We start from the raw sequence: 53,757 nt of genomic DNA, 5'->3' as shown, positions 1-53,757 counted from the left end.
TGTGTCGTTGCACCAGCACCTCGCCTTTGAAGGTGGTGTCGTCCTTCACCACGTAGCTGCCGGTGTAATAGAGGTAGGCGTCGCCGCCAAGGATCTTGCCGTCGCGAAAAAGGATCACGCCGCTGCCCTTGCCGGCTCGACCATCGAGCAGGGTCACGTGAATCGAGTAGAGACCGTTTTTCATAACGTCCCGCAGGCCGGCCGCCATCGCCCAATGGCGTAACCGGTCCCGCTTTTATGCCAAAGCGCATCCTCTCGCGCAACGCGGCAGTTTGCCTGCCGACCACGGGAAGTTGCCGCCGCGAGCCGTAGTTGTCCCGGCTTGTGCGTGACGCCGTCATGACGGTCTGATGATGAGGCGAGGCCGGCCGCCTGCGAATCAGGGTTGGCCCGCGAAATGCATAACCATTGTTGCACTGGCCGCGGGGTGCTGGAGCAAGACGATGAGCAACTGGATCGATTCCGGCGGCGATGAGCCGCGTCTGTACAGTGCGCGTCCCACCAATTGCAAAAGCGAACGACGGCGTTCCAGCAGCGCAACACGCTGGCGAAGCGTGACGCGGCTGGCAGGCGCCCTGGTCCTGGTTGCACTCGCAGCCCCCTTCGGGCACGCGCGCGACCGCGGCCAGTTCGTCAACACCAATGCCGATCTGAAGGCCTGGTTCGATGGCCTGCGCAGCGGCAAGGGGCCATGCTGCTCCGATGCCGACGGTTCGGCGCTCGCGGACACCGACTGGGACAGCAAGGACGGGCACTATCGTGTCCGCCTCCCGCGCTATGGCTCCAGGCTCGAAGGGCAGCCGCAGGAACTCGTCTGGGTCGACGTTCCCGAGGAAGCCCTGATATCCGAGCCCAACCGGGTGGGGCGCACCATGGTATGGCCGATCTACGGCTATATGGGCGTCAGCATTCGCTGCTTCATGCCCGGCAGCATGACGTAGCCGCGCCGGCTGCGTGTCGCCTCTGGTGAGGCGCTCGCCGGATCAGGTGTATTTCTTGTCGCGCTCGAGCAGCTCGATGGAGATGCCTTCGGGGCCGCGGATGAAGCAGATGCGCACGCCGGGCCGGATCGTGGTCGGCTCGCGCGTGAACGTGACGCCCTTGGCCTTGATCTCGGCCGCAACGGCGTCGATGTCCTTCACCGTCAGGCCAAAATGGTCGAGACCCTGATGCGGGTGCGGAGGCGGCGGGTTGACGGCGTTGTCGCCCTCGAGCGGCGCGATGAAGATCCTGGCTCCGCCCAGATTCACGTCGATCCGTCCCGGCGCATGCACGATCTCGCCACCGAGGATGTCCCGCAGCCAGGCCGCCGTGGCCTCCGGATCGGGGCTGCGCAGATGGACGTGATCCCAAGTGACGACTGGCATTTCAATTCTCCCAACGGGCCTTCGGCGATGTTGCAGCGCATGTTAGCGGCGGCGGGCGGTGATCGCCACCGTCCTTGCCGATTCGCAACTGCGCGGGAACCTTAGTTCCTGTTCCGGATTAAGGTAAGCAGTGGCGGGGTCCGTCGTTGAATGGGCTTTGGCCGCGATCGGTGATGCAACCATGAACGCCAGGCTCGACCGGATCGGATTGAGGCGCTTCGCCGGGACCGGCGAACGAGTGGCGCGGGCCGTGACAATTGCGAGCGTCTCATTTGGCCGCAGCCTTCTGTGGCTGATCGCGGCCATCATTGTCGGCTGCGGCGTCTGGATGCTGCTGCCTCTGTCCAAGGGAAACAGTGCTGAGCCGGTGAAGGCGGAGCTGGCGGCCGTCGAGGCGGCTCCTTCGGCCGATGCGGCCGCAGCGTTGTCGCCGGTCTCGGAAGCCCAGGCACCGGCGATGGCAGACCTCGGTCGTCTCAGGATTTCATCGCAGACCTGGCGCCGCGGCGGCCTTGGCTCGAGAGCCCTGGTGACGTTCACGCTGCGAAACGACAATGACTATGCCGTAAAGGATGTCGAGATCATCTGCGCGTTTGCGCGGCTCGACGGCAGTCATCTCACCAACCGCAGCCGCGTGCTGGCGGATCCGGTCAGCATGAAGAGCCGCAAGACCTTTGCGCATATCCCGGTGGGCTTCATCAACGTGAATGCCGATCAGGCGAAATGCTCGCTGGTTGCAGCACGCCGTGCTTAACGGCGGAATGTTCCGGTAGCGGAAAAGTTACCCTCATTGGTCCTTGGCGAAAAAACCTCGCATCGCCATTTGAACCGAAGGGCCGGGCCAGGAACCAAATAAGAGATCGCCTGTTGAGGCGGAGAGCCCACGCGGGGATGCGGGGGGCGGAGCGCGGCCAATGCCCATCTTTCGATATTTCACCTTTGTCGGTGGAGCTTTGCTTGCACTGTTGTTCGCGGTGAATTTCGCTTTCCCGGCGGCGCCCGTGGCGCAAGCCGTTGCGACCGTAAGCAACGATCAGCCCCTGATTCGAATCCGGTCCGATCGGCACCTGCCTGAGCGCGTCGTGCTCGACACCAGCCAGCCGACGATTGCCGCGCCGGCTGTGAAGACCGCCGCGGTTGTGGCTCCCCAGCCGCCCGTGCAGGAGGCCCAGTCGGCGGCCTTGGCCGAGCAGTCAGCCAAGGCGCGGGTGCGCGAGACCTTCGCCCAGTTCACGCCGCCGCTGAAGACTGATACCGCCGCCAAGGCTCCGGTTCAGCCCAAGCGCAAGGTCGCCAGGACGCATCCGGCGCCGCAGCAGGGACGGCCGATGATGCTGGTCGCTCAGCAGCCGCATTTCGGGCTCTTCAACACCACTTGGTGAGAGCGCCTTCGATCCGTCTCGAAACGAGGCGGGGAGGGCTTTTTATTGGTCGGCCTCTCTGCTAATTCGAACCCATCCGAACCGCCGTCCAGTGTGCTGGTCTGCCAGCACTGGTGCGGCGCATCGGTTTGTGGCCCGGTGTCCGGGCCAGGGCGCTCGTAGCTCAGCTGGATAGAGCATCGGATTTCGATTCCGAGGGTCGGGAGTTCGAATCTCTCCGAGCGCGCCACTTCGGTACAAAACTGGGCACTCCAAAACCTGCCGATTTTACGCCGGACGCGGCGGCGAGCGTGCGCAAGAGCACGCTTTTCGATCCCATGATGCGAACCTCTTTCGCGTCCACTTCGACCCGCTGGGCCAGGGCGCGCAGATGGTCGCGGCGGTAACCGCCCGCCTCAGTTCGCATCCGCCTGCGGGCCTGGCTGGCGAAGGTCTTGAGTGCTTGGGGTGTGATGCTTGGCCCAGCCCGATCAAGCGCGCCCTCGGCCCGCTCTGCGTCAGCACGGGCCTGATCCCGGATGCCCTTCAGCTCGGTCACGCGCTCCTTGAGCAGCGGATCGGAGACGTCAGCGATCCCGTTTTCGATCGCGTCGTACAGCCGCTTGAGCTTGGCTTCCGCCTCGGCCGCACGCTTTCGCAATTCGGCAATATGCGTCGTTCGGCGCTCGGCGCGAGCTTTCCGGCGATTAAGGATAGCCGATAGAACTTCCTCGAGACGTTTGGGCTGCAAAAGGCGCTGCTCGATGTGCTCGGCCACCACGCTGTCGAGCTTTTCCATCGGGATGGTGCGACCTTTGCAGCCCGTCTCACCCTGCCGGGCCTTGGTGCAGCAAGTGTAGTACCTGTACCTTCCACTCTTCCCGGTCCTCAGTGTCATTGCCCCACCGCAGGCGGCGCAAAAGCAGATGCCGGTAAGGAGGGTCGGGCCGCTGACGACGCGCGGCGCGGTCAGTGCGGGGCTGCGCGTTTTGAGCAACGCCTGGACGGCCTCGAACTCGGCAGCGTCGATGATCGGCGGTACAGCCATCTCGACCACCTCGGCCTCTGGCTTTCGCTCGCGCGTTTTCCAATATTTGGTGTTGAAGCGATGGCGGCCGATGAATGTCGTTCGCGTCAGTACCTTGTGCACGGCATCAACGCCCCAGCGTCCGCCGTCGCGGGTTCGGATGCCGGATTCGTTCAGGTGTTTAGCAATCGATTTGACGCCCATTGACCCCGAAGAGCCGTTTCCCTCGCGCGCCAGGCGATAGATCAGCCGCACGGTCTCGGCCTGGATGGGATCGATCTCCAGCGTCTTTTTGGTGCGGTGGCCGCGCTGCTCGGCGGCTTCCACAACGCGGTATCCGATCGGCGGCAGCGCGCCATTCCAGAAGCCTTGCCGTGCGTTCTCCTTCATGGCTCGCAACGTGTGCTTGGCGTTCTCCTTCGACTGATATTCGTCGAACAGCGCCATGATCTGGCGGATCATGTGCTCATCGGATCGTCGCCGAGCTCCTGCGTGATCGACACCAGCCGCACGCCGTTCTTGGCAAGCCGACGGACATAAAACTCAAGCTGGAACTGATCGCGGAAGAAGCGGCTGAAGCTGTGCACCAGGATCACGTCGAACGCCGGCGGCTTGACCGTCGCGGCGTCGATCATGCGCTGGAACTCCGGCCGCCGATCGTCGGTCGCGGACGCACCTGGCTCGACATAGTCGGCGACGATCTCCCAGCCGCGCGACGCGCAATAACCCTTCGCCTGACGACGCTGGTCCGGAATGGAGAGATCGCTGTCGGCCTGCCGTCCCGTTGAGACCCGCAAGTAGAGCGCCGCCCGAACTGTTACAGCCATGGTGATGTCCCCTTCAGCAGTCTCCAAGTAGCTCGTCGAACAGTTCGCCGAACCAAGCCTCGAAGACGGCGATCTCGGCTTCAGTAACCGGCACGTCTTCCGGCCAGTCATCCGTCACCGTCCATGTCACAGAAGTGCGCTTCGCTCGTCGCGGGCTAGGACGAGCGGGCGCCACTGCATAGTCGTAGAGATCGTCGCATTGCGCGTTGGTCGACACGCGCCGCTGCGATTCTTGAGAGCGAGCCATGGCGCGATTGTGGCAAGCCTGGTCGATCCACTGAACAACCGAAGTGCGCGCCACATCACGCTGTGGTGCTCCGACCTTGCGCTCCGTCTGCCGCGTGAGCGTAATCGCACACAGCAAGCCTTGATCGGATGGCAGCAAAGAGCCGGGCCAGCGGGGCGCAGTCAAGGCCGCAAGCCGGCGGAGCCGGTCGCGCGAGGCGCGGGCCTTGACGGCGTTCCGTTGGTCCGGCAGCAGTCTCCCATGCGATCATGGCGGACATCCATGCCGAGCATGCGCGACTAGACGCTATGCTGCGAACGATGGCGCTCGGAATGTTGATTTTGATTGCTTTCTCGGGTCGAGCGGCACCAGGCCGTCTCATATGGTGCCGCTGCAGTGCCATCCAAAACAATGTGCAGACAAACACTTACGACCCCCCACGGCCCGGAGCGACACCGTCGCTTTTATCTAGCCGTCCTAATCGGTCGCGCTCTGCGTCCCGTCAAGACAGGCGCGCGGCACCCGGTTGGTAATGTCGGGCATCGTCGACGGCGGACGAGAAGGCGGACGTGGAAATGTCACGCGAATGCCCTTGAGCGGGCCAACGGAGTTTCATCTTTTGTCTCCGCAACGCGGTGAACGTAGTCATTGCCCAGCAGTGCCATTACGGATAGGGCAATTGTGTTCTGGAGGCGTAGGAGGCGGCTCATGTCGCGTGATAAGAAGGCCCTTCAAATACTTCTTGACACCCATTGGTCGCCAAAGGGTTGGAAGCGAGACAAAGCGATCGAACCCGCCGATTTCGAGTGCGCTCGGCAGGCTGGTTACATGTTCGATCCCGTTGCGGTAACCCACGACGACATCGTCGCACGGCTGCTCACTATTCGTAACCGCGTAAGCCTAGAACAGGTAACAGACGCCTTTCTGGCCAGCCTCAGCACACGTCGGCTTGAGTTGCGCTCAGCGCTCGGCAGCTACTCCTTCGCCGCACACTTCCCGGATCATCGACTTGTCGAACAGGCCCGCGGTCAAATGCCGAGCGGCCGGCTGCATTGTCGCCTCTGTGGCCGTTACGGCCATTCCGCCGCAGAGCAGGAAGACCTCAACGTCCTGAGTTTCGAGAGATGGAAATGGGGCGGCGTTCGTCATCTAGATCCACTGTATTGCTGGTTCGACCTAACGCAATTCGAGAAAGCCAGTTTGGCTGCGCCGACACAGGAGGACTATTCGATCCTCGCCCGAATCGTCGAAATAGTGTCTGGCCTGCCTCCGAAGGCGAAGCCGAATGAGCTAGAGAAGCGCATCAGCAAGGTGATCAAGTCTAATGGCTCGGAGCGGCGCGTGCTCATCGAAATTCTTGGGTATTGCGGTGTTCTCAAACCGGCAGGCCGCTGCGGTTTTTTGCAAGCATTTACGTCAAATGAGCTTAGAGACCGGCCTCCCGATCACACCAATGACTGGAACTATCCAGTCATCTGGTGGCAAGGCGCAGATGGCGTTGACAAAGATGCGCTCAATCGCCTTTTCCCGAAAATTGCAACCGTGGTCTAAAGCCAAATCCTCGATATCTGCTTCTCGCATATCACGTCGATCGGGGCATTGATCGAAACGGCCGCTGTCAAGGGATGACCGGGCACCCGGCGAAATCGGGGAATAGCGCCCGCGAGGCGTAGCGCAGGATCGCAGGCCGTCGCTGTTTTGCCGATTGGAGCGCGTGGCGGATTGCGGCATCATAGGGGAATAGCGAAGCAATAGTGCCCATCTTCATCGGCCGTGGCGCGCCAATCTACCTTTTGGCGTTCCAGATATGTTCCAGAACGCCGCGCAGCCCCGGGAGGGCTTGCTGCGTCGGTCAGACTGACGGGATACGGCTGTGCCGGCCGCGCGCCAGCGTGTCAGACGGGGCCTCGTGGAACGTCGCGCGGTAGGCTGCGGCAAATTCACCGAGATGATGGAAGCCCTGCGCGCGCGCACATATGGCGACGGTGGCGCCGCCGCCCTTGAGCAGGCGGGCGCGGGTCGCCCACAGCCGCTTGAGGCGAATGTACTGGTGCAGGCTCATGCCACGCACCTTGCTGACCGCGCCGCCGAGGGTGCGGATCGAGACGCCGAACTCACCGGCGAGATCGGCGGTATAGATCGGCACGGTCGGATGGGCTGCGAGGTAATCGTCGATCCGCTCCACGAGCTTGATCGAACGCTCGCCCTGGATCGAGGCGCTCCGATCCGACATCGAATCGATCCGAAACAGATCGTCGAGCGCGAGCAGCAGGCCTTCCTGCAGATGGGCCGCCGCCTCGGTGGTCTCGAACAGGAGCGGCTGCATTGAGGCGGTTCGCAGGATGTCGAGCAGGAGCTGCCTCGTGTGGAGCAGGGCAGGCCGGTTCGCGACATGAGCCCGCAAATCGTCGGCCTGATCGAACCAGCCCCGGTCTCTGAGCTCGGGGGAGAAGATGATCATTGCATGATGATTGGTCTGAGGCTCGACGAAGTGGCATTCATCGTTGCCGCGGAGCGTCACGAAGAAGCGCGCGTCGAGATCCAAGCCCTTGAAGTTGACCTGGAGGTCGTCGGTCATGGACAGGATCACCATTCCGCCCGGCATCCGATAGGCGGTGTCGAGGATGCGCGCGAACGATCTCATCATGATGATGCGGCACGCCGGCAGGGAGACGACGGCGCGGGCCGCGGCGAAGTTCGGAATGTCGAGCGGAATGCTTCTGGCGTCCTCCATCGTCTCGATCGGCCGAAACGCATCGACGTCGGCAAAGCCGATCAGTTGAAGGGCGGAGGACGGAGCGAGGGCGTCGAACAACATGGGTCTGGCCGGCTGCTGAAATGTGACAATCAAATGAACGTCGATACACCGCCATCAATGGCGAAACATCGCGTTTCAGTAAACCGAATTCCAGGCCGTAGTATTGCGGACGTCATGCCATGACGTCCGTCAGATCAATGCCACCGTCAACGTTCCCGGCTCATCGGCTGGCCGGAGGCGAGGTCGATGAAATGCAGCCGTGTGCAGGCGGGACAGGCGAAAGATGCAAAGCTCCGTCTCTCCTGCCTCAGCTGCTTCTCGAGATCCGTCTGTACGTTCATGCCCGTCTGGGGGCATCGAAAAACGATCAAGTCCACCATCATCGTAGAATGACGGTGCGGGTCGACTTCATCTTTGATCTGGATCAGTTTTGGAATCGCTCCAGGCCGGCGATGACGGCGCAAGGAATGATCTCGCAAAAGCGAAGGGGCCCCGAGGGCCCCTTCAGATGTCACCAGCGGCGATAGCGTGGGCCATAATAGCGTGGACCGTAACCGTAATAGCGCGGCCCATAATACCGGGGGCCGTAATACGGCCGTGGCCCGTAATACCCATAGTAGTTCGGACGCCAAAAGCAGCGCCCCCAGGCGTCGCAGACCATGCGGACCTGCTCGATGCCGGAGGCCTGCGGCGTTGCAGGCGCGGGTGCGATGGGCATGGCAGACGCCGCCGGCGCTGTCGCCAAAGCACCGAACATGGCGCCGAACAGGGCTGCGGCGACGAGGCCGATCTTGAGATTCATGATGTCTTCCTCCGCTGACGCGATCCAGGATATCGAAGTTGTTCTGATCAAATTGTGGCGGAACCGAAATGTAATGCTGATGAACAAATCTTCAGCCGGTCCGCCGCAGGCCTGACCTCGACCCCGCCAGACTATCCCAGGTTCGCGCGAGTGACCAATGGTGCGGCCCGCGCTGCGATGGCCCCGCAGGACATCGATGCCGTTCTTGATCCTGCGCAATTCGCCGTCGGGGCTTCGTTCGTAGTCTTGTCGCGTGGCCAGCCTTCGACGAATTCGAAGGGCGGGCTCACAGGTTGCTTGGAGCTGTGCAATGGACAAGATGAGATTAGACAAGGGCGGCTGGCTGGTCGTGTGCGATGGGCGCAAGGCGCTCATTCTGGAAAACCTCGGCGACGAGATGTTTCCGAACCTTCACACCAGGGAGGTGCACGAGCAGCCCAATCCCCTGACCAGCGCGCAAGGGAGCGACGCGCCGGGCCGCCTGCATGCCGCTGCCGGCGGCGTGCGCAGCTCGGCCGGGCAGACCGATTGGCACGATGAGGCCGAGCGCGCCTTCCTGCGCAGCCTTGCCGGCCGGCTCGATGCGGCTGTCAGCTCTGGCGAGACCACGGCCCTGACCATGGTAGCCTCACCGCGCGCGCTCGGGATGATCCGCGCCGATTATTCGGACGTCATGCGCAAGGCGCTGCGGGCCGAGGTCGGCAAGGACCTCGTCAAGCTGCCGGTCTACGAGATCGAGAAGCAATTGCTGCTGTCGGGCGCCGCCAAATAGAGGCGCCCGCAGAGGCCGAGCCAGCGCCCCTCAGTAGCAGGGGTGCCGGCGGCGGTCCTGGCCGACATAGGCGGCCGCGCTCTGGTAGCAATGGTTGGTCGACGGGCCGTCGTAAAAGGCGAAAGTGCCGGGGGTGATGCCGGGGCCGTAATTGTGCAGATAGCTGATCGGGTAGGGCAGCGGATTGGCGTAATGGCGGTAGTGCCGGTGATGACCCCGCGCCTCCGCGGGGCCAGGGGCTAGGATTGCGGCCGACAGGGCAGCAACCGCGGCTACAAGCGTCAACTTGCTCATCTCGATTCTCCGGAACCCGCGCGAAGTGGTCAGCCATCTATAGCCACTTCGCACCTCCAGGGCACCCGTCCGGCGCCCGGAAATCGGGGCTCATCCCGCAGATTCCCGGGTGGGTGTGACAGAATTGCCCGACATGCGGCCGAAGGCTGCCCATTTTTGGCCTTTTCGGGATGCTTAACGAATTCCCCACACAAGTATGACCAAAGACTATTCGGTTAAGAATCCTGTTGCCGGCCCAGGGGCTCATTTCGCGGGCCCTGCGAGGCCGGTCCATTCCTGAAGGCTTTCGCCGTCACGCCGCCATGCGCATCACGCTTCTGAGCCTGCTGTTGCTCTCCATCGCCGCCGCCACGCCGGCGCGGGCAGAGCTGCATATCACCCGCGACCACGGCGGCTATGTCGAGGAATACAAGACCAAGTACAAGCGCGTCCGCGAGAAGGGCGAGCGCGTCATCATCGACGGCATCTGCAACTCGGCCTGCACGCTGGTGCTCGGCATAGTGCCGATGAACAAGATCTGCGTGACGCCGCGGGCCAGCCTCGGCTTCCACCAGGCCTATTACGACAAGGCCTTCACCTTCGGCATCAAGGTCACCAGCTCCGAGGGCACGTCCGACCTGATGTCCTACTATCCCGACAAGGTGAAGGACTGGATCCGCCGCAACGGCGGGCTCACCACCGACATGAAGAAGATCAAGAACGGCGTCGAGCTCTGGAAGATCATCGACCCCTGTCCGGAAGAATGGTGAGCGGCTGAGCTGAGCCGAAAACGTCCGTCGCAGCGCAGCATCGTCAGCACGAAATTCGCATTGCCGCATAGCCGCCGGTGGGGCAATGAGGGCGGCAATGAATCATAATCAAGAAGCCCTGACCGCCCGCGCCGCGCCGATCCTGTTCGTCCTGCTCTGGAGCACCGGATTCATCGGCACCAAATACGTCGTCAACAATGCCGATCCCTTGACCTATCTCGCCATCCGCATGGCGATCGTGGTCGGCCTGATGGCGATGATCGTGGCGATCGCGCGGCCGAAATGGCCTGATCGCACCGGCATCGCGCATAGCGCAGTCGCCGGCTTTCTTGTCCACGGTTTCTACCTCGGCGGCACCGCGATCGCGATCGCGCATTCGATCCCGGCCGGGCTCTCCGCGCTGATTCCGGGCCTGCAGCCGATCCTGACCTCGACCATCGCCAACCGCTGGCTCGGCGAGAAGGTGACGCCGGTGCAGTGGACCGGGCTCGTGCTCGGGCTCGGCGGTGTGGTGCTGATCCTGCACAACCGTCCCATGACCGGTGAAGCCGGGCTCGGCTGGCTTGCCTCGGTCGTCTCCCTGATCAGCATCACCCTCGGCACGCTCTACCAGCGCCGCTACTGCAACCAGATCGACTGGCGCGCCGGCAATCTCGTGCAATATGTGTCCGTCACCATCTTCTTCGCGATCGGGGCCTTTCTGTTCGAAGACCGCGTGGTGCACTGGACGCGGGAGTTCGTGCTCGCGCTCGGCTGGCTCGCGGTGGCGCTCTCGATCGGATCGATCGGGCTGTTGTACTGGCTGATCCGCCACGCCGCGGCGACGTCGGTCGCGAGCCTGTTCTATCTGGTGCCCGCCGTGACCGCGCTGATGGCTTATCTGCTGTTCGGCGAGAAGCTCGACGCGCTGGCGATTGCCGGCATGGGGATGTGCGCGGCCGCGGTGTTCGTGGTCAACCGGCGCTTCTAGGCGGATGGAGCGGGCGTTGGAATACATCCCTGACGTGCGCGGCAGGTTCATGTTAGGCTGAACGCATTTCAGCTTCACATTCACACGGTGATTTTCATGAAGAAGGCGAGGCGCGCGCTGCTCGGCAGATCGTTGAAGCCGGTCCGGATTGCCTGCATCAACTACGCGGAGGAGATGATGAGCGACCGGATGATGGCCAAGCTCACAGCCGCGCTCCAGAAATGCTACGACGAGCATTTCCTCCCCGTCTGGGGCTACCCCGTCGATCTCGACGTCACCCACAAGCCGAAGCCGACGGACTGGCAGCTCGTCTATTTTGACGACGCCACCCACAAGAACTTCCTCGGACGGCACGAGCTAACGCATCGCGGGCAGCCGATCTCGAAGATCTTCGTCAAGGCGCTGGGCGACGAGCCCGTCAGCCTGGCGGCATCGCACGAGGTGTTCGAGATGGTGCTGGATCCCATGGCCAATCTGTGGGCCGACAAGACCCGCCACACCCAATATGCCTATGAGGTCTGCGACGCCGTGGAGGAGGACTCTTTTCTCGTCAACGGCTTCCCGATGTCGAACTTCGTCTATCCGTCCTGGTTCGAGCTCTTCGAGCATCCCCGCGGCACAAAATTCGACCATATGGGATCGCTCAAGGCGCCATTCTCGATGACAGAGGGTGGCTACGTCATCAAGAAGGTCAATGGCAGGCGGCTGATCAAGCAGTTCGGCTCACCGGAAAAGCGGCGGCGCTTCAAGGCCGAGGACCGCCGCGGTCATCGCAGCGAATTCCGTGATCCGAAGGGAGAGCATCACCCGGGCCGGCGCGCATCCAGGCCGCGGGGGTAGTGTATCCCGGGCTTGTCTCCGGGCGCGCACGCACCCGGAGACCTGCTCGAGCGTCCCGATCAGCGCTTGGCCTTCCGAGCCTTCTTTTTCGACTTGGTGGCTTTCTTGGCCGTTGTCTTGGCGGCCTTCTTCGCGGACTTCTTTGCAGTTTTCTTGGTCGCCTTCTTCGACGACTTCTTTGCAGCCTTCTTCGAACTCTTCTTCGAGGCTTTCTTGGCCTTCTTCTTGGAGGCCTTCTTCGGCGCTACTTTCTTCGCGACCTTCTTGGCGGCTTTCCTGACCTTCTTGACGGCGGTGACTGCCGCGTCCTTGGTCGCTTCCACGGCTGTGGTGATCGTCTCCATCGCCTGTTCGGTGATCGGCTTGTCGTCGTCCATTGCGTCCCCCGCGGTTTGATTGGAGCGATGACGATAGCGGGTTTCGAAATTGTGTCAAAGCAGCGCTCAACCTTTGCGGATCTTTGCGTAGGCGGCGAGCGCACGCTCGCGTCCCTTGGCATGATCGACGAGCGGCTGCGGATAGGTCTTGCCGAGCGTGATGCCCGCGCTCGCGAGCTCGATTGGCGCCGCCTGCCAGGGCCGGTGGATCAGCTTGGTCGGCATGTCCTTCAACTCCGGCACCCAGCGCCGAACGTAGGTTCCATCCGGATCGAACTTCTCGCCCTGGAGCTGCGGATTGAACACGCGGAAATAGGGCGCCGCGTCGGCGCCGCAGCCGGCGACCCATTGCCAGTTGGCGGGATTGCTGCCGGCATCCGTGTCGACCAGCGTGTCCCAGAACCAGGCTTCGCCCTCGCGCCAGTCGATCAAGAGGTGCTTGACCAGGAAGGACGCGACCACCATCCGGACCCGGTTGTGCATCACCCCGGTGTGCCAGAGCTCGCGCAGACCGGCATCGACGATCGGATAGCCGGTGCGGCCGCGCCGCCAGGCGGCGAGCGCCTTGGGATCGCGTTTCCAGGGGAAGCCGTCGAAGTTCGTCTGCAGGTTTTCGCTCGCGAGGTCCGGATGATCGTGGAGCAGGTGACGGCAGAATTCGCGCCAGCCGAGCTCGCTCAGGAATTTGTCGATGCCCGGCCCGAGCGCCGGATCTTCATCCGCGGCGAAGCGCGCCGCGTGCCAGACCTGGCGCGGGCTGAGTTCGCCGAAGCGCAGATGCGGTGACAGGCTTGAGGTGCCGTCCCGATCCGGCCGGTCGCGATCGCCGACATAGCGGCGCGCGGTGTGCTTGAGGAAGTCGCGCAGGCGTGCCCGCGCGGAGGCTTCGCCCGGGGTCCATGTCTCGCGCAGGCCGCCTGCCCAATCCGGGCTGGTCGGCTCGAGCTGCCAGCTTTCAAGCCGATCGCTGGCGATCTTTGGACCAGGGCGCAGCTGCTTCGGCGCAGGCAAGGGCTTGGGTGGATCGCCGAGCGACAGCACGCGCCGCCAGAACGGCGTGAATACGCGCAAGCCCCGGCCCTCCTTGTTGCGGATCGCCGAGGGTGGGACGAGGAGATCGCCGGGGAAGCTTTGCGAGTCGATGCCAAGCTTTGCCAGTGCGGCTTCGAGCTGCCGCTCAACCGCCTGATGCGGCGCCTGCGCAATTCCATTCCAGTAGACGGCGCGGGCACCGCTTTCGCGGGCCAATTCTGCGACGACCTTGGCCGCCGGTCCCCTGCGCAGGATCAGCGATCCGCCGCGCGTGGCAATCTCGGCGCCAAGCGCCCGCAACGACTGCGCCAGCCACCAGCGTGCTGCGCTGCCCGGCGGGCGCCCGACAACGTCGTCGAGCACATAGAGGCAGACCACCGGCGCACCGGTTTTCACGGCAGCATGGAGGGCGGGATGGTCGGACAGGCGAAGGTCATCGCGAAACCAGACGATGACAGGCGCGCTCGGCGTGGTCAGGGGCGTCCTCGTTTACGATTTGGAAACCATGCCGCGCGCGGCGGTGTGAACTGTCGTTAATGCGGCCGTAAGCCGACTGCACCATTATGCAGGAATTACGGGGGTTGTTCCATTCATGTCCAAGATTCTGAAGTTCTTGCCGCAGTTCAAGCTCGGCACGAAGGCCGTTCTATGTGCCGTGCTGCTGATCGGCGTGAACACCGCGCTCGTGGTCGGCGTCGGCTATTGGTCGCTGACATCCGCCTTCAACGATCGCGCCTTGCGCGACATCGAGGTCAACCTGCGCACGCTGGCACTGGCCTTCACGGAGACCGTTCCGGCCGCCAAGATCACGATGAAGGATGGCACGGTGGCGCGCGCCGAGATCCCCAAGATGCCCGAGTTCAAGGACCACGCCATCGTCGATCGCGCGGTGTCCTATGTCGGCGGCAATGCGACCCTGTTCGTGTTCGACGATGCGAGCGGGCAGTTCGTGCGACGTTCCACCAACGTGAAAAAGGAAAACGGCGACCGGGCCGTCGGCACCCAGCTTACCGCCGATCATCCGGGGCAGGCGCCGCTGCGCCGTGGCGAGGCCTATAGGGGCCCGGCCACGCTGTTCGGCAAATCGTTCATGACTGCCTATTTCCCGATCGCGGACGCGGCCGGCAAGGTCGTCGGCATTCTCTATGTCGGCATCCCCATGATCCAGTACGAGAGCATGCTGGCCCAGGCGATCGAGAGCATGGCAGCGGCCGCGGGCCTCGCCGCGCTTCTGGTGCTGGTCCTGACCCTGCTGGTCGTCCGCCGCATCACCCGGCCGCTCACCTCGGTCACGCACTCGCTCACCGCGCTTGCCAACGGCCAGAGCGACGTTGCGATCGAATGCGAGGATCGCGCCGACGAGATCGGCGAGATCGCCCGCACCGTCGCGGTGTTCAAGAGCAATTCGCTGGAGCGGGCGCGCATGCGCAGCGAGCAGGCGGCCGCCACGGCTGCGGCGGCCGAGCAGCGCAAATCAGACCTGCGCAGCTTCGTCGAGGAGTTCCGCGGCAGCGTCGGCGGCATCCTCGACAAGGTGCTGGCCTCGTCAGGCGAGTTCGAGCGCGCCGCGCGGCAGCTGACCGACGTCGCGCGCTCCACGGCCGACCTGTCCGCGCAGTCGGCAGGCGCGTCCGAAAACGCCTCCGAGCACGTGCGTTCGGCGGCGTCGGCCTCGGACGAGCTGTCTCAATCGATCTCCGAGATCACCCGCCGCGTGCAGGAATCCAACCAGATTTCCGCCGAAGCGGTGCAGCAGGCCGAGGCGACCGATCAGCGCATCGCGCAGCTCTCCGAGGCGGGCGCGCGCATCGGCGACGTCGTCAAGCTGATCACCTCGATCGCCGAACAGACCAATTTGTTGGCGCTGAACGCCACCATCGAGGCCGCGCGCGCGGGCGATGCCGGTCGCGGCTTCGCGGTGGTGGCCCAGGAGGTCAAGACGCTGGCCGGCCAGACCGCCAAGGCGACCGACGAAATCTCGAACCAGATCGCCAGCATGCAGCTTGCGACCGAGGAATCGGTCGCCGCCATCAAGGCGATCGGCCAGACCATCGAGCGCATCAGCGGCATTGCCGGCTCGATCTCGGCGGCGGTCGAGCAGCAGAAAAGCGCGACCCACAACATCGTGGCAAGCGTTCGCGCCGCGGTCTCGGGCACGGCCGATGTCGCCGTCAATGTCCGCCACGCCGCCAAGGGCGCCAGCGAGACCGGCGAGACCTCGAGCCGGATGTTCGCCTCGGCCCAGGCGCTGTCCGGCGAGAGCCTGCATCTGAAGGCCGAGGTCGACGGTTTTCTGGACCGCGTGCGGGCGGCCTGACGCTGGCTGACACCGTCATCCCGGGATGGTCCGAAGGACCAGACCCGGGATATCGAGATTCTCAGGTGCGCAAGTGCGCACCATAGTTCGGTCCTTCGGACCGCCCCGGAATGACAGTTCGTTGTTACTTCGGCTGCGGCACGATGCGGATGTAGGGCTTCGGCTCTTTCCAGCCCTGCGGGTAGATCGTCTTGGCCTCGTCGTTGGAGACTGAGCCTGCGATGATCACGTCCTCGCCCTGGTTCCAGTCGGCCGGCGTCGCGACGCGATGCTTGGCAGTGAGCTGCAGCGAGTCGATCACGCGCAGGATCTCCTGGAAGTTCCGGCCCGTCGTCATCGGATAGACCAGCACCAGCTTGATCTTCTTGTCCGGCCCGATGATGAAGACGTTGCGGACGGTCTGGTTGTCGGCGGCGGTGCGGGTGAGGGGATCGCCTGAGATCGCGGCCGGCAGCATGCCGTAGAGCTTCGAGACGTTGTAATCGGTGTCGCCGATCATCGGATAGTTCGGGGCCGCGCCTTGCGTCTCCTTGATGTCTTCCGACCATTTGGCATGGCGGTCGACCGGATCGACCGAGAGGCCCATCAGCTTGACGCCGCGCTTGTCGAATTCCGGCTTCAGCTTGGCGAGCGCGCCGAGCTCGGTCGTGCAAACCGGCGTGAAGTCCTTGGGGTGCGAGAACAAGAGCGCCCAGTTGTTGCCGATCCAGTCGTGGAACTTGATCTTCCCTTCGGTGGTCTCGGCTTCGAAGTCGGGTGCGGTGGTGCCGATCGGGAGTGTCATGGTTCTACCTCATCACATTGAATATACTGGAGAATTTGTCTGTGGCCGTTCCCCTCATTATAGGGGTCTTGCAACGCCAAGTGAACGCCAACTGAACCGGTTAAAGTAAAATGTGAATTCCTTCCTTGAAGGGCCGATTTTCTAGCAACTTATTGTTACACCCGCACCTGCGGCGAAACAGCTCCACCCGGGGTCACACGGTCTCGCTCGCCCCGATAATGCCTTTTATGACTTCCATCACGCCCGCCCGGCGCGTCTAGAACCAAAACGGTCCTGACAGCGACCAATTGGCAACCATCTAGAAAAGTCGCGATCCCCGTATCGAATCGTTAACCACCCCTTTACGCCGGCATGAAAATGCTGGCCGATCAGAAGAAATCTGGAAGTGAACTATGTCTGCCGCTGCGCCTAACTCTGCTGAGTCGCCGTCCCTTGAACCGTCCTGCCGCGATACCGCGGCCCATGCACTCTCCATCGTGCGCGACGGCGTGATCACGGGCGAAGGCCCGACCACCAAGGGCCGGGTCCATTTCTCCCGCTCGCTCGATGCCGATGACACCGCCTGGTGCACGCGCATCCTCACCGCCACCGCCGTCAACGACCAGCCGGTCAGCCGCGCTGAGGCCGAGGTCCTGTTCGAGATCAACGAGGCCGCGACTGAACGCACCGATGGCGGCCGCTTCGATGATCTGCTCGCCAAGGCGGTTGCCCACTATGCTGCAAGCGCCTCGGGCCTGAAAGTGCCGCCGCGCAGCGTCGCGCTGTCGGCCGATGCCGAGATCGAGAGCTGGGCCCCGTCCTATGCCTCCAAGGTCAACAGCGAGATGCTGGAGTGGATCGCCGGCCAGATGCGCGGCAAGCGCCACAACAACCGCCGCCTGATGGCGTTGGTGGCGACCTTCCTCGGCGCCACCGCGCTGCCCCTGGCGGGCCAATTGCCGAACGTTTTCGACATCGGCATGTAAGATTTCGCGCCTCTGACGAGGAGCATTTGAACGGCGGGATTATTTCCCCGCCGTTTTTTGTTTGCCGGTCCCCATCCCGAGATGGTCCACCTCGAGCCCCAGCGTGCGGCCCGGGAAGCCGGCGGCGTCGAAATAGCGCTGGCTGCCGACGCGCTGGAAGTTCAGCACGGTCATCAGGCCGCCCTCCGCGGGCTTGGACTTCATCGTGCCGGCATAAGCCTTCGGTACGGTGCCGTTGGGCATGGCTTCCGACATCACGCGGCCGGCCAGCTCTCCTTTCTGTGTCGCGCTTAGGCCCATCAGCCGGGCGGCCGTCATGCCGACGTCGGCATTGCTGACCGGAAGCTCGTCGACGAAGCCGGCTTTGAAGTCCGGGCCGATCGCCGCCATGAAGTTCATGGTGTCGCCGCGGCTGAAGCTGCCATGCATGCCCTGGCCCTGGCGCAGCACGGTGTCGGCGACCTGCACCGAGCAGTTGGTCGGCGCCTCGCCGCATTCGCTGGCATAGGAGCGGAAGTTGACGACGATCGACGGCGTCGGCGTCGCTGCCTTGCCGCGCAGATTGATGCTCGACAGCGGCAGGGTGCCGGGGAAGCGGCCGAGCGAGTCCTCGACGAACAGGCCGGACACGTAGTCCTGCGCGAGCAGCGCCTTGATGGTTTTGGCCGCCAGCTTCTTGTCCTTGTTCGGGAGATAGACGAGGTCCGAGCCGCCATTGGTGGCGACGACGAGGTCGGGCTTTTCCGGATCCTTGCCGAGCACGCCGTTGCCGGCCTTGGGATGCTTGTTGCCCTCGATCTTCGCGTTCTTGTCGTTGGGATCGAACAGCGGCAGGTCGAGCGCCTTGGCGAGGTCGAGCGCCAGGAAGCCCATCGGCAGGAAATCCTTCGGCGTGTCGTCATAGCTGACCTTGGCCGAGGGGCTGGTCTTGCTTTCCTTGGAGATGGTCGAGAAGCCGTGGTCGGCGGAGACGATGATGTTGGTCGAGGCCGCAAGTCCGAGCTCGTCCAGCGCCTTGCGGAGCTGGGCGAGGTTGGTGTCGGCGTTCTTGATGCCGGCCATCGAGGTCGGACCGTTGATGCCGGGCATGATCTGGTTGAGGCTGTCACCGGTATTGTGCTGGCTGCCATCGGGGTCGCGCGACCAGAACACCAGCACGAACGGCTTGTTGCGCGCCTTGAACATCGGCAGCACCACCTTGGTGGCGACGTCGGCGAAATAGGCCTGCTGCGCGACGTTGGCGACGGTCGTGCCGGGCGTCTTGGCATCGCCCGCCTTGGAATTGTCACCGCGCGGCGGCGTGGTGGTGGGCAGGCCGGCCTTGGTCAGGGCGTCCTTCACCTCGTCCGACAGCGCGACCCCGTTCTTGCCGCCGGTGGCGTCGTCGAACACGACCGAATGCAGGCCGGCCTTCTCGGGCTTGTCGGTGTGGTCGAACTGATAGGTCGGGCCGACCTTGCCGATCGCGGCGGTGCTGAGGCCCTTGTCGCGGGCGAGCTTCAGGATGGTCTCCTCGTTGAGGTAGTCGCCCTTAAAATGCTCGTCGATGTCACCGAGCACGGCGTCGTTCTCGATGAAGGGGACCACGGTGTCGCCGGCCGGGACGGACGTGTAGTTGGTCCAGATCGTATTGGAAAACACCCCGGTATCGCCGAGATAGTGACCGGTCGACATCGCCGAGCCGTTGGCCATGGTGAAGGTCGGGAATAGCGAGTGCGGATTCTTGAAGTTGACGCCCTTGTCGCGGATTTCGGCCATGGCGGGCGCCGTGTCGGGATTGACCTTCAGCGCGCGCAGACCGTCCGGAATGAACAGGATCAGATTGCGGGGCGTGTTGTTCTGGGCAGACGCAAATCCGGTGGATAGCACTGTCAGTCCGGCGGACAGCAACACCAGTGAACGGCGCATCGAAATCTCCCTGCGAGGCGGCTCGGCCGCAACCCGCGGCCCCCGGTTCGTTTAGTTTCGCTGCGTGACGGTTTTGTTACAAGGCCCGTCGCCGATGCAAGAGGGGTTGGGGGAGGGACTTGTCAGTCTCGTGTCCCGGACGCGCTGCAGCGTTCTTACGCTGCTGCGCAGAGCCGGGACCCAGAGGGCCGCGCGGTTCGCAGCCACATGGGCCCCGGCTCTGCAGCGCACCGCCGAAGTGGCGCTGCGCAGCGTCCGGGGCACGAGAGCGGAGTTTGGCGCAGAGCTGCATCAACATCGTCATTGCGAGCGGCTTGTCCGCCGGAGCGCGAAGTCAAGCCATCCACAATCTCTCCCCACTGACAGTATCCATCCCGTCATCCTGAGGTGCGAGGCGTGCGATGCGAGCGCATCGCATGCGGAGCCTCGAAGGATAAACGGCCGAGCTGGTGCAGCCGGGCCGTCGCCCTTCGAGGCTTGCACTGCACCTCAGGGTGACGGTGATGGATAGAGCTTGTGGCAGCATTCCTTATTCGCTTTCGACATGCAGACAGCGCGGCGCAGCTTCGCATCCTCGCGGCGCATCTCGCCCGAGCTTTGCTCGTCGCCTTACCCTCTCATGAAAGAGGGCGCAGGGAAGGCCGGGAGCCGGTTGGCTCCCATCGACCGCCATGCGAAGAGCAGATTGCGTGTGCTTCATGCATAGCGGATAACAGGGCAACCGGAGCATCCCGGCCTTCCCTGCGCAGTGGCTTTACGGCTTATGTCGTGCTTTCCCCGGGGAGCGTTGCACTATTGCCCCCGTCGCCTTGTGGATGACTGATGCGCGTGCCCGGTTGGACCGCCACATCACCGCAAGACTTGACGCACAGACCCCGGGCGTCAGGACCACACGATTTTGCCGTACGCGGATCCCACCGGTCGTGTGCGCGACGGTCTTGGTCACGGTTGCCCGCCCTGCAAAACCCTCAGCGCCGATGTGACCCACGTCCACCGCAACCCGGCCCGCGCTCGTGACGATCGCGATACGCCCCTCTTCGTTGGGCCGGGATGCAGCGACACATACGCGATTTCCGAATTTCGGTAAAGTGGAATATTTTTGGCAGTGCGCGTTGACCCAGGGCTCGCGTGTTTTGCCGTCGGGCAACGCAAGGGATTGTGGCCGGGACATTCAATCCGTCGCGGTCTGCACCCGTGGTGCAGGGGCTTGCGCGGGCTTTGTCGCCGTCGGAGGGCGGTCGACCCTGGCGAGATCGCGGCGTAGCGAGGATGGCGCTGCGTGCAGGGTAAACACGATCGCGATCTGCGTTCGGTTCGAAAGCCGGTATTTGCGCATGATGTTACCGATATGCGCCCGCACCGTATTCTCTGAGATCTTGAGCTCGTAGGCGATATTCTTGTTCTGCATCCCCCGTGCGATCAACATCATCAGCTCGCGCTCGCGCGGCGTCGGTGTAATCGAGTCCTGCGGATCTCGGCTCATGGCTGGTTGCTCCCTGGACTGCGGGTTGATGTGGCCACTCCCAGCATGTTGTCACTCCGTCTTGAGCGCCTCGATCGGGCTGAGCTTGGACGCCTTGTGCGCGGGATAAAAACCGAAGATGAGGCCGGTCGCGATCGAGAAGGCGAGGGCAAGGCCGATCGCCTGCCCGTCGATCGAGGTGACCCATCCTGCCATACGGGCGACCGTCATCGAGAGCGTGACGCCGCCGGCGACGCCGATGGCTCCGCCGAGCAGGCAGAGCACGAGCGCCTCGCAGAGGAACTGCAGACGGATGTCGCGCATCCGCCCGCCCAGCGCGCGGCGGATGCCGATCTCCCGCGTGCGCTCGGTGACGGACACGATCATGACATTCATGATGCTGATACCGCCGACGAGCAGCGAGACCGAGGCGATGGCGACGAGCAGGAGCGCGACGGTGCGGATCGCACCCTGCTGCGCTTCCATGGCGGCGGCCGGATCCTGGACCTTGAAATCGTCTTCCTGGCCGGCGGGGACACGGTGACGCTGCCGCAGCAGGTTCTCGATCTCCGATCGCGCCCCCGCCATCTGTCCGTCACCGGCCACCTTGGCGATGATGTAGGCGACCGAATCCCGGTTGATGTTGCTGGCACTGCCGAGAAAGCGCAGCTTGGCGGTGGCGAGCGGCACGAAGGCGACGTCGTCCTGTGCGGGTCCCTTGCGATCGAGAACGCCGACCACCTCTAACGGAACCTTCATGATCCGGATCTGTGCGCCGATGGGATCATCGCCCGGCGCGAACAGCTCGCGCGCGACCGTGCTGCCGAGGATCACGACTTTGCCTGCTCCGGCCTCCTCGGTGCCGGAAAAATAGCGGCCGGTCGCGAGTTGCCAGTCGCGCACCATGAAGTGCCCCGTCGTCGTGCCGTTGATCGTCGTATTCCAGTTCTTGCCCTCGTGGATGACTTGCGCCGTTCCGGCAATCGAGCCGGCCGCGGCCTGGACTTCCGGAATCTGCTCGAGGATGGCCTGCACGTCACTCTCCGTCATCGTCAGCTTGCTGCCGTCCTTGAGGCGCACGCCGCCCTGGTAGACCGCGCCGGGGGTGATCATCAGCACGTTGGCGCCGATCGAGCGGATCTGTTCCTGCAGGCGCAGCTGCGCGCCGGAACCGATCGCAAACACCGTCACGATGGAGGCGACGCCGATCACGATGCCGAGCATGGTCAGGAAGCTGCGCAGCGGATTGAGCCTGAGGGCGTGCAGGGCGATCTGGAATCCCTGGAGCATCGTCATGGCGCAGCGCTCCGTTTCGGCAGGGCCGGCGCCGGCGTCTCGTCAGCGACGAGCTCGCCGTCATGCAAGTGGATCGTGCGGCGGCACTGCGCCGCGATGCCGGGATCGTGCGTGATCATCACGATGGTCTGGCCGGTCCGGTTGAGCGCGGCGAACAGCGCCAGGATCTCGGCGCCGGTGCGGCTGTCGAGCGCGCCGGTCGGCTCGTCCGCAAGCACGATCAGCGGGGAGGCGATCAGGGCGCGCGCGATCGCGACGCGCTGCTGCTCGCCGCCGGAGAGCTGCCGCGGAAAATGATGGGCCCGGTGCAGCATGCCGACGGCCTGAAGGCTCGCTTCCGCGCGCGCCAGGCGTTCCCAGCGGCCGACGCCGCAATAGACCAGCGGCAGCGCGACGTTCTCGATCGCATCGTGACGCGCGAGCAGATTGTAGGACTGGAACACGAAGCCGATGCTGCGGGCGCGCAAGGACGACCGGCGATCTTCCGAGAGATCGGCGACATCGGCCCCTTCGAGATAGACCGCGCCCTCGCTCGGCAGGTCGAGCAGCCCGATCATGTTCATCAGCGTCGACTTGCCGGAGCCGGACGGACCCATCACGGCGACGATCTCGCCTTGCGCGATGTCGAAGCTGACATTGCGGACGGCTGTGACCGCCACGCCGTCGGTGCGATAGGTCCTGCCGACCGACTGGAGGCTGATGAGCGGCGGGGAGGCGGTCATGATCCGAACCTGATTCCGAGAAATTCCATGCCCGCGGGACGGATGGCCTGGCCGACGGCAACCTGGCTGCCCTCGTCGAGATCTCCGCTCTTGAGGGCGACTTGCTCGGTGCCGGCCGCGCCGACCGTCACCGCGATGCGCTGGAGCGAGCCGCTCGCGGTGCGCACCCACACCCCGCTGCGTGCAGCAGGATCCTGCCGCGTGCCGGAGGGCTGGAAGCGCAGTGCGGCGAGCGGCACTTTCAGAACGTCGTCCTGCCGCTCGATCACGATCTTCACCAGGGCCGTCATTCCCGGGAGCAGCGCGCCGTCGAGATTGGAGGTTGCCAGGACCACGGTGTAGGTGACGACGTGCTGCTGGGTCTGCGGCGCCTTGCGCACCTGCCGCACCACCGCCTCGAAGCGGCGGTCGGGGTAGGCATCCACGGTGAAATGCGCGCGCTGGCCGGGCGCAATGCGGCCGATATCGGCTTCGTCGACCTGCGCGTGAATCTCCATGTCCTCGAGGCGGTGGGCGACCACGAAGGTGGTGCGCGATTCCAGTCCGACCGCGAGCGTCTGGCCCTCGTTGACGAACCTGCCGACGACGACGCCGTCGATCGGGGAGCGGATCACAGTGCGGTCGAGATCGGCCTGCGCCGCGGCGAGAACGGCCGCCTTCTCCGGCACGGCCATGCGCGCCTGTTGCAACTCCGCCTCGATCCGGCGGACGTCGGCCTGTGCCCCCTCAACCGAATAGGAGTTGAGGGACATCAGGACCTCGGCCTCGCGCTCCTGGGCGAGGCGTGCGGTGAACTCGGTCTGCGCATCGTCGACCGCCGTCGTCGCCACCACGTTTTGCGATTGCAGCGCCAGTTTCCGTTGCAAGGTCTTCTGCGCCGAGGACTTCACCGCCTGCGCGCTTTCGAGCTTGGCGACGAGCACATCCCGGCTGCCCCTCGCGTTTTGCAGATCGATCCGGGCGCGATCGAGCTTGGCTCGGGCGATGTCGACCAGCGAATTGGAGACGGCAAGGGCGGCCTTGGCTTCGTCGACCTTGGCCGCAAAGCTGCGCGGATCGATCAAGGCGAGCGGCTGATCCTTGCTGACGGTGTCGTTGAAATCGACATAGACCCGGGCGAGCTGCCCGGACAGCTGGGAACCGACCTCAATCGTCTTCACCGGCTGCAGGGCACCAGTGACCGTGACGGTCTGCTCGATGCTGCCGCGCTGAATCGAGGCGTAGCGGAACACGGGCGACTCGGACCCGAATGTCGGAGCTTCGCGTCCGGCGGGCACGAGCAGGCGCCTGGTGGATTCCAAGGCGTGCGCCGCCGTGTCTGCCGCGCTCCCGGCGCCGGCGATGGCGGCTGGCCCTGCGGCGTAGATCGCAGCGAGGCCGCATGCAGTTCCGAGCAAGGCAATTGCTGGCACAAATCGCATATCAAAACCCGCCTGGTTGAAATGGCTTCGTTGCGGGAAAAAATGGCAAGCACGCTATGGTTGTAAATTATCTAAGGTAGTATCGATCGTCAGTATGTCGTTCTCGTCGGGGCGACGGTCGGGTGCGCAACATGATCCAGAAGTAAAGTCCGCGGGTGCGACGTTTCGTGATTTGCCGGAAATGCATACCCGTCGTATCGATAAGATGCGCGCGGTATCGAACTCGATAAGCTGACTGAACGTCCCGTATGATCCGGCCAAAGTGCCGGTGGCGGGCGTTCAAGCCCGCACATGGGTAGCAATGCCATGACGCAGTTGGCGACGCTGCGGCCACGATACCGGATCGTCATATTCGCGATAGCGCGCCTCGCCGTGATGCCGCCTGTGGCGCGGCGAGATCCCTGCAATCAAGAAGCCCGAAGTGTGAACGCCTTCACTCGCTTCCGGCGTGCATTGGCCCTAAGACGTCGAACCGGTGGACGGACACTGATTGTTCGATCCCCGCAGATTCATCCAAGCACCTTGTTAGCTTGCAAGAAGAATGGACGGCTCGTTGCTCGCCCATCGAGTCACAAGCCGGGGAGTTTGCTGCAATGAATTCAGGTCAAGCCACCGTTTATGTCGTTGACGACGAGATTCAGATTCGAACCGCGATCGGAAATCTCTGCGAGGAGACCGGACACCAGGTAAAATTGTTCGCCTCGACGGAAGAGTTTCTCGCGGAGAGTATTTCGCCCGGGCCGTCGTGCCTCGTGCTCGACGTCCGCTTTCCCGGGACGTCACCGACCGGCCTCGAGCTTCAGCGCCGACTCGCCGAGACGGGCGTGCCCATTCCGATCGTCTTCATCAGCGGCCATTCCGACGTCCGCGTCTCGGTCGAGGCCATGAAGCGCGGCGCGGTCGAGTTTCTGCCAAAACCGTTTCGCGAGCAGGAGATCCTCGATGCGATCAGGCACGGCATCGAGCGCGACCGCAGGCGGCTGGAACGCGAGGATGTGGTGCGTGAAGCCCGCCAGCGCGTCGAGACGCTGACGGCGAGAGAGCGCGAGATCATGCTGCTGATGGCCGAAGGGCTGATTGCCAAGCAGATCGCGGCCAGGCTCGGCGTGAGCGAAGTGACGGCGAAGGTCCATCGCGCCAGGATGATGCGAAAGCTGGAGCTGCGCACGCCGATCGAAGTGGTGCGGCTGATCGACAGCATGGGGCGCGAAGCCGAGACGATTCGCGCCGGCACGGGATAGCAGCTATTTCGGCGCTTCGACGTGCCGACATCTCGCGCAATGTCTAGTCCGTACCGATTAGCATGAACTGCAGTCTGTCGCGCTGGCCACGATCGGTTCACAGTATCCCTACGATGTCGGCCTCCTCCAAGACGGCATCCAAATTCACTCAGACAACTTGGCCAGAAAGGGATACTCCATGCGTAAATTGTTTTTTGCTTCCGTTGCATTGTTCGCCCTGTCCTCCGCGGCGCAGGCCGCCAACACCTCGACCACGGTGCAAGTCGGCGTCGTGAACGGCTCGTCCGTCACGCAGAACGGCCTCACCAATGACAGCTCGACGACCAGCCAGCTCGGCATCGTGAACACTGCGTCCACGATGCAGGGCACCGGCGCTGCCTCGCTCAACAACGGCAGCACGGTGAACCAGGTCGGCGTGCAGAACTCGGCGACCACCGGCCAGGTGGCGTTCGGCAACAACACCAGCGCGATCACCCAGAACTCGTTCGGGCCCCCCGCGCTGCAGAACAACTCCGCCGGCGTCGGCCAGCTCAGCGTGTTCGGCGTCAACGGCAGCACCGTCTCGCAGACGGCGCACTGACACACAGCCCCGTTTGGCCGGACGCAGCCAGTTGCGGTTGCGTCCGCGCCATTCTCGAATGCACCGCAATCCGGCCGGCCGATCAATTGCGATGGCCCGCCCAATGTCGCGGAGGAAATGACATGCGGATCACCTATTTCATTGCAACTTTCGTGGCGCTCGGTGCGCTGACGGCCGCCGACGCAAACGCCGGCAACACCGCCAGCGTGCTGCAATTCGGCACGACCAACACTTCGTTCATTTCGCAGAGCGGCGGCACCAGCAACAACGCGACCACGATGCAGTTCGGCGCCACCAATACGGCGACCACCCTGCAGACGGGCTCGCTCCTGACCGTCAACAATTCGGTGATCGGGCAGGGCGGCACGACCGCGACGGCATCCAACACCGCGCTGGCCGGCCAGGTCGGCGGCTCCAATTCGAGCCTGATCGGCCAGATCGGTGCGAACAACATGGCTGGAGTTGGACAGCTCGGAATTCTGAACGGCTCGACGATTATCCAGCAGGCTCCGTGAGCCGACCCGAAGCGACGAGGCATGTCATGAAACATCATTTGGGATGCGCGGGCGCCGTCTTGCTCGCCCTGTGCTCGGTGGGCACCGGATCAGCCGGTGCCCAGACCGCCGACATCAAGACCATCGTCTCTGTCGGCGGGCCGCCGGTGGTGCTGAACCAGAACAGCCAGCTCAACATGGCCGGCGTGTTCATGATCGGCGGCAGCACCAGCGCGACAGTGACGCAGACCGGCACCAACAATGCCACGGGCGTCCTGCAATTCGGCGGAACGAATTCCGCATCGATCGGGCAGGCCGGAACGAACAATCTCGCCTTCGTCGGTCAGACCGGCCAGTCGGCGACGAGCCTGATATCGCAGCTCGGCACGATGAATGCGGGCACGGTGGCGCAATTCGGCACGATCAACGCCTCGACGATCGTGCAGACCGGCCCGTAAGGCGCGAGCGAACGCGCCGGTGCCAGGAACGAACGGGGAAGCGCGATGCGATGCGGACAGATCTTGAGGCACGCGTTGGCCGTGGCGGCGGCGCTTGCCGCCATCGGCACGGCGACGCAGGCGTGCGCCGGGTCGGTCCAGCGCAGCGTGACGAACCGGAACGTGAGCATCGAAACCGTCGTGCAGTTCGGCAACGATGTTCAGCCCGTGACGATCGAAGAGAACAGCCGCATCAATATCGCGCGGGTGATCCAGATCGGCGGCACCGGGACGGTGGATGCGACCATCATCCAGAACGGCACGCGCAACTATGCCAATGTGATCCAGGTGGGCGGCACCACCAATGCGATCATCGGTCAATCCGGTGCGAGCAACACCGCCGAGATCACCCAGATCGGCAATTCCACCAACGCGCTCCTGCTCCAGATCGGAGACATGAATACGGGAGCGGTGAGGCAGTTCGGGCGTTTCAACTGGCTGGCGATCTTTCAGTTCAGCCGATGATGGAGGTGTGACATGAGATTGCTCCTGCTCGCATCCGGAATAGGACTCATGAGCGTGATCGCGATGGCGCCGGCCGGCGCTGCCGACGGTCACACCACAGTGGTCCAGGACGAGAACGGCACCTCGGTGATCACGCAGAGCGGCGATCCCGCGCAGGCCGAGGTCAAGATCGAGAAGGAGCCGGGGCGCACGACGGTGTACCGGCGCAGCGGCGGTAACACCGCGATCGTGACACAGGGCACCGGCAACGCGCGGGAAAACATACAGGACATGCTCGACTGGCTGCGCAAGCAGCAGGGCCGCTGACGCACGAAGGCCCACCGTCCGCGAAAGAACGGCGGGCCTCGCCGTGAGTGTGGACCTTACCAGCGATAGCCGCCGGTCAACGTGCCGTTGTTGTTGCCGTCAGGGCCGACGTCGCCCTGCGTCGAGCTCGGGGTCGGATGGTTGGTGCCGTTGAGCGCACCATAGGGCCCCCCGACATCAGGATAAAACGCGCGCGGCTGGACCGGTTCGTAGGCGGGGGCGGTGCGGTCCCAGCCCATGCGCGATCCGTTCCAATCGTAGCCCTGCGCCGAGGCAGCCGCAGTGCCGGCGACGAGTGATGCCGTGATCAGGCAGAGGAGTTTTGACTTGTTCTGCATTGGAGATGCTCCTTGCTTGTGTCGGGGGCCAACGGTTGCACTGCGGGAGCGTTCCGGTATGCGTTCGGCGGGAGCGATCAACTCCGATCAACTGGTTATGAAGCGCGGGCCGCGGAACGAAGTGCCTGAAATCAACCGGGAATCCCGGGCGTCTTGCCGCACCTGTTCCCCGGTTAATCCCGTGTCTTAACCAATAATTAATTATACGTTTGCGGGCGGGCGACGGGCGGGCCTAGCCTAGCTGCGGGGAGCTATCGCTTAAGCCAAACGAGTTGGTGCGTATCATGATGTCCAGATCCCATGGCAGATCACTTGGGGCGCTATTCGCCTCGCTCAGCGCAGCCGCGCTGCTCCTTAGCCCCAGCGACAGTTTTGCCAGACCCGGCGGCGCCGCGCCGCATGGGGTGACCGCTGCGCCTTCCGGCGCGATGGCGCGTGCCCCGATGGGGCCGGGAGCCCGGTTCCACCGGCGCAATAACCCGTTCGTCTACTGGCCGGGCGGCGGCGGGTTCTTCTACGACGGCGCCGGCTACAGCCAGCCCTTCGGCGATGCCGGGCAGCCGGTCTCCACCGACGTGCGCTACACCTACACCTATGATGTCCCCTGGGACTGGTCGCATCGCTTCCCGCCGAACGTCGTGCCGTCCGACCGGCCCTATGTGCCGAGCTGCCCGACCGAGCAGGTGACGGTGCCCGGCCGCGGCGGCAGCGAGCACACCGTCAACATCACGCGCTGCTACTGAGTTTTAGCCCAGCTCGAAGCTGGTCACGCCGAAGACGCGGTCGATGCGCAGCGGCGGGATCGCTCCCGTGTACATCCGCGCCGTCTCGAACACCGGCTTGAGCCCGAGTGCTTCCGCAAGCGCGATCGCCTCGCGATTGACGGCTGGGACGTCGAGGAAGATTTCGCCGACATCGGCGCTCGCAAGCAAAGCCTGCACGATCGCCTCCGCCGCCGCGCGGTCGTCGGCGACGAGCGGACCGATCTTGCAGCCGGTCCGGCAGGGCCGGATCACGCCCCATGCGGCGAGCTTGCCGTCGCGCACGAGGGCGCGGCCGACATGGCCTGATGTATCGATCCAGGCGCGAAGGAATGCGCTGCGCCGGGCCGGGAAGACGGTGGCATCGTCGGCTTCCACGAGCGCAAACGGAATCGTGTCGAGCGCAACGACCTCAGTGGGCGCCCTCGAGCGCGCGGCGACGATGCCGCCATAGCGGATGTTGGCGTAGGCCAGCTGGAAACCGGACTTCCTGTAATTGTCCTGCTGCGCCACGACGCCGTCGAGCCCGATCACGCGCGCGCCCGCATGCGCGATCGCCGCATTCCAGATGCGCAGGCCATGGCCCGCGCCACGAAAGCTATCGCGCACGATGTAGAAGCCGAGGAAGGCGAAGCGGTCATCGTAATTGACGCAGGAGACGGTCGCCACCGGCTCGCCATCGATCTCGCCGACGAAGAAACCTTGCGCGTCGGGAACCGCAAAGCAGGCGGCATCCCGATGGCCCGGATTCCAGCCCTCGGCCGCGGCCCAGTCGATGGCGAGGGAGATCTCCTTGGGGCGCAGATTGCGGATCAGCAAATCACTTCTCGGGTTGCTCATGACGGATGCCTTCGACCATGGACCTGCCGACAGGTCTGGCTGTAGAAGGCCTCATGATAGGCCGAGCCTGCGGCTCGCCTCAACTGAAGGGATGATCGGTCATGGCAGCAGAGAAAGTTGCGCTCGTTACCGCCGGCGGCAGCGGCATGGGGGCAGGGGCTGCGCGGCGGCTGGCGGCGGACGGGTTTCGCGTCGCGATCCTGTCGTCCTCCGGCAAGGGCGAGGCGCTGGCGGCCGAGCTCGGCGGGCTCGGCGTCACCGGCTCCAACAAGGAGAATGACGATCTGAAGCGCCTCGTCGAGGGCGCCATGGCGAAGTGGGGACGCATCGACGTGCTCGTCAACAGCGCCGGGCACGGGCCGCGTGCGCCGATCACGGAGATCACCGACGAGCAGTGGCACACCGGCCTCGACACGTATCTCTTGAACGTGATCCGCCCGACGCGGCTGGTGACGCCGATCATGCAGGCGCAGAAGGGTGGTGCCATCATCAACATCTCGACCGCCTGGGCGTTCGAGCCCAGCGCGATGTTCCCGACCTCGGCGGTGTTCCGCGCGGGCCTTGCCGCCTTCACCAAGATCTTCACCGATACCCATGCGGCCGACAACATCCGCATGAACAACGTCCTGCCGGGCTGGATCGACAGCCTGCCGCAGCTGGATGCGCGCCGCGACAGTGTGCCGATGAAGCGCTACGGCAAGGTCGAGGAGATCGCCGCGACGGTCTCGTTCCTGGCCTCCGACGGCGCGGCCTACATCACCGGCCAGAACATCCGCGTCGATGGCGGGCTGACGCGCTCGGTCTGAAGCGCACGGTCTCGAATCGCGCCTTTGGCGGCCTTGTCGTGACGCGACACGGGCGGTGCGTCGCGCGCCGCTGATGATGGATGAGGCGTGGCTCCTCGGTCACACTCGTCATCTGTTCGCACGATCTGAGGCGCACACTACGTCACAGTCCTTGCGAACTGCGCCGCAGCCCAAGACGAGCAGCGGCGCCCGCCCTATGCCCTAACTGCGCCGGTTGCCTTTTACCTGCGCGCATTCGAAACGCGAGGTCAATCGCGTGGGGCAAGGAGACTGGAATGAACAAGTTTTTGCTGGCGATCGCTTCTGTTGTCTTGGGTACCGCATCCGTTCAGGCAGCCGACCTCGCGGCGCATTACACCAAGGCGCCGGTGATGGCGCCAGTCTATAACTGGACCGGCTTCTACGTCGGCGGCAATGTCGGCGGGCAGTGGGGCAGCGCGAACCCCGCCACCACCACGCTGTTTCCGGTGGCGGCCTATTTCGCGGATTCGAGCGTGACCGCCATCGGGACGGTCGGCGCCCAGCACATCAACAGCTCCGGTGTGACCGGCGGCTTCACCGCCGGCTACAACTGGCAGGTCAACAACGCCGTGCTCGGCCTCGAGGGTGACATCAACTATTTCGGCTTCAAGGGCAGCGCGAGCAGCACGGCCGTGTATCCCTGCTGCGCGCCGACCACCTTCACCGTCAATTCGTCGGTCTCGGCCGATTGGCTCGCCACCATTCGCGGCCGCATCGGCTTCCTCGCGACGCCGAGCTGGCTGATTTACGCCACCGGCGGCGCCGCCATCGCCGAGGTAAAGGGCAATTTCAGCTTCACCGACACCTTTGCTGGCGCGACCGAGTCCGGAGCGATCCGCGACACCCGCGTCGGCTGGACAGCAGGCGTCGGCGGTGAGTACGCCGTGGGCAACGGCTGGTCGCTGAAGGCCGAATATCTTTACGTCGATCTTGGCCGCAGCAGCATGACCAGCAACAATTTCAACGTCGGTGTGCCGTTGCCGGCCCAGACCTTCACCCATTCGGTGGATCTCAAGTCGAACATCGTGCGCGTCGGCGTGAACTACAAGTTCGGCGGACCGGTCGTCGCCAGATACTGAGCATCCCGTTCCGATCCTGGCGTGGAAAGCCCCGGCCTGGCCGGGGCTTTCTGCTCTTGAAGCTCAGCCTGCGTGCGATGGCAGCAGATGCGCCAGCGCGGGCAGGATCTTGTAGCGCGCGATCTCGTGCGGATATTCGCCGCGGTTGGCAAGCAGGACGATGGCGATCCGCCGTGACGGAACGAGGCCGATATAGCCGGACGCATTGTTGAGGCCGCCGGGCTTGTCGATGACGGTGACATCAGGCAGACGCACGGTCTCCCAGGCCATGCCCTGTCCGAACTTGTCGTCGATGCGAAAGACCTCACGCTGCGTCATCCGCAGCGCCTCGCGCAATTGTGGATCGATCGTCCGGCCGTCGACGCAGGCTGCCGCGAAGGTGGCAAGATCCCGGGCGGAAGAGAACATCTGGCCGGTGCCGGGAAAATCAAAATAGCTCTGCTGGTCGCCGATTGGGCCGATCGCCGTGCCCTGGTCGGAATAGCCCTGGACCACGCGCCGCATCCAGGCCCCGTCCATGACGGCGCGATTGTCCGCGCCGCGCTCGGGGATGAAGCTGGCGTCCATGGCGAGGGGGCGGAGAATGCGGTGCTGGATCAGCGCGCCGATCGGCATGCCGTAGCAGCGCTCGAGCACGAGCTGAAGCAGCACGTAGCCGGCATGGGTGTAGATGCGCTGGCGGCCGGGTGCGACGCCGGACGCCGGCGCGAAGGCGTTCAGCATGGCGATGAACTGCTCGCGCGTGAACTGATCGTTCGGCCAGGGCGGATGGTCGGTCGGCAGCAACAGCCCCGAGGTGTGCGTGACGAGATCGCCGACGCTGACGCGGCGGATGTAATCGCCGTCGAGCTCGGGAAGATATTTAGGGACGCGGTCATCGAGCCGCAGCTCGCCGCGGAGCGTGCCGAGTGCGACCAGCGTCGCCTCGAACGGCTTTCTTAAAGACGCGAGGTTGAACAGCGTGTCCGGCGTCACCTTCCGCTTGGTGGCGTCATCGGCAAGACCGTAGTCGAAGAATTCGACATGCCGTCCGGCATAGAGGGCGGCGGCGAGGCCGCCCGCATGGCCCGGCGCTACGGTCGGCGCCAGCTCGTTTGCGACGATGTCGCGCATCTGCGCGATCATGTCGGAATCCGCGGAGGCGCGGCGCGGGGAAAGCGCGATCGCGAGGGGAACAAGCGCGGCCCGGGCGAGCGCCCGCCTGGTGAACGATGATGATGTGACAAAAGGCGGCACGTGCCCTGACGAACGATGCAATGGTGCCCCCGGTCTCATTTAGCGGGAAGCGCCCGGCGGCCCAATTCACAATTGCGCGTTGTGGGTTCCGTATCGCGAGGCTCGCAGTCCCGTAGCCCGGATGGAGCGCAGCGAAAATCCGGGGCGGGTGTCGTTCGTGGCACGATCCCGGATTGCGCTGCGCTCCATCCGGGCTACAAAACTGAGCCGATGGGCTAACAATTGTTGACGCCGATGCGCGGGTCGCCTATAGTTAGCTTCATGGCTAACCAATCGCACCGCCTCGACCAGGTTTTCGCAGCGCTCGCCGATCCCACCAGACGGGCGATCGTGATGCGGCTGTGCGCCGGCGAGGCCTCCGTCGGGGAGCTCGCCGATCCTTTCGCCATGGCGCTGCCGAGCTTCATGAAACACATCCATGTGCTGGAGACGAGCGGGCTCGTGCTGTCGGAGAAATCCGGCCGCGTGCGCACTTGCCGTCTCAGCCCGGATGCGCTGCTCGGTGCGGAGGACTGGTTCCAGCAGCAGCGCGCAATCTGGGAGGCTCGGCTCGACCGGTTCGAAGCCTACGTGATGAAGCTCAAGAAAGAGAAGGAGCGGGCGGCTGCCAAGCGGCCGTCCCGAACAACCAAACGGAAAGGTTCTGAGTGATGACGAATTCTGCCAATCCCGCTCTGTCGCAATGGTCGCTCGACCGTGAGATCGTGATGTCGCGCGTGATCGACGCGCCGCGCGATCTGGTGTTCGAGGCGTGGTCCGACCCGAAGCATCTGCCGCAATGGTTCGGGCCGAAGGGATTCAAGGTCGAGACCTTCGAGATCGACGTACGCGTCGGCGGCGTCTGGCGTTTCAACATGATCGGCCCCGACGGCACGGTCTATCCGAACCGCATGCGCTTCCGCCGCATCGAGCGGCCGCAGCTGATGGAGATGGACCACGGCGTCGACCAGGACGAGGATCCCGGCATGTTCCGCTTCACCGTCACCTTTGCCGAGCAGAGCAATGGCAAGACCGTGCTGATGATGCGCCAGCTGGCCTCGAGCAGCGCGCAGCGCGATGGCATGATCGGCTTCGGCGCCGTCGAATACGGCTACCAGACTCTCGACAAGCTCGCGGCCTATGTGGCGGGCATGAAGCGGTGAAGACAAAGCGGTCCCGGCGAAGGATTCGCGGGGACCGCTTTCGTACATCTCGAAGGATCGGTTTCCGAAGAGGGCGATCAACGAGGCGACTGAAGCGCGATGAGATCAGGATGAATCGTCATCGCGCTCTATTTATCGTTTGAGCATGGTCTCTTCGAAAAACCGCCGCACACTTTTCCGGATCATGCGCTAGCGCCGCGGTGCGGTGCCGCCCGTCGGTGGGGTGGTCTCGTTGCGCATGCCTGGAGCGCTGGACGCGCCCTGTCCGCCGCGTTGCGTATGGGTGGTGTCACCACTGCCGCCGCCGGAACCGTCTCCAGCGCTTCCGCTTCCTCCGGCAGCGCCGCTACCGCCTGCACCAGCACCTGCGCCCGCACCACCGGCCCCCGCGCCACCGGCTCCCGCACCGGCACCAGCTCCGCCGCCTGCGCCGCCACCGGCACCTTGAGCGAATGCTGCGCCGACGGAAGCGCCGGCGAGCATTGCAGCTGTGAAGATCGTCAGCATTGTCTTACGCATGTTGTGTCTCCCTGAGGTTCATGCCGGACCAATCACGCGCGCGGCCAACCGTTCCTACGCGAGGCGTTGCGGGTGCATCGAACTGGAGGCCTGCGACCCAGCGTCGAAACGTGTCTGCCAGCGGAAGTGCATTTCGTTCCGGGGACCGGAACACCATCGGGGACTCAATGCAGCCCATGATTGGGGGACGTCGGAAGGGACCACAGGAACGATCGCTGCCCTGCGGCTTTGCCGGTGATGACGCACATTATCTTCAGCGACTACCGCAACCCCGCCGCCGAGCAGGCCTATGAGATCGCCTGGAACTTTCTCACGCGGACGGGCGCCATCGGCGATGAGTTCGCGGCCTGCGTGTTTCTGGCGCAGCGCATCACCATGATGGTCGAGGAGGGGCACACGAACCGGATCCGGATGGCCAATCGCGCGATCTCCGAATATCAGCGCCATGTCGATCAACGCGACGATGTCATCCGCAGCGGCGGCCGCCTCGCGGGAGGACAATGAGCGCCGGCACCGGAATTACGTCTCTCACCGCCTCACTCTTTCGCTTCGTCCGTCACGATGTCGCCGAGCTTCTGCCAGCGGTGGCCATCGAACTGCACCATCTGGAACTGCTTGTTGACGCGATAGTCGGTCGGCGTGGTCGTGACCGAGATCCCCGGCAGCGTCAGGTCGAGTTCGACGTTCTTGAGGCTGGCGGCCTGCCGCATCACGTTGTCGCGAGTGAGGTCGTCGCCGCATTGCTTCAGCACCTGAACCAGCAGCTGCGCGGTGATGTACCCATAGACGTTCAGGTTCGAATCCTTGTCGCCGTCGGGATAGTATTTTGCCATGAAGGCGAGGTAGCGCTTCATGCCGGGATCGTCCTTCCATTCGGGATCGGCGGCATCCTTGACGTAACCGACGCTGACGACGCCCTTGGAATTGTCCAGCCCCGCCGGCTTCAGCACGGCGCTGAGCGAGGAGGCGTTGATGTCGATGATGTGCAGCGGCTTCCAGCCGATCTCGGCGACCTTCTTGATCGCCTGCGCCGCCTGTTTCGGCGTGGTGGCGCTGAACAGCACGTCGGCGCCGGCATCCTTCAGCCGCAGGATCTGCGAGTCGATCGTCGGCTCGGTGATCTCGTAGGATGTCTCGGCCACGATCATCTTCGCCTTGTCGCCGAGGCCGGCCTTGAGGCCGGCGAGATAATCCTTGCCGAGGTCGTCGTTCTGGTAGAGCACGCCGATCTTCGCGTTCGGGTGGTTCTTCAGCAAATATTGCGCGTAGATGCGGCCTTCGACCAGGTAGGAGGGGTTGAATCCCATGGTCCAGGGAAAGTTCTTGGGATCGGTGAAGCGCGCGGCGCCGGTCGCGGCAAACAGCTGAGGGATTTTCTTGGCGTTGAGATATTTCTGCACGGCGACGTTCGGCGCGGTGCCGATGATCTGGAACGTCAGCAGCACCTCGTCGCTTTCGACCAGCCTGCGGGTCTGCTCCACGGTTTTCGGCGGCGAATAGGCATCGTCATACTGGATCAGCTCGACCTTGCGGCCGTTCACGCCGCCCTGGTCGTTGATCATCTTCATATAGGCGGCCTGGGTCTTGGCGATCACGGCATAGGCCGAAGCCGGGCCGCTGAGCGGGACGGTCTGACCGACCTTGATCGCTGTGTCGGACGCGCCGGCATCGTATTTCTTCTGCGCCTGCGCTGCCGCGCCCGACAGCGAGAGGAGCAGTGCGGAGGCCGCGATGTGTTTGAGCAGAGTGCCTGTCATGTCCGGTCCTTCCCGATGGTCATTCGCCCTTGAGACCGGCGTCGCGGATCAGCTTGGTCCATTTCTCCCTCTCGGCGTCGATGAACTGGCCGAACTCGGCCGCAGTGCCGGCGCGCACTTCGAGGCCCTGGGCGGTCAGCTTGTCCTTGATCCCGGGTTCGGCGAGTGCGCGCAGGACTTCGGCCTGGAGCTTGTCGACGATCGCGCGCGGCGTCGTGGCGGGCGCCATGAAACCGTACCAGCCGGCGGCAGCCACGTTGGGAAAACCCTGCTCGCGCAGGGTGAGCGCCTGCGGGTAGAGCGCGCTGCGCTCGGCCGATGCGACGCCGAGCACGGTGAACTTGCCGCTCTGGATGTAGGGCAGGGCGGTCGGCAGCGCCGTCAGCGTGGCATCGACGCGGCCGGCGAGCAGCTCGGTGTAGGAGGCGGCATCGCCCCGGAACGGAATATTCAGGCCCTTGACGCCGGCGTCGCGAAACAGCAGCTCTCCGGCGAGGTGCGGCTGCGAGCCGGCGCCCGGAGACGCGAAGGTCAGCCCGTCCGGTTTCGATTTGCCGTAGGCGATCAGTTCGGGGAGCGTCTTGAACGGCGCATCGGCGCTGATGATGAGAAACAGCGGCGCGACCACGACCATCGCGACCGGCTGCAGTCCTTGCGGTCGTAGGTCAGCTTGCCGAACAGCGCCTCGGCGGTCGCGTAGGGGGCCGCGACATAGAGAAGGGTGTAGCCGTCGCCCGGGGCATGGGCGACCATGTCGTTGGCGATGCGGGTGCCGGCACCCGGCTTGTTCTCGACGATGAACTGCTGACGGAGACTGCGGCCGAACTCTTCGGCCAGTAGGCGCAGGGAGATGTCGTTGGAGCCGCCGGGCCCGTAGGGCGAGATCAGCCGCACCATGCGCGAGGGCCATGCGTCCTCGGCCTGTGCCGTCAGGCCTGAGCCGGCGGCGAGCCCGCCTGCAAGCGTGCCCAGCAGGGTTCGGCGTGTGACCGTGAATGATGTCACTGTTGTCTTCCTCCCTTTTTGTTGTTGGTCTTCTTGTTAATTTCAGATCACCTTTCGCGCGGTGAGCCTTTCGATCTCCTGGTCCGAAAGGCCGAGCCAATTGCGAAACACCTCGTCATTGTCCTCGCCGACGTCGCCGGCGGCGTGACGCAAGCGCGCGGGGTCATTGGTGAAGCGCGGCACGACATTGGTCATGGCGACCGTGCCGAAATCCTTGTCGGCAACGCGGGTGATCACCTCGCGCGCCTTCACTTGCGGGTCGTCGGCGATCTGGTCGATCGAATAGATCGGAGCGAGCGTTCCCTGCGCGGCATTGAATCGCGCGAGGACCTCCTCAAGGGGATGGGTGGCACACCAGCCGGCGAAGATGTCGTTGAGCTCGGCGGCGTGCCTGACGCGCCGGTCGTTGCTGGCAAAGCGCGGATCGGTGATCAGATCGGGCCGCTCGATCGCCCGGCAGTTCGCCGCAAACAGCGCGTTGGTCGAGCCTGCGAGCGTCACCCAATGATCGTCGCTGGTGCAAAACACGGCGGCCGGCGCCGAATAGCCGTTGGAATTGCCGATCCGGCTGCGAACGGTGCCGAGCTGATCGTGCTCGATGGCGAGGACGTCGAGCAGGCGGAAGGTCGCCTCAGTCAGCGAAAGATCGATCTCCTCGCCGGGCGCATCGGGATCGCGCGCCCGTTTCCACAGCGCCGCGAGCACGCCGACGGCGCCGAACAGGCCGCCGATCGAATCCCCGATCGGGTATCCCGGATGGGTCGGCTCGCCATCGCTCTCGCCCGTGATGTAGGTGAGCCCGCCCATGGCCTCGAAGATACGGGCGAAGCCAGGTCGCTCGCGATAAGGTCCATCCTGCCCGAATGCGGTGGCGCGCAGGATCACGAGGCGCGGCTGGATCGACCACAGCACCTCCTTAGGCAAACCCCATCGGTCGAGCGTTCCCGGACGGAAATTCTCGATCAGCACGTCGAAGCGCGGAAGCAACTGCTTGAACAGCGCAAGTCCTTCCCCAGTGCGCAGATCGAGCGTGGCGAACTTCTTGTTGCGGTTGGCGGCCTTCCACCATAGCGGCTTGCCGTCCTTGAACGGCGGAAACGACCTTACGCCGTCACCGTTTCCGGGCATCTCGATCTTGAGCACCTCGGCGCCGTAGTCGGCCAGCAGCGTGGCGGCGAAGGGCGCTGCAATGATCGTCGCGATGTCGAGAACCTTAAGTCCTTCGAGCGGTCCAGCCATGTCATTTTCCGGCGCTTGTGATTTTCTTGGTCTTGCGCGGCGGCGCGAGCTCGGCCTGTCCGACGATGGCGCGGATGCTGTCGGCGAGTGCCGCGATGCGCGGGCCGATCTCGCCTTCCAGCTGGCCCGGCTGGAGCCGGAAGGCGGGGATGCCGCAATTGATCGAGAACGACTGCCTCGATTCGCTCGTGTGAAACAGCGGCGCGGCGACGGCATGGATGGAGGCCATGTACTCGCCCCAGCAGGTGCAGAAGCCGCGGCTTTTGCATTGCGCGATCCCGGCCCGGTATTTGTCGCGGAAGGCCGACCACAGCTCGGGGTCTTCAGCACCGATGTTCCGTTCGAGCCGGTCTGCATCGGCTGGTGGCAAGGTCGCCGCAGCGGCGCGGCCCATGGCGGTCATCACCACGGGAATCGGCATGCCGATGTCGGGCGCGTGCGGCCCGACATCGCCGGAGCGCGCGGTCTCGACATAGATCATCGACGTCGCGTCGAGCAGGCCGATCGAGACCGTGCCGCGGACGCTGAGCGCCAGCTCCTGCATCATGGGCCGCGCCATCTGGCGGAATTGCATTCCGGCAAGCAGAGGATGCGCGATCCGCAGTGCCCGCGCAGCGACGCGGTACTTGGCCCGCTCGGCGTCGTAGCGGAGGTAGCCGAGCTCGGCCAGCGTGTGCGTCAGCCGCGCCACCGTCGGCCGCGGAATGCCGGTCAGCGCCGACAGCTCCATGTTGCCCAGCAGCGTGCTCCCGGCCTTGAACGCCTCGAGCACGACGAGCCCCTTTGCCAGCGTCGTGGCGAAGGCGGCGTCGTCGACACTCTCCGCCAGCACTGCGGCGGCGGAGGAGAGCGGATGACGCGGTTTGGATGAATCTCTCGGGGTCATCCCCGAATATCAGACGGCGAAATCGCTTCTGTCCAATAGATTCGGCGAAAACGGCAAAATTGTCCAATATGTGGACACATATATCGCGTCGGGGTTTTCGTTGAAGGACGCGCGCGGACCGCGCCGCACACACAGATTTTTGTCGTGATTGCATGTCGTGTTGTGACAGGATTATTACGACGACATGTCAGATCGATAAATTTGCGGAGCGGTTCATGTTGCAGTGGCAGGCGCGGTCAAATCCCCTCGCGTGGTGGTGGGGATCCCTCACGCTCGTGAGCGGCGCCAATATCCTGGTGTGGTTCATGCTGTACCGCGAATTCTACCCGACGCCCGCAGGCAGCCTCAGTGGCGGCTCGGATATCGGGCTGATGCTGCTGCTGTGTGCCGGCTATGTGTTCGGCTGCGCGTTCCGCTCATTCCTGCCGCGCGCCGACGTGCAGCGCATCTGCCTGTTCGACACCTGGCTCTCGAGCGTCGTCGTCGGCCGAACGGTTGCGACCGTGGCCGAGCTCTGCTTCGTCGCGCAATGGGCCATCATCCTGCATCAGTTCGGAAAGATGACGGGCGCCGAGACCGCGGTGAACATCGCGCTCGTGATCGTGCCGATCATCATCATCGCGGAGTGTTTCTCCTGGTACGCGGTGGTGACGACCAACTTCCTTTACAACGCGATCGAGAACTCGCTGTGGGCGGTGACCTTCTTCCTCGCCGGCATCGCGCTGTGCCGCCTGATGCCGGAATTCCAGGGCCCGGTGCGCTGGGCGCTGATGTCAGGCATCGTCGGCATCGCCTGCTTCCTCGCCTTCCTCGTCACCGTCGACGTGCCGATGTATCTCAGCCGCTGGCGGGCCGGGCACGCCGAGGGCGGCAGGTTCCTGGGCTTCCTCGAAGGCCTGCATGACGTCTCGACGCGCTGGGTGGTGACTCACGACATCGCCCATTGGAAGGGCGAGCTGACCTGGATGTTCCTGTATTTCAGCGCCGCTGTGTGGTCGAGCCTCGCCCTCTGCGCGCTCTATGCGATGGAAGGCTATCTGGCGCGGTACTTGGCCTGAGCGGTTATTTACCGACCAGGCTGCACTTGCTGCGGTCGAGCGGACGGAAGGCCTGGTCGGGCGGGATGGTCGCGACCAGCCTGACGAAATCCCAGGGTCCTTTGGATTCCTCGGGTGTCTTGACCTGCACCAGATAAAGATCGTGCACCATGCGCTGATCCTCGCGGATGCGGCCGTTGGGGGTGTAGGCATCCGACACCGGCGTCGCCTTCATCTTCGCCATCACGGCTGCGCTGTCGTCGGTATCCGTGTCCTTGATCGCCTGCAGATAGTGACGCACGGCGGAATAGACGCCGGCCTGGATCTGCGAGGGCATGGCCTTGCGGCGCGCATAGAAGGCGTCGGAGAATTTCCGGGCGGCGGGCGAGACGTCCTCGAAGAACGAGGTGACGATGAGGTCGCCACGGGTCGCCTTCAGCCCGACAGCCGCGATATCGACGTTCTGGAACGACATCGGCACGATCTTGATGCCCTGGTCGGCGAGGCCGAATTCCTCGGCCTGCTTGATTGCGGTGGCGTTGTCGCCGGCGACGTTGATGGCGAGGATCTTGGCACCTGAGGACTGCGCCTGCAGCAGGAACGACGAGTAGTCGGGCGTGCCGAGCTGCGCCTTGACGCTGCCGGCGACCTTGCCGCCGAGCTCACCGATACGGGCGCGTGCGGTCGCTTCGATCGAATGGCCGAAGGCATAGTCGCCGGTGATGAAGAACCATGGCTCCTTGCTGGTCTGCATGATGCCGGAGACCACGGCGGTCGCGGTGGAATAGGCATCCTGGGTCCATTGCACGCTGGTCGGCGCGCACGCCTCGTCGGTCAGTTGATTGGCGCCGGCGCCGGAGACGAGGAAGATCCTGCCGTTGCCGCGCACGAGCTCCTGCACCGCGAGTGCCGCGCCGGAGCTGCCACCATCCGCGATCGCCTGGACACCGTCGCTGAACCATTTGCGGGCGAGTGATGCCGCAAGATCCGGCTTGTTCTGGTGGTCGGCCTGCAGGATCTCGATCGGCTTGCCGTTGATCTTGCCGCCGAACTCCTCCGCGGCCATTCGCGCCGCCTCGACCGAGCCCGGACCCATCGCAGTGGCGAATACGCCGTTCATGTCGGTAAGCACGCCGATGCGGATCGCATCGCCCTTGATCTCGGCGCGCGCAGGCGGGCCCGCGAGCGCCAGCGTGACCAGCAGGATGGCGGCGGATGTCGTGCGGAGGTTGGCCATGGCGTTTCCTGACTTTGTCGTTTTTGATTGTTTGAAGACGTGGTCAGGCCGGTTCGGCGATGACCGTGTTGCGCAAGGTTCCGATGCCTGAGATCTCGACCTCGACGGTATCGCCGGGGCGCATCCACAGCGGCGGCGTGCGCTTGGCGCCGACCCCGCCCGGGGTGCCCGTGACGATGACGTCGCCGGGAACGAGCGGGCAGATCGTGGAGATGTAGGCGATCAGCTCGGGGATGCCTGTGATCAGGAGGTCGGTGGTGGTGTCCTGCACGACGGTGCCGTTCAGGCGCGTCTGCAAGGCGAGCTTCGACGGATCGGGAATCTCGTCCGCCGTCACCAGCCAGGGGCCGAAGCTGCCGCTCTCGGCAAAGGTCTTGCCGGAGAGGAACTGGCTGGTGTGGCGCTGCCAGTCGCGGATGCTGCCTTCATTGTAACAGGAATAGCCGGCGATGTGATCGAGCGCGCGGCCAGCCGGGATGTGCCGGCCTTCCTTGCCGATGACCAGCGCGAGCTCGCCTTCATAGTCGAAATCGTCGCTCACTTTCGGCTTCACGATCGGCTGGAGATGGCCGACCTGGCTGCAGGGAAAGCGGACGAACAGCGCCGGCTTCTCGGTGATGGTGCGACCGGTTTCGGCGACGTGATCGCGGTAGTTCAGGCCGACGCAGATGATCTTGCCGGGATCGGGGATCACGGGGGCGAAGCTGATCTTGTCGAGCGGATGATCGGGCGCCGTGGACGCGACCAGCTTTGCCGCCTCGGCGAGGCGATCCGCTTCGAGCAACTGCCGCAGCGTGGTGCAGGGCGCCATACGCCCGCCGAGATCGACGATTCCGTTGTCCTTGACGGCGCCGAAAGAGGCGCGGCCGTCGGCGATGAAAGAAAGCAGCTTCATGAGATATCCTTGAGAAATGTTGGGTCAGGCCGCGGACGGCACATGGTTTGAAGAAATCTGGGTTGGAGGCGTGAGAGCGGCGACGAGCCGGTCGAGTTCGGCCTCGTTACGGGCAGTGCCGCGCACATAGCGGTCCGGGCGGACCAGTGCGGCGATGATGCCGTGCTCGCGAAGCCAGTCGCCGATGCCCTCGGCATCGTCGCTGGTGAGGACTTTGATTCCGGCCTGCGACAGAGCCGGGCGCGATGAGTGCGTGGTCGCGCTCTCGACAAGGAGCACGTGGCCGTAACCGATCCGGTCGTCGCCGCGGCGGCCGTCCCGTAGCTCGAACTGCGGCGCGAGATGTCCGGCCAAGGGCAGCTCGCCGAGCGCGAGCCCGGGGCCGAGCAGGGGCTTTTTCACCTCGAGCTTCACCGGCGCATTCTCCCGGGCCTGGCCGGCGGCAAGGCCCGCTTCGATCGCCTTGGTGTTGATCACGCCGCCGAGACGGATGGCGAGCTCTATGAATTCGCGCACATGCGGCTGGCGTTCGCTCTGATAGGTGTCGAGCAGATCGGGTGCGGCGGCGCCCTGGATGATTGCGGCGAGCTTCCAGGCGAGGTTTGCGGCATCGCGGATTCCGGCGCACATGCCCTGGCCGAGGAAGGGCGGGGTCTGGTGCGCGGAATCGCCCGCGAGCAGCAATCGGCCGCTGCGCCATTGCTGTGCGATGACCGAATGGAACGTGTAGACCGCGGCGCGTTCGAGTTCGGCATCATCAGGCGTGATCCAGCGCGATAGCAGCTCCCAGGTCTTTGCCGGTTGCGCGATCTCTTGGGAATCCTCGTCCGGGAGAACCGTGATCTCCCAGCGGCGCCGCGTGCCGGTGCCGCGCACATAGGTCGCCGGACGCCTGGGATCGCAATGCTGGAGGCTGTAATCGCCGAGATCGTCGCGCGCGCGCTTGAGCAGCACGTCGATCACCAGCCAGCGCTCGTGGAAGCCGAGATCGTCCATGCCGGAGCCGATGAAGCGGCGGACCAGCGAGCGGGCGCCGTCGCAGCCGATCACATAGCCTGCGCGGACTTCGGTAAGTGTTCCGTTCGAGAGGTCTTCGTAGCGGACGCGCACGCCATACTCGTCCTGATCGAGCGCGAACACATCGCAGCGGTTGCGCAAGGTGACGTTGGGAAAGCGGGCAAGACCGCCGATCAGCACGTCCTCCAGATCGGGCTGGTGGAAGCGATAGCTGAGATGCCACCCCATCGGGGTCAATGTCTGCGGGCGCGACCAGTCCAGCAGCATCTTGCCGTTGGCGTCCAGAAACAGCATGCCGGGGCTGAGGATTGTCTGCGGCAGGATCGCGTCGGCTAAACCGATGGTCTGGAACACGCGCATGCATTCGTCGTCGAAATGCACGGCGCGCGGCAAATGATAGGTCCGCGCCTCGCGCTCCAGCACCAGCGTGCGAACGCCGCACAGGCCGAGCAAATTGGCGAGCGTGGCGCCGACCGGACCACGGCCCACGATCACGACATCGAACTCTTCGGGGACGGATTTATTTTGCATGGGGCTATCTCTTCCCCAAGCCATGCCGCCCATTCAACGCCGCCGCGCCAAGTGTCCGCCCAGCGGACGGATCCGCCTAGTCCTCAACCGGGATGGCCGCGGCCGTCTCCTGAAGCCGCGCTGCAAACTGCGCAATCGCCTCGTCGATCCCCAGCGCCGAGCGAATCCAGATGATGGAGATACAGCCGAACACGACGCCGCCCCGCACGATGGGAACGGCGATCGAAGCCGTCTTGGGATTATACTCGCCCTCGCTGCGAATCGCGTAACCCCGCGCCGACGTCTCGGCAATCATGCGATCGAGGCGGGCTTCGTCGAGAAAGGGGCGGTCGTCGGCCTCGTCGATGCGGCGCAGATGATTGACGATGAGGTCGCGCTCGCGGGCCGGGCAGGCGGCGAGATAGGCGCGGCCCGCGGACGTCCGCAGCATCGGCAGGCGCCTGCCGATCATGCCGCGGTCGATCGAGAGCGGGCTGCGGGAATGGGTGGTCTCCTGCACCACCATCGCCGCGTTCTCGTAAGTGGAGAGATCGACCGGCCAGACCAGATCCTTGCTGAGCTCGGCGAGATAAGGCGCCGCCGCCTGGCAGATCACCACGCCGGGATCATAGCCGTCGCCGAGGCTCAGCGCGCGGCGGGTGACGCGAAAACGATCGTCGCTGGCACTGCGGGCGATATAGCCGAGTTCCTCCAGAGTCTCGAGCAGGCGATAGACGGTGGGGCGGGGCAGGTCGAGCGCGCGGGCAACGTCGCCGGCACGGATGCCGCCTGAGCGATTGACCTCTCGCAGCACGTCGAGCCCGCGCTTGAAGGCGCGGACGCCTTCCGACTGCCGGGGGGCTGCCGTCCCCGTCCGCTCCTTGGACACTTCGCATTTCCTCCCTTGTGGCGCGCGGTCTCGCGATTATCGTTGCGAACGCGAAGCGATTGCGGAGCGCCACGTTAAGATCGTGGGCGGCCGGTATCAAGTTCGCCGCATTGCGGCACACGCGATGCCTTCGGGAGGAATTCGATGGAAATCACCGCGCTCGGCTATATCGCAATCAATTCATCGCAGCTCGACCAGTGGGGCCGGATGGCGACGGGACTGCTCGGCATGCAGCGGGTCGATCGCGGCGGCAAGATGTGCGCGTTCCGCATGGACGATCGCAAGCAGCGGCTGATCGTGGACGGCAGCAGCGATGCCGGCCTTGCGGTGATGGGATGGGAAGTTCCGTCCACGGCAGAGCTGGATCAATTGGCGGGACGGCTCGAAAGCCACGGCGTCAAGGTGACGCGCGGCTCGCGCGCGCTCGCTGACGAGCGGCATGTCGCCGAGCTGATTTCGTTCGCCGATCCCGCCGGCAACCGGCTGGAAGCTTTTTGCAAGCCGGAGCTTGCGTCCGAGCCCTTCAGGCCAGGCCGGCCGATCTCGGGCTTCCGTACCGGCGCGCTCGGCATGGGGCACGTCGTGCTCAATGTGGAGCACGTCGAGCCCCTGCTGCCGTTCTACCGCGACGTGCTCGGCTTCCACGTCTCGGATTTCGGACTGAAGCCGTACGGGCTGTACTTCTTCCACGTCAACGGTCGCCACCACAGCTTCGCGATGGTCGGCTCGGGGCGCAAGGCGATGCATCATTTCATGGTCGAGCTCGGCAGCCTCGACGATGTCGGACAAGGCTACGATCTCGCGCAGCTGGACGAAGGCCGCGTCGCCTACACGCTGGGCCGGCACACCAACGACCACATGACCTCGTTCTACGTGAACACCCCTTCCGGCTTCTTCATCGAATATGGCTGGGGCGCGCGCGTCATCGATCCCGAGACCTGGCAGCCGCATGAGACGTTCGACGGCCCGTCGCTGTGGGGCCACGAGCGCCTCCATATGTCGGAAGAACAGCGCAAGCGCCTGCGCGACATGCGGCTCGATGCGGCGGCGCGCGGCGTGCGCGTCGCCGATCCCCGCGTGCCGCCGCTTAACTGCGCGTGGCTGGACCACGTGGTCGCGCGCGAATGATCCGTGGTCGCGCGGCGTAGCCTGAACGCTCAGGCTTCGCCGAGATCGGGCTCGGTCAGCAGTCCCTGGCGCAGCGCGAGGCGGACCAGCTCGATGTCGGAGCCGACGCCGAGCTTGTCCTTGATCAGGGAATGCAGGTTTGCCACCGTCTTCGGGCTGACATGCAGCGTTTCGGCGATCTCCTCCGTCGTCCGCTCCGCGAGCAGCAACCGCATCACCTCGAACTCGCGGGCGGTGAGGACGTCGGCGGCCGAGCTTTCGCCGCCGAGCCGGCTCAGCGCCAACTCGTGGTCGATGTCGGGGCTGATGGCGATCTTGCCGGCGAGCACGTCCATCACGGCCCGCACCAGCGTTTCCGGCGGGCTGGTCTTGGTGACGTAACCCCTGGCGCCGGCGCGGATCGCCTGCACGGCGAAGCCCGCATTCTGATGCATGGTGAAGATGAGGATCCTGGCGCCCTTGTCCCATTGCCTGATCCGCCTGACCGCCTCGATGCCGCCGATACCGGGCATGCTCAAATCCATGATGACGAGGTCGGGTGTCTCGGATTTGTAAAGACGATAGGCCTCTGCGCCGTCGGCGGCCTCGGCGATGACGCGCAGGCCCGGCTGCTTTTGGAGCACGGAGCGATAACCCTCGCGGACCACCGAATGGTCGTCGACCAGCAGGATCGAGGCATCGGCCGCGCTCATGCCGCATGCTCCAGCACCTGCCGATCGGCGGCGGTGAGCGGAATGACGACGCGCAGCGCCGAGCCGCCGTTGGCAACGACTTCGAAGCTCATCCGGCCGCGCAAGGCCGCAACGCGCTCGCGCATGCCGAGCAGGCCCATGCCGGATTTGACCGACGCGTCGTTCGGCCGGCCGTCGTCGTCGATGGCAAGCGCGATCTCGTCTGCCGCCATCGTCAATTGCAGGTCCACCTTGGTGGCGCCGGCGTGCTTGGCGGCGTTGGTGAGCGCCTCCTGCACGATGCGGTAGAGGTTGGCGCTGATCGCGGCGGGCAGAGTCTCGACCGCGCCGTCGAAATGGATCGAAAAGCGCGTCTCGCCGCGGCTGCGTCCGTTCCAGCCCGCGACGAGGCCTTCCAGGCTCGCAACCAGCCCGAGCTCCTCGACGTCGGGCGGGCGCAGCCGGAACAGCGCGCCGCGCAACGTCTCCATCATGCTGGTCGCGGTCCGCGCGATGCCATCGCATTCGCCGAGCAAAGCGGGGCAGTCCTGCGCGGCGGTCTGGCGGGCGGAGGAGGCGAGGGCGCGGATCGCGGCCAGCGACTGGCCGAACTCGTCGTGCAGCTCGCGCGCCAGATGGCGGCGCTCGTCGTCCTGCAGCGCGATCAGCTTGCGCGTCAGCTCGCTGCGCTCGGCGAGCGCATTGTCGAGGCTTTCGGCGAGATGGTTGAAGCCGTCGCGGATCGCGGAGAGTTCGGCCAGATCGAACGGCGGCAGCCGCGCCGAGAGGTCGTTGGCGGCGATCCGCTCGAGGCCGGTGCGGATCAGGCGGGTCGGGCGCAGCGCGCGCGCCAGCGCGGCGTAGACCAGCAAGCACAGCAGCGGCAGCGCGATCGCAAACGCAATCATCAGGCGGCCGGCCTCGTGCCAGGCCTCCGCCGTCTGCACGGCCGGATCGACCGAAACCACAGTCTCGCCGAGCTTGGCGCCGCGCACGATCACGGGCCGTGCCGCTTCGCGGCCGGGGTCGAACAGGCTGCGATAGAAGGCCGCGAAGACCTGCGGCGACGGGCTCGCCGGGGCAGGCGCACCGCTACAGAATCGCTGCAGCATCTCGCCGCTCGGGCCACGGAAAGCCAGACACAGGCCGGGCGTCATCACATAGGCCGCGACGGGATCAAGGTTGGGAAAGTCGCGCGGGCCGGCCACCCACTGGATCTTGCCCTGTTGCAGCTCCAGCGACTTCGCCACGATCGCGGCGATGCCGTCGATGCGCGCGTGCACCGCGCGATCGGCCGCGATCAGGAAATAGGCGGAGATTGCGGCGAAGCAGGCGGCCGTTATGGCGGCCACGCGCAACGTCAGACGGACCTTGAGATCGAATCTCGGACGGTTCCACATCGGGCAGCACCTAGCGCGAACAGGCTTGTCGCCGCCGCATTAAACGGCAGAACGCCAGCCGCGCAAAGCGCCACACGTTACCGCAGTGCAACGACGTGAAATTTTCCCGGCGCTCACCGGGACGGCCCCTGTTGCAGGGTGTCAGGCTGCCGCCGAGATTTGCCAACCGCTCCATCTGCGAGGCCACGCTCATGCACCTCTCCCGGTTGATCCTTCCTGCTTTTCTCCTTGCTGTCCTCATGGGTGTCCGGCCTGCCGGCGCGGGCACCGAGGCGGCGGCCGCAGCACCGGCCGGCGTGTCGATCGAGGATTTCCAGTACCTGGATACGTCCGGCGAGCCGGTCGACCAGACCGCCGCCCACGAGAAGCAGCTGGGCGCGTTCATGGCCGCGCTGCGGCGGGATGTCGGGGCCGACAAGCGCTACCAGCTTACGCCCGCCGGGCAAGCCGATGCAAAATTCAAGGTCGTCGGCGGCGTCCAGAAGACGAGCACGCTGGTGCAATGGGCGCGGGTCGCCGTGATCGATACCGCGGCCAAGAAGGTCCTGTTCGAGAAGCTCTACACATTCCGCGGCGACAACGACGAGGCCTGGGACCGTGCCGAGGCGTTCCTCGCCCGCGAGGTCATTGCGGCGCTCGGCACGCCCGCGCCGGTCGCGCTTGCGGTGTTCGATTTCGAGCTGGAGGACATGACGGCCGCATCGGGGGGCACCTCGGCCGCTTCGGACGCATCGTACCTCGCCGAGACCACCGGCGGCGTGCGTGACGTGCTCGGCCAGTCCGGCCGCTACCGCATCGTCGACGTCGGCAGCGCGAGCGGCGAGGCGGCGAAGGCGCGCGCGTTACGCGACTGCGGCGGCTGCGAGGCCGCGATTGCAAAAGAGCTCGGCGCGGATCAATCGCTGATCGGCGTGGTGCGGCGGGTCAGCCGCACCGAATACACCTTCGGCTTCCAGGTGCGCGACGCCCGCACCGGCGCGGTGCTGGCGCGTGGCGACAGCGGCCTGCGCCTCGGCGCGGATTATTCGTGGAAACGGGGCGCGGTGCGGCTGGTCGGCGACCGGCTGATCGAGAGCCAGTAGGCCGCCGGCGCAGCTAATGAGACTCATCGCTCTTTAGATCTTTGTTTGAGCATGATCTTTTCGGAAAACCGCTGCACACTTTTCCGGATCATGCTCAGAAAGTAAGCTGCACCTTCATCGACTGCGAGCGGTCGCTGGCGAGCTCGAACGCGGCGACCGCGTTCTCGAACGGCATGGTGGCCGTGATCAACGGCTTCACGTCGATCAGGCCTTCGCCCATCAGGCGCACAGCGAGCTCGAATTCGGGATCGAAGCGGAAGGTGCCGCGGAGTTGCAATTCCTTGGCGACGATGGAATTGATCGGCAGCGTCATCTCGCCGCCGAGGCCGAGCTGCACCAGCGTCGCACCGGGACGGAGCACGTCGAGCGCGGTGCGCAGCGCCGCCTGATTGCCGGAGGCTTCGAACAGCGTGTCGAACACGCCTTTGCCGGCGCGCCAGGGATCGAGCGCGCTGGCATTGGCTGCGACATTGATGGCGTGCGTCGCGCCGAGTTTCCTGGCGACCGCGAGCGGCGCCTCGGCCACGTCGGTCACCACGATCTCGGCCGCGCCGCCGAAGCGCGACACCAGGATCATCAACGCGCCGATCGGGCCGCAACCCGTGATCAGCACGCGCTTGCCGAGCAGGGGGCCGGCCTGCTTGCCGGCATGCAGGCACACCGCGAGCGGCTCTGCGACCGCGGCTTCCGCCAGCGAGAGCTTGTCCGCGATCGGCACCGCCTGCGTGGCATCGACCGTGATGAACTCGCGGAAGCCGCCTTGCACATGAGGGAAGCGCATCGCACTGCCGAGGAAGCGCATGTCGAGGCACTGGTTGCGCATGCCTTCCTGGCAATGCAGGCACTGGCCGCACGGCCTGCTCGGATTGACCGCAACGCGCGTGCCCGGTTTCACGTCGGTGACGCCGTCACCGACGGCCGCGACCACGCCGGCGATCTCATGGCCCAGCGCCATCGGCTGCTGGATGCGCACCACGCCGAAGCCGCCGTGATGGTAGTAATGCAAATCGGAGCCGCAGATGCCGCCATTGGCGATCTTGACGCGGACTTCGCCCGGGCCGGGGGCCGGATCGGGATAATTGTCGATCCGGAGATCCTTCGGGGCGTGGATGACGACGGCGCGCATGGCTTGCTCCTGGTTCGCGGATCACATCGCGGCGATCATGCCGCCATCGACATAGATGATCTGGCCGTTGACATAGGTCGAGGCATCCGACGCCAGGAAGATCGCGGCACCGACCAACTCGTCCGGCTTGCCCCAGCGCTTGGAGGGGATGCGGCCCATCAGCCAGTTGTTAAAATCGGTGTTGTTGACCAGCGCCTCGTTCATGTCGGTCAGCATGTAGCCGGGGCCGATCGCGTTGGCCTGGATGCCGTGCTGGGCCCATTCCACCGCCATCGAGCGGGTGAGATTCTTGATGCCGCCCTTGGCCGCGGTGTAGGGCGCGATGGTGGGCCGGGCGAGCTCGCTGCCGAGCGAGCCGATATTGATGATCTTGCCGTGCTTGCGCGGGATCATGCGCTTGGCGGCCTCGCGGCCGATCACGAAGGCGCTGGTGAGGTTGGTCTCGATCACCTTGCGCCATTCGTCGGTGGTGAACTCCACCAGCGGCTTGCGGTGCTGGATGCCGGCATTGTTGACGACGATGTCGACCGCGATGTTCTTCTTGTCGAAGTCGTTGAACGCCGCGACGATTGCGGGCTCGTCGGTGACGTTGAAGGCTGCGCCTTCAGCCTGATGTCCGGCGGCCCGAAACTCGGCGACAGCCTGCTCGACTCGCTTGGGATCGACGCCGTTGACGATGATCTTCGCGCCGGCCTTGGCCATGCCTTCCGCGATGGCGCGGCCGAGGCCGCGGGAGGAGCCGGTCACGAGCGCCGTGCGCCCGGAGAGATCGAAAAGAGAGGTGCTCATGTCAGAAAGTCCTTAGACGTTGGAGCGGCGCACGGTGAGATCTGAGCGGTCGAATACGGCGGGCAGAAGGTCGACGCCGAGGCCTGGTCCCTCCATCGGATAGACAAAACCGTCCTTGATCACGGGCATGGTGGTGACGAGCTCATTGTACCAGCCCTTGTAGAAGGCGCGCACCGATTCCTGGATCAGGGTGTTGGGCTGGCTGAACGACATGTGGATGGCGGCGATGAAGCCGATCGGGCCGATGCAATCGTGCGGCGCGAAGGGCCGGTGATAGGTCTCGGCCATCGCCGCGATCTTGCGGCCCTCGGTGAGGCCGCCGGTCCAGCACAGATCCGCCATCACCACGTGCATGGCGTCGCGGTCGAGCATGTCCTTGTAGGGAAAGCGCGAGCCCAGCGTCTCGCTGGCGCAGACCCAGACGTCGGTCGAGCGGGCATATTCGGCCAGCGCCTGCGGCGAGTTCATCCGGATCGGGTCTTCGTACCAGGTCGGCTTGTAAGGCTCGAGCGCACGGGCGATCTGCTTGGCGGTCGGCAGATTCCACAGCGAGTGGAGCTCGACCATGATCTCCATCTTGTCGCCGACCGCTTTGCGGATCTTCTCGAACGGCTCGATCGCCTGCTTCATCTGCGCGGCGGTGATGTAAAGGCCCTTGTTCTCCTGCGCCGCCGGATCGAACGGCCAGATCTTCATCGCGGAGATGCCGCTTTCCAGCAGGCTCTCGGCCAGTGCATCGGCGTGATTCATGAAGCCATCAAGGTCTTCATAGGGGCCCTTGGACGCCCCGAGATTCCAGTTCGCGACCGGGCTGATATTGGTCGAGCGGACATATTGCGTGCCGGCGCAGGTGTTGTAGATGCGCTGCTTGTCGCGGCAGAGGCCGCCGAGCATCTGGTGCACCGGCTGACTACAGACCTTGCCGAACAGGTCCCACAGCGCGATGTCGATCGCGGACGCCGCGCGGTATTCGACGCCGGTGGAGGACTGCGCCATCGGCAGGTTCAGCATGTCGCGGTGGATGGCTTCGATGTGCAGGGGATTGCGGCCGAGCAGGCGGCCGGCAAAAGTGTCGTGGATCTGCGCCTCGACCGCGCCCGCGCCGTAGAAGGTCTCGCCGAGCCCGATCACGCCGGTGTCGGTGTGGATTCGCACCCAGATGACGTTGGAGAATTCCTCGGTGCGCAGGGTCTCGATCGAAGTGATCTTCACTGCAACAGTCCTCCCATGATAAGGCGCCTCGCGCCCGTCTTGTTGTTCGTGGCTATGCCGGTCAAAAGCGGCGATCCCGGCAGGCAGTCATACGCCCGCTTGTAATATATCACAACATGTTTTAAGGATATCACAAATAAGCCGCCGCTCGGCAGCGCGAGCAGGGTGGCAGGGAGGACAACATGGCACGGCGCAAGCGCGCGCTCGAAGTGGTGAGAAGCGACGATGACGGCGAGGGCAGGCCCTCCCGGCGCAATCGTCTCAACTTCTTCGAGCTGGCCTATCAGAGGATCGAGGAGCTCCTCGTTCATTGCGAGCTCAAGCCCGGTCAGTTCATGACCATGCTGGAATTGCAGCAGATCACCGGCTTCGGGCGCACGCCGGTGCACCACGCCGTCAATCGTCTGTCCGCCGATACGCTCATCATCATCCGTCCGCGCCACGGCCTGCACATTGCCCCGATCGACCTTGCACGCGAACGCATGCTGCTGGCCTTGCGCCGCGACATGGAGCGGTTCGTGATCCGCCTTGCGGCCGATCGCGCCAGCCTCTCGCATCGCAATCAGGCGCTGCATATCGAACGTCTCCTGCGCGAGCGCCGCGCCAGCCTGACCCTCGACGAATTCAACAGCATCGACCGCCGCATCGACGCGCTGGTGCTGGAAGCCGCCGGCGAGCCGTTCCTGGTGCACACGCTGCGGCCGCTGCACACGCTGTACCGGCGCATCGGCTACATCCACCACCGCTTCATGCCGGGGCAGGCCGATCTGTCGGGCACGATCGATTGTCATCTCGCCATTCTCGCCGCGGTGGCCAGCCGCCGCGTCGATGATGCGGTGAAGGCGAGCGATGCGCTGATCGACTACATGGGCGAGATATTCACCGGCATGGAAGCGGGGATCGATCCGCGCCTGCTCGATTGCAGCATCGAGCCGCTGCTCGGCACGTAGCAAGTTTTGAAAAGAGGACCAAGCATGACAACGATGGCGATGCCACAACCGACCGCGAGCGAAGCCGCGGTCCGCTACCTCATCACGAACTACAGTCCCAAGGGCAACAAGGTCGGCTGGCTGATGATGGCCTCGATCCTGGTCGAAGCCTGGGACCTCTATTCGATCGCCTTCGTGCTGATCTTCATCAAGGAGCAGTACAATCCCACGGCGCTGATGCTGGGCCTTGCCGCGGCGGGCACGCAGGGCGGTGCCCTGATCGGTGCGCTGCTGGGCGGCTGGCTGTCCGACAAGATCGGCCGCCGCGTCATGTTCCTGGTGACGA

The 53,757-nt window shown here is 64.7% G+C and carries 59 protein-coding genes, 1 tRNA gene and 2 pseudogenes (2 of these 62 running past the window's edge); 29 read left to right on the top strand and 33 right to left on the bottom strand.

The window, feature by feature from the left end; translation table 11 throughout:
- Nucleotides 1–184, bottom strand: the 5' portion of a protein-coding gene (locus GGD65_RS05485) for a GrlR family regulatory protein (protein ID WP_026202721.1). Its footprint begins 170 nt before the window's first position; 184 of the gene's 354 nt are visible here — the first part of the coding sequence; it begins with the start codon at nt 182–184; its stop codon lies beyond the left edge, outside the window.
- A 259-nt stretch (nt 185–443) separates the two neighbouring features.
- Between GGD65_RS05485 and GGD65_RS05480 the strand changes: the two genes are divergently transcribed.
- A complete protein-coding gene (locus tag GGD65_RS05480; protein WP_179739905.1) occupies nt 444–941 on the top strand; it encodes a hypothetical protein in 498 nt (165 codons plus the stop codon).
- A 42-nt stretch (nt 942–983) separates the two neighbouring features.
- Here the strand turns inward: GGD65_RS05480 and GGD65_RS05475 are convergent, their stop codons facing one another.
- Nucleotides 984–1,367 carry a VOC family protein gene (locus GGD65_RS05475; RefSeq protein ID WP_028140965.1) on the bottom strand — a complete coding sequence of 128 codons (384 nt, stop codon included), beginning with the start codon at nt 1,365–1,367 and terminating at the stop codon, nt 984–986.
- A 181-nt stretch (nt 1,368–1,548) separates the two neighbouring features.
- On the opposite strand from GGD65_RS05475, the gene GGD65_RS05470 reads away from it, so the two are divergent.
- The 4 genes from GGD65_RS05470 to GGD65_RS40940 all read left to right on the top strand — a co-directional run bounded on the left by GGD65_RS05470 (nt 1,549) and on the right by GGD65_RS40940 (nt 3,452).
- Nucleotides 1,549–2,121, top strand: a complete 573-nt coding sequence (locus GGD65_RS05470) for a hypothetical protein (RefSeq protein WP_183234602.1) — start codon at nt 1,549–1,551, stop codon at nt 2,119–2,121.
- A 160-nt stretch (nt 2,122–2,281) separates the two neighbouring features.
- Nucleotides 2,282–2,749, top strand: a complete 468-nt coding sequence (locus tag GGD65_RS05465; protein ID WP_018322321.1) for a hypothetical protein — start codon at nt 2,282–2,284, stop codon at nt 2,747–2,749.
- Nucleotides 2,750–2,901: 152 nt separating this feature from the next.
- Nucleotides 2,902–2,978 (top strand) — tRNA-Arg (locus GGD65_RS05460).
- A 141-nt stretch (nt 2,979–3,119) separates the two neighbouring features.
- Nucleotides 3,120–3,452 (top strand): hypothetical protein, encoded by a 333-nt coding sequence (locus GGD65_RS40940; protein WP_312014287.1) that lies wholly within the window; start codon nt 3,120–3,122, stop codon nt 3,450–3,452.
- 99 nt (nt 3,453–3,551) lie between these two features.
- Here the strand turns inward: GGD65_RS40940 and GGD65_RS40935 are convergent.
- From GGD65_RS40935 to GGD65_RS05450, 3 genes and pseudogenes are all read right to left on the bottom strand, one after another.
- A pseudogene (locus tag GGD65_RS40935) lies at nt 3,552–4,145 on the bottom strand (recombinase family protein); the annotation flags it as partial.
- A gap of 68 nt (nt 4,146–4,213) precedes the next feature.
- Nucleotides 4,214–4,582 (bottom strand): recombinase family protein, encoded by a 369-nt coding sequence (locus GGD65_RS40930; RefSeq protein ID WP_312017684.1) that lies wholly within the window; start codon nt 4,580–4,582, stop codon nt 4,214–4,216.
- A gap of 13 nt (nt 4,583–4,595) precedes the next feature.
- Nucleotides 4,596–4,994: a hypothetical protein gene (locus GGD65_RS05450; protein ID WP_179732270.1), complete on the bottom strand. Its 399-nt coding sequence runs from the start codon at nt 4,992–4,994 to the stop codon at nt 4,596–4,598.
- 522 nt (nt 4,995–5,516) lie between these two features.
- Between GGD65_RS05450 and GGD65_RS05445 the strand changes: the two genes are divergently transcribed.
- Nucleotides 5,517–6,359: a hypothetical protein gene (locus tag GGD65_RS05445; protein ID WP_183234601.1), complete on the top strand. Its 843-nt coding sequence runs from the start codon at nt 5,517–5,519 to the stop codon at nt 6,357–6,359.
- A 301-nt stretch (nt 6,360–6,660) separates the two neighbouring features.
- Here the strand turns inward: GGD65_RS05445 and GGD65_RS05440 are convergent, their stop codons facing one another.
- Both GGD65_RS05440 and GGD65_RS05435 read right to left on the bottom strand, forming a co-directional pair.
- Nucleotides 6,661–7,626: an AraC family transcriptional regulator gene (locus tag GGD65_RS05440; RefSeq protein ID WP_183234600.1), complete on the bottom strand. Its 966-nt coding sequence runs from the start codon at nt 7,624–7,626 to the stop codon at nt 6,661–6,663.
- Between the two features lie 451 nt (nt 7,627–8,077).
- Nucleotides 8,078–8,368: a hypothetical protein gene (locus GGD65_RS05435; protein WP_183234599.1), complete on the bottom strand. Its 291-nt coding sequence runs from the start codon at nt 8,366–8,368 to the stop codon at nt 8,078–8,080.
- 310 nt (nt 8,369–8,678) lie between these two features.
- On the opposite strand from GGD65_RS05435, the gene GGD65_RS05430 reads away from it, so the two are divergent.
- Nucleotides 8,679–9,140, top strand: coding sequence for a host attachment protein (locus GGD65_RS05430; protein ID WP_183234598.1), 462 nt, complete (start codon nt 8,679–8,681; stop codon nt 9,138–9,140).
- 30 nt (nt 9,141–9,170) lie between these two features.
- On the opposite strand, the gene GGD65_RS05425 is transcribed toward GGD65_RS05430, so the two are convergent.
- Nucleotides 9,171–9,434 carry a hypothetical protein gene (locus GGD65_RS05425; protein WP_183234597.1) on the bottom strand — a complete coding sequence of 88 codons (264 nt, stop codon included), beginning with the start codon at nt 9,432–9,434 and terminating at the stop codon, nt 9,171–9,173.
- Between the two features lie 302 nt (nt 9,435–9,736).
- Here GGD65_RS05425 and GGD65_RS05420 point away from each other — a divergent pair, with 302 nt between their 5' ends.
- From GGD65_RS05420 to GGD65_RS05410, 3 genes are all read left to right on the top strand, one after another.
- Entirely contained in the window at nt 9,737–10,183 is a 447-nt protein-coding gene (locus tag GGD65_RS05420; RefSeq protein WP_018322327.1) for a hypothetical protein, read from the top strand.
- Nucleotides 10,184–10,280: 97 nt separating this feature from the next.
- Nucleotides 10,281–11,153 carry a DMT family transporter gene (locus GGD65_RS05415; RefSeq protein WP_183234596.1) on the top strand — a complete coding sequence of 291 codons (873 nt, stop codon included), beginning with the start codon at nt 10,281–10,283 and terminating at the stop codon, nt 11,151–11,153.
- Nucleotides 11,154–11,249: 96 nt separating this feature from the next.
- Nucleotides 11,250–11,993, top strand: coding sequence for a hypothetical protein (locus GGD65_RS05410; protein WP_183234595.1), 744 nt, complete (start codon nt 11,250–11,252; stop codon nt 11,991–11,993).
- A 59-nt stretch (nt 11,994–12,052) separates the two neighbouring features.
- On the opposite strand, the gene GGD65_RS05405 is transcribed toward GGD65_RS05410, so the two are convergent.
- On the bottom strand, nt 12,053–12,370 hold the full coding sequence (locus GGD65_RS05405; RefSeq protein WP_183234594.1) for a histone: 318 nt from the start codon (nt 12,368–12,370) through the stop codon (nt 12,053–12,055).
- A 66-nt stretch (nt 12,371–12,436) separates the two neighbouring features.
- Nucleotides 12,437–13,828 carry a deoxyribodipyrimidine photo-lyase gene (locus GGD65_RS05400; RefSeq protein WP_246783223.1) on the bottom strand — a complete coding sequence of 464 codons (1,392 nt, stop codon included), beginning with the start codon at nt 13,826–13,828 and terminating at the stop codon, nt 12,437–12,439.
- A 166-nt stretch (nt 13,829–13,994) separates the two neighbouring features.
- Between GGD65_RS05400 and GGD65_RS05395 the strand changes: the two genes are divergently transcribed.
- On the top strand, nt 13,995–15,719 hold the full coding sequence (locus tag GGD65_RS05395) for a methyl-accepting chemotaxis protein (RefSeq protein ID WP_183234593.1): 1,725 nt from the start codon (nt 13,995–13,997) through the stop codon (nt 15,717–15,719).
- A 124-nt stretch (nt 15,720–15,843) separates the two neighbouring features.
- Here GGD65_RS05395 and GGD65_RS05390 read toward each other — a convergent pair whose 3' ends face one another.
- Complete coding sequence (locus GGD65_RS05390; protein ID WP_018322333.1) at nt 15,844–16,503, bottom strand: peroxiredoxin; 660 nt, start codon at nt 16,501–16,503, stop codon at nt 15,844–15,846.
- 392 nt (nt 16,504–16,895) lie between these two features.
- Here GGD65_RS05390 and GGD65_RS05385 point away from each other — a divergent pair, with 392 nt between their 5' ends.
- Nucleotides 16,896–17,468 (top strand): hypothetical protein, encoded by a 573-nt coding sequence (locus GGD65_RS05385; protein WP_018322334.1) that lies wholly within the window; start codon nt 16,896–16,898, stop codon nt 17,466–17,468.
- 39 nt (nt 17,469–17,507) lie between these two features.
- Here the strand turns inward: GGD65_RS05385 and GGD65_RS05380 are convergent, their stop codons facing one another.
- The 5 genes from GGD65_RS05380 to GGD65_RS05360 form a co-directional block, all read right to left on the bottom strand.
- Nucleotides 17,508–19,376, bottom strand: a complete 1,869-nt coding sequence (locus GGD65_RS05380) for an alkaline phosphatase family protein (RefSeq protein WP_183234592.1) — start codon at nt 19,374–19,376, stop codon at nt 17,508–17,510.
- A gap of 1,171 nt (nt 19,377–20,547) precedes the next feature.
- Nucleotides 20,548–20,859: a response regulator transcription factor gene (locus GGD65_RS05375; RefSeq protein ID WP_183234591.1), complete on the bottom strand. Its 312-nt coding sequence runs from the start codon at nt 20,857–20,859 to the stop codon at nt 20,548–20,550.
- A 51-nt stretch (nt 20,860–20,910) separates the two neighbouring features.
- A complete protein-coding gene (locus GGD65_RS05370; protein WP_018320679.1) occupies nt 20,911–22,134 on the bottom strand; it encodes an ABC transporter permease in 1,224 nt (407 codons plus the stop codon).
- Nucleotides 22,131–22,856, bottom strand: coding sequence for an ABC transporter ATP-binding protein (locus GGD65_RS05365; RefSeq protein WP_183234590.1), 726 nt, complete (start codon nt 22,854–22,856; stop codon nt 22,131–22,133). Before GGD65_RS05365 ends, GGD65_RS05370 begins: the two co-directional genes overlap by 4 nt.
- Nucleotides 22,853–24,277: an efflux RND transporter periplasmic adaptor subunit gene (locus GGD65_RS05360; RefSeq protein ID WP_183234589.1), complete on the bottom strand. Its 1,425-nt coding sequence runs from the start codon at nt 24,275–24,277 to the stop codon at nt 22,853–22,855. The genes GGD65_RS05365 and GGD65_RS05360 overlap by 4 nt, the downstream gene beginning before the upstream one ends.
- A gap of 593 nt (nt 24,278–24,870) precedes the next feature.
- Between GGD65_RS05360 and GGD65_RS05355 the strand changes: the two genes are divergently transcribed.
- The 6 genes from GGD65_RS05355 to GGD65_RS05330 all read left to right on the top strand — a co-directional run bounded on the left by GGD65_RS05355 (nt 24,871) and on the right by GGD65_RS05330 (nt 27,860).
- Nucleotides 24,871–25,518 (top strand): response regulator transcription factor, encoded by a 648-nt coding sequence (locus GGD65_RS05355; RefSeq protein ID WP_018320676.1) that lies wholly within the window; start codon nt 24,871–24,873, stop codon nt 25,516–25,518.
- A gap of 178 nt (nt 25,519–25,696) precedes the next feature.
- A complete protein-coding gene (locus GGD65_RS05350; protein WP_026202398.1) occupies nt 25,697–26,098 on the top strand; it encodes a hypothetical protein in 402 nt (133 codons plus the stop codon).
- Between the two features lie 122 nt (nt 26,099–26,220).
- Nucleotides 26,221–26,613 carry a curlin gene (locus GGD65_RS05345; protein ID WP_183234588.1) on the top strand — a complete coding sequence of 131 codons (393 nt, stop codon included), beginning with the start codon at nt 26,221–26,223 and terminating at the stop codon, nt 26,611–26,613.
- Nucleotides 26,614–26,639: 26 nt separating this feature from the next.
- Entirely contained in the window at nt 26,640–27,050 is a 411-nt protein-coding gene (locus tag GGD65_RS05340) for a curlin (RefSeq protein ID WP_183234587.1), read from the top strand.
- A 63-nt stretch (nt 27,051–27,113) separates the two neighbouring features.
- Nucleotides 27,114–27,554 (top strand): curlin, encoded by a 441-nt coding sequence (locus GGD65_RS05335; RefSeq protein WP_283813652.1) that lies wholly within the window; start codon nt 27,114–27,116, stop codon nt 27,552–27,554.
- A 12-nt stretch (nt 27,555–27,566) separates the two neighbouring features.
- A complete protein-coding gene (locus GGD65_RS05330) occupies nt 27,567–27,860 on the top strand; it encodes a hypothetical protein (RefSeq protein WP_183234585.1) in 294 nt (97 codons plus the stop codon).
- 56 nt (nt 27,861–27,916) lie between these two features.
- On the opposite strand, the gene GGD65_RS05325 is transcribed toward GGD65_RS05330, so the two are convergent.
- The gene (locus tag GGD65_RS05325) at nt 27,917–28,198 is read right to left on the bottom strand and encodes a hypothetical protein (RefSeq protein ID WP_183234584.1); all 282 of its coding nucleotides are present in this window, start codon (nt 28,196–28,198) and stop codon (nt 27,917–27,919) included.
- Nucleotides 28,199–28,482: 284 nt separating this feature from the next.
- On the opposite strand from GGD65_RS05325, the gene GGD65_RS05320 reads away from it, so the two are divergent.
- The gene (locus GGD65_RS05320) at nt 28,483–28,941 is read left to right on the top strand and encodes a hypothetical protein (protein WP_177237281.1); all 459 of its coding nucleotides are present in this window, start codon (nt 28,483–28,485) and stop codon (nt 28,939–28,941) included.
- A 3-nt stretch (nt 28,942–28,944) separates the two neighbouring features.
- Here GGD65_RS05320 and GGD65_RS05315 read toward each other — a convergent pair whose 3' ends face one another.
- Complete coding sequence (locus GGD65_RS05315) at nt 28,945–29,799, bottom strand: GNAT family N-acetyltransferase (protein WP_183234583.1); 855 nt, start codon at nt 29,797–29,799, stop codon at nt 28,945–28,947.
- A 101-nt stretch (nt 29,800–29,900) separates the two neighbouring features.
- On the opposite strand from GGD65_RS05315, the gene GGD65_RS05310 reads away from it, so the two are divergent.
- Complete coding sequence (locus tag GGD65_RS05310; RefSeq protein ID WP_179738479.1) at nt 29,901–30,605, top strand: SDR family oxidoreductase; 705 nt, start codon at nt 29,901–29,903, stop codon at nt 30,603–30,605.
- Between the two features lie 275 nt (nt 30,606–30,880).
- Nucleotides 30,881–31,705, top strand: a complete 825-nt coding sequence (locus GGD65_RS05305) for an outer membrane protein (protein ID WP_183234582.1) — start codon at nt 30,881–30,883, stop codon at nt 31,703–31,705.
- Nucleotides 31,706–31,768: 63 nt separating this feature from the next.
- On the opposite strand, the gene GGD65_RS05300 is transcribed toward GGD65_RS05305, so the two are convergent.
- Nucleotides 31,769–32,830 (bottom strand): serine hydrolase, encoded by a 1,062-nt coding sequence (locus GGD65_RS05300; protein WP_183234581.1) that lies wholly within the window; start codon nt 32,828–32,830, stop codon nt 31,769–31,771.
- Between the two features lie 372 nt (nt 32,831–33,202).
- Here GGD65_RS05300 and GGD65_RS05295 point away from each other — a divergent pair, with 372 nt between their 5' ends.
- Together GGD65_RS05295 and GGD65_RS05290 are read left to right on the top strand one after the other, a co-directional pair.
- Nucleotides 33,203–33,592, top strand: a complete 390-nt coding sequence (locus tag GGD65_RS05295) for a helix-turn-helix transcriptional regulator (protein ID WP_183234580.1) — start codon at nt 33,203–33,205, stop codon at nt 33,590–33,592.
- Entirely contained in the window at nt 33,592–34,083 is a 492-nt protein-coding gene (locus GGD65_RS05290) for an SRPBCC family protein (RefSeq protein WP_177237297.1), read from the top strand. The genes GGD65_RS05295 and GGD65_RS05290 overlap by 1 nt, the downstream gene beginning before the upstream one ends.
- A 189-nt stretch (nt 34,084–34,272) precedes the next feature.
- Here the strand turns inward: GGD65_RS05290 and GGD65_RS05285 are convergent, their stop codons facing one another.
- On the bottom strand, nt 34,273–34,602 hold the full coding sequence (locus tag GGD65_RS05285) for a hypothetical protein (protein ID WP_183234579.1): 330 nt from the start codon (nt 34,600–34,602) through the stop codon (nt 34,273–34,275).
- Nucleotides 34,603–34,839: 237 nt separating this feature from the next.
- Here GGD65_RS05285 and GGD65_RS05280 point away from each other — a divergent pair, with 237 nt between their 5' ends.
- Nucleotides 34,840–35,106, top strand: coding sequence for a hypothetical protein (locus tag GGD65_RS05280; RefSeq protein WP_018320664.1), 267 nt, complete (start codon nt 34,840–34,842; stop codon nt 35,104–35,106).
- A gap of 32 nt (nt 35,107–35,138) precedes the next feature.
- Here the strand turns inward: GGD65_RS05280 and GGD65_RS05275 are convergent, their stop codons facing one another.
- From GGD65_RS05275 to GGD65_RS05260, 4 genes and pseudogenes are all read right to left on the bottom strand, one after another.
- Entirely contained in the window at nt 35,139–36,359 is a 1,221-nt protein-coding gene (locus GGD65_RS05275; protein ID WP_183234578.1) for an ABC transporter substrate-binding protein, read from the bottom strand.
- 19 nt (nt 36,360–36,378) lie between these two features.
- A pseudogene (locus GGD65_RS05270) lies at nt 36,379–37,364 on the bottom strand (Bug family tripartite tricarboxylate transporter substrate binding protein).
- Nucleotides 37,365–37,406: 42 nt separating this feature from the next.
- Complete coding sequence (locus GGD65_RS05265; RefSeq protein ID WP_183234577.1) at nt 37,407–38,603, bottom strand: CaiB/BaiF CoA-transferase family protein; 1,197 nt, start codon at nt 38,601–38,603, stop codon at nt 37,407–37,409.
- A gap of 1 nt (nt 38,604) precedes the next feature.
- The gene (locus GGD65_RS05260; protein WP_018320660.1) at nt 38,605–39,489 is read right to left on the bottom strand and encodes an IclR family transcriptional regulator; all 885 of its coding nucleotides are present in this window, start codon (nt 39,487–39,489) and stop codon (nt 38,605–38,607) included.
- Nucleotides 39,490–39,704: 215 nt separating this feature from the next.
- Between GGD65_RS05260 and GGD65_RS05255 the strand changes: the two genes are divergently transcribed.
- Entirely contained in the window at nt 39,705–40,547 is an 843-nt protein-coding gene (locus tag GGD65_RS05255) for a hypothetical protein (protein ID WP_018320659.1), read from the top strand.
- A 4-nt stretch (nt 40,548–40,551) separates the two neighbouring features.
- Here the strand turns inward: GGD65_RS05255 and GGD65_RS05250 are convergent, their stop codons facing one another.
- The 4 genes from GGD65_RS05250 to GGD65_RS05235 all read right to left on the bottom strand — a co-directional run bounded on the left by GGD65_RS05250 (nt 40,552) and on the right by GGD65_RS05235 (nt 45,074).
- Nucleotides 40,552–41,763 carry an ABC transporter substrate-binding protein gene (locus GGD65_RS05250; protein ID WP_183234576.1) on the bottom strand — a complete coding sequence of 404 codons (1,212 nt, stop codon included), beginning with the start codon at nt 41,761–41,763 and terminating at the stop codon, nt 40,552–40,554.
- A gap of 43 nt (nt 41,764–41,806) precedes the next feature.
- Complete coding sequence (locus GGD65_RS05245) at nt 41,807–42,658, bottom strand: fumarylacetoacetate hydrolase family protein (protein ID WP_183234575.1); 852 nt, start codon at nt 42,656–42,658, stop codon at nt 41,807–41,809.
- A gap of 24 nt (nt 42,659–42,682) precedes the next feature.
- Entirely contained in the window at nt 42,683–44,206 is a 1,524-nt protein-coding gene (locus GGD65_RS05240) for a bifunctional 3-(3-hydroxy-phenyl)propionate/3-hydroxycinnamic acid hydroxylase (RefSeq protein ID WP_183234574.1), read from the bottom strand.
- Nucleotides 44,207–44,282: 76 nt separating this feature from the next.
- Nucleotides 44,283–45,074: a DNA-binding transcriptional regulator gene (locus GGD65_RS05235; RefSeq protein ID WP_183234573.1), complete on the bottom strand. Its 792-nt coding sequence runs from the start codon at nt 45,072–45,074 to the stop codon at nt 44,283–44,285.
- 144 nt (nt 45,075–45,218) lie between these two features.
- On the opposite strand from GGD65_RS05235, the gene GGD65_RS05230 reads away from it, so the two are divergent.
- The gene (locus GGD65_RS05230) at nt 45,219–46,202 is read left to right on the top strand and encodes a VOC family protein (protein WP_183234572.1); all 984 of its coding nucleotides are present in this window, start codon (nt 45,219–45,221) and stop codon (nt 46,200–46,202) included.
- A 29-nt stretch (nt 46,203–46,231) separates the two neighbouring features.
- Here GGD65_RS05230 and GGD65_RS05225 read toward each other — a convergent pair whose 3' ends face one another.
- Nucleotides 46,232–46,894 carry a response regulator transcription factor gene (locus GGD65_RS05225; RefSeq protein ID WP_018320653.1) on the bottom strand — a complete coding sequence of 221 codons (663 nt, stop codon included), beginning with the start codon at nt 46,892–46,894 and terminating at the stop codon, nt 46,232–46,234.
- Nucleotides 46,891–48,273, bottom strand: coding sequence for a sensor histidine kinase (locus GGD65_RS05220; RefSeq protein ID WP_183234571.1), 1,383 nt, complete (start codon nt 48,271–48,273; stop codon nt 46,891–46,893). Before GGD65_RS05220 ends, GGD65_RS05225 begins: the two co-directional genes overlap by 4 nt.
- 191 nt (nt 48,274–48,464) lie before the next feature.
- Between GGD65_RS05220 and GGD65_RS05215 the strand changes: the two genes are divergently transcribed.
- A complete protein-coding gene (locus tag GGD65_RS05215) occupies nt 48,465–49,355 on the top strand; it encodes a DUF3280 domain-containing protein (protein WP_183234570.1) in 891 nt (296 codons plus the stop codon).
- A gap of 94 nt (nt 49,356–49,449) precedes the next feature.
- Here the strand turns inward: GGD65_RS05215 and GGD65_RS05210 are convergent, their stop codons facing one another.
- The 3 genes from GGD65_RS05210 to GGD65_RS05200 are packed head-to-tail and all read right to left on the bottom strand — an operon-like array spanning nt 49,450 to nt 52,482.
- The gene (locus GGD65_RS05210; RefSeq protein WP_179738502.1) at nt 49,450–50,481 is read right to left on the bottom strand and encodes an L-idonate 5-dehydrogenase; all 1,032 of its coding nucleotides are present in this window, start codon (nt 50,479–50,481) and stop codon (nt 49,450–49,452) included.
- 21 nt (nt 50,482–50,502) lie between these two features.
- A complete protein-coding gene (locus tag GGD65_RS05205; RefSeq protein WP_091957176.1) occupies nt 50,503–51,270 on the bottom strand; it encodes a glucose 1-dehydrogenase in 768 nt (255 codons plus the stop codon).
- Between the two features lie 12 nt (nt 51,271–51,282).
- Nucleotides 51,283–52,482, bottom strand: a complete 1,200-nt coding sequence (locus GGD65_RS05200) for a mandelate racemase/muconate lactonizing enzyme family protein (protein WP_183234569.1) — start codon at nt 52,480–52,482, stop codon at nt 51,283–51,285.
- A 182-nt stretch (nt 52,483–52,664) separates the two neighbouring features.
- Here GGD65_RS05200 and GGD65_RS05195 point away from each other — a divergent pair, with 182 nt between their 5' ends.
- Nucleotides 52,665–53,432: a GntR family transcriptional regulator gene (locus GGD65_RS05195; protein ID WP_018320647.1), complete on the top strand. Its 768-nt coding sequence runs from the start codon at nt 52,665–52,667 to the stop codon at nt 53,430–53,432.
- A gap of 24 nt (nt 53,433–53,456) precedes the next feature.
- A protein-coding gene (locus GGD65_RS05190; protein WP_183234568.1) for an MFS transporter crosses the window boundary here: on the top strand, nt 53,457–53,757 show its start. The gene runs 1,064 nt beyond the window's last position; the window shows 301 of its 1,365 coding nt (coding positions 1–301); the start codon lies at nt 53,457–53,459; its stop codon lies off the right edge, out of view.

Origin of the sequence: Bradyrhizobium sp. CIR18 (genome assembly GCF_014198295.1) — a bacterium.
Lineage (GTDB): Bacteria > Pseudomonadota > Alphaproteobacteria > Rhizobiales > Xanthobacteraceae > Bradyrhizobium.
The sequence above is the reverse complement of the archived record's forward strand: the minus strand, read 5'-3'. Positions and strand labels throughout refer to the sequence as shown.

Coding starts and splice junctions, on each gene's coding strand:
- GGD65_RS05480 (WP_179739905.1), top strand. CDS start 444: ATGAGCAACTGGATCGATTCCGGCGGCGATGAGCCGCGTCTGTACAGT.
- GGD65_RS05475 (WP_028140965.1), bottom strand. CDS start 1,367: ATGCCAGTCGTCACTTGGGATCACGTCCATCTGCGCAGCCCCGATCCG.
- GGD65_RS05470 (WP_183234602.1), top strand. CDS start 1,549: ATGAACGCCAGGCTCGACCGGATCGGATTGAGGCGCTTCGCCGGGACC.
- GGD65_RS05465 (WP_018322321.1), top strand. CDS start 2,282: ATGCCCATCTTTCGATATTTCACCTTTGTCGGTGGAGCTTTGCTTGCA.
- GGD65_RS40940 (WP_312014287.1), top strand. CDS start 3,120: ATGGTCGCGGCGGTAACCGCCCGCCTCAGTTCGCATCCGCCTGCGGGC.
- GGD65_RS40930 (WP_312017684.1), bottom strand. CDS start 4,582: ATGGCTGTAACAGTTCGGGCGGCGCTCTACTTGCGGGTCTCAACGGGA.
- GGD65_RS05445 (WP_183234601.1), top strand. CDS start 5,517: ATGTCGCGTGATAAGAAGGCCCTTCAAATACTTCTTGACACCCATTGG.
- GGD65_RS05440 (WP_183234600.1), bottom strand. CDS start 7,626: ATGTTGTTCGACGCCCTCGCTCCGTCCTCCGCCCTTCAACTGATCGGC.
- GGD65_RS05435 (WP_183234599.1), bottom strand. CDS start 8,368: ATGAATCTCAAGATCGGCCTCGTCGCCGCAGCCCTGTTCGGCGCCATG.
- GGD65_RS05430 (WP_183234598.1), top strand. CDS start 8,679: ATGGACAAGATGAGATTAGACAAGGGCGGCTGGCTGGTCGTGTGCGAT.
- GGD65_RS05425 (WP_183234597.1), bottom strand. CDS start 9,434: ATGAGCAAGTTGACGCTTGTAGCCGCGGTTGCTGCCCTGTCGGCCGCA.
- GGD65_RS05420 (WP_018322327.1), top strand. CDS start 9,737: ATGCGCATCACGCTTCTGAGCCTGCTGTTGCTCTCCATCGCCGCCGCC.
- GGD65_RS05415 (WP_183234596.1), top strand. CDS start 10,281: ATGAATCATAATCAAGAAGCCCTGACCGCCCGCGCCGCGCCGATCCTG.
- GGD65_RS05410 (WP_183234595.1), top strand. CDS start 11,250: ATGAAGAAGGCGAGGCGCGCGCTGCTCGGCAGATCGTTGAAGCCGGTC.
- GGD65_RS05405 (WP_183234594.1), bottom strand. CDS start 12,370: ATGGACGACGACAAGCCGATCACCGAACAGGCGATGGAGACGATCACC.
- GGD65_RS05395 (WP_183234593.1), top strand. CDS start 13,995: ATGTCCAAGATTCTGAAGTTCTTGCCGCAGTTCAAGCTCGGCACGAAG.
- GGD65_RS05390 (WP_018322333.1), bottom strand. CDS start 16,503: ATGACACTCCCGATCGGCACCACCGCACCCGACTTCGAAGCCGAGACC.
- GGD65_RS05385 (WP_018322334.1), top strand. CDS start 16,896: ATGTCTGCCGCTGCGCCTAACTCTGCTGAGTCGCCGTCCCTTGAACCG.
- GGD65_RS05380 (WP_183234592.1), bottom strand. CDS start 19,376: ATGCGCCGTTCACTGGTGTTGCTGTCCGCCGGACTGACAGTGCTATCC.
- GGD65_RS05375 (WP_183234591.1), bottom strand. CDS start 20,859: ATGAGCCGAGATCCGCAGGACTCGATTACACCGACGCCGCGCGAGCGC.
- GGD65_RS05370 (WP_018320679.1), bottom strand. CDS start 22,134: ATGACGATGCTCCAGGGATTCCAGATCGCCCTGCACGCCCTCAGGCTC.
- GGD65_RS05365 (WP_183234590.1), bottom strand. CDS start 22,856: ATGACCGCCTCCCCGCCGCTCATCAGCCTCCAGTCGGTCGGCAGGACC.
- GGD65_RS05360 (WP_183234589.1), bottom strand. CDS start 24,277: ATGCGATTTGTGCCAGCAATTGCCTTGCTCGGAACTGCATGCGGCCTC.
- GGD65_RS05355 (WP_018320676.1), top strand. CDS start 24,871: ATGAATTCAGGTCAAGCCACCGTTTATGTCGTTGACGACGAGATTCAG.
- GGD65_RS05350 (WP_026202398.1), top strand. CDS start 25,697: ATGCGTAAATTGTTTTTTGCTTCCGTTGCATTGTTCGCCCTGTCCTCC.
- GGD65_RS05345 (WP_183234588.1), top strand. CDS start 26,221: ATGCGGATCACCTATTTCATTGCAACTTTCGTGGCGCTCGGTGCGCTG.
- GGD65_RS05340 (WP_183234587.1), top strand. CDS start 26,640: ATGAAACATCATTTGGGATGCGCGGGCGCCGTCTTGCTCGCCCTGTGC.
- GGD65_RS05330 (WP_183234585.1), top strand. CDS start 27,567: ATGAGATTGCTCCTGCTCGCATCCGGAATAGGACTCATGAGCGTGATC.
- GGD65_RS05325 (WP_183234584.1), bottom strand. CDS start 28,198: ATGCAGAACAAGTCAAAACTCCTCTGCCTGATCACGGCATCACTCGTC.
- GGD65_RS05320 (WP_177237281.1), top strand. CDS start 28,483: ATGATGTCCAGATCCCATGGCAGATCACTTGGGGCGCTATTCGCCTCG.
- GGD65_RS05315 (WP_183234583.1), bottom strand. CDS start 29,799: ATGAGCAACCCGAGAAGTGATTTGCTGATCCGCAATCTGCGCCCCAAG.
- GGD65_RS05310 (WP_179738479.1), top strand. CDS start 29,901: ATGGCAGCAGAGAAAGTTGCGCTCGTTACCGCCGGCGGCAGCGGCATG.
- GGD65_RS05305 (WP_183234582.1), top strand. CDS start 30,881: ATGAACAAGTTTTTGCTGGCGATCGCTTCTGTTGTCTTGGGTACCGCA.
- GGD65_RS05300 (WP_183234581.1), bottom strand. CDS start 32,830: ATGATCGCGCAGATGCGCGACATCGTCGCAAACGAGCTGGCGCCGACC.
- GGD65_RS05295 (WP_183234580.1), top strand. CDS start 33,203: ATGGCTAACCAATCGCACCGCCTCGACCAGGTTTTCGCAGCGCTCGCC.
- GGD65_RS05290 (WP_177237297.1), top strand. CDS start 33,592: ATGACGAATTCTGCCAATCCCGCTCTGTCGCAATGGTCGCTCGACCGT.
- GGD65_RS05285 (WP_183234579.1), bottom strand. CDS start 34,602: ATGCGTAAGACAATGCTGACGATCTTCACAGCTGCAATGCTCGCCGGC.
- GGD65_RS05280 (WP_018320664.1), top strand. CDS start 34,840: ATGACGCACATTATCTTCAGCGACTACCGCAACCCCGCCGCCGAGCAG.
- GGD65_RS05275 (WP_183234578.1), bottom strand. CDS start 36,359: ATGACAGGCACTCTGCTCAAACACATCGCGGCCTCCGCACTGCTCCTC.
- GGD65_RS05265 (WP_183234577.1), bottom strand. CDS start 38,603: ATGGCTGGACCGCTCGAAGGACTTAAGGTTCTCGACATCGCGACGATC.
- GGD65_RS05260 (WP_018320660.1), bottom strand. CDS start 39,489: ATGACCCCGAGAGATTCATCCAAACCGCGTCATCCGCTCTCCTCCGCC.
- GGD65_RS05255 (WP_018320659.1), top strand. CDS start 39,705: ATGTTGCAGTGGCAGGCGCGGTCAAATCCCCTCGCGTGGTGGTGGGGA.
- GGD65_RS05250 (WP_183234576.1), bottom strand. CDS start 41,763: ATGGCCAACCTCCGCACGACATCCGCCGCCATCCTGCTGGTCACGCTG.
- GGD65_RS05245 (WP_183234575.1), bottom strand. CDS start 42,658: ATGAAGCTGCTTTCTTTCATCGCCGACGGCCGCGCCTCTTTCGGCGCC.
- GGD65_RS05240 (WP_183234574.1), bottom strand. CDS start 44,206: ATGCAAAATAAATCCGTCCCCGAAGAGTTCGATGTCGTGATCGTGGGC.
- GGD65_RS05230 (WP_183234572.1), top strand. CDS start 45,219: ATGGAAATCACCGCGCTCGGCTATATCGCAATCAATTCATCGCAGCTC.
- GGD65_RS05225 (WP_018320653.1), bottom strand. CDS start 46,894: ATGAGCGCGGCCGATGCCTCGATCCTGCTGGTCGACGACCATTCGGTG.
- GGD65_RS05220 (WP_183234571.1), bottom strand. CDS start 48,273: ATGTGGAACCGTCCGAGATTCGATCTCAAGGTCCGTCTGACGTTGCGC.
- GGD65_RS05215 (WP_183234570.1), top strand. CDS start 48,465: ATGCACCTCTCCCGGTTGATCCTTCCTGCTTTTCTCCTTGCTGTCCTC.
- GGD65_RS05210 (WP_179738502.1), bottom strand. CDS start 50,481: ATGCGCGCCGTCGTCATCCACGCCCCGAAGGATCTCCGGATCGACAAT.
- GGD65_RS05205 (WP_091957176.1), bottom strand. CDS start 51,270: ATGAGCACCTCTCTTTTCGATCTCTCCGGGCGCACGGCGCTCGTGACC.
- GGD65_RS05195 (WP_018320647.1), top strand. CDS start 52,665: ATGGCACGGCGCAAGCGCGCGCTCGAAGTGGTGAGAAGCGACGATGAC.